Raw genomic sequence first — 54,921 nt, forward strand, 5'->3', positions numbered from 1 at the left:
AATCCGTCCGCGATGTCGCGAAACCGCATGAGACGCTGCTGGTCGTCGACGGGCTGACCGGGCAGGACGCGGTCAACGTCGCGACCGAGTTCGACGGCCGCATCGGCGTCACCGGCGTCGTCCTCACGCGCATGGACGGCGACGGGCGCGGCGGCGCCGCGCTCTCGATGCGGGCGGTGACCGGCAAGCCGATCAAGTTCGTCGCCACCGGCGAGAAGCTCGACGCGCTCGAGGAGTTCCACCCGGCGCGGATCGCCGGACGCATCCTCGGCATGGGCGACGTCGTCTCCCTCGTCGAGAAGGCGCAGGAAACGATCGAAGCCGAACAGGCCGAGCGCATGATGAAGCGGTTCCAGAAGGGCCGCTTCGACATGAACGACCTCGCCGCCCAGCTTCAGCAGATGCAGAAGATGGGCGGCATGCAGGGCGTGATGGGCATGCTGCCGGGCATGGGCAAGCTCTCCAAGCAGATGGAGGAGGCGAATTTCGACGACAAGGTCATTCGCCGCCAGGTCGCCCTTATCCAGTCGATGACGAAGAAGGAGCGCGCCAATCCCGCACTCCTTCAGGCCAGCCGCAAGAAACGCATCGCCGCCGGCGCCGGTCTCGAGGTGCCGGAGCTGAACCGGCTGCTGAAAATGCACCGACAGATGGCCGACATGATGAAGAAAATGGGAAAGATGGGAAAGAAAGGCATGCTGCGCGGTGGTCTCTCCCAGATGTTCGGCAAGGGTGGCATGAACCCGGCGATGATGGGCGGCCCGCCCGGCGCGGCCGCGCCCAAGGGCCTGCCGGGCGGCGGACTGCCCGGCCTTGGCGGCGGCGCGCTGCCGCCGGGCCTTTCCGGCTTCGGGAAGAAGAAATGACGCCGCGCGCCATCATCGATTCCCGTCACCCCGCGCAGGAGGCTGTCCGATGAACGACGAAACCGCGCGCGCGGAGATGCTTCTGGCGAAGGAGCGGCATCATATCGACAATCTCGACGCCATCCTCGTCTACACGCTCGCCGAACGATTCAAGGCGACGCAGGCGGTCGGCAGGCTGAAGGCGGAGCATGAACTGCCGCCCTCCGACCCGGCGCGCGAGGAGCGGCAGATCAAGAGATTGCGGAAACTGGCGCTCGACGCCGATCTCGACCCGGTTTTCGCCGAGACGTTCCTGAACTTCATCATATCCGAAGTCATCAGGCATCACGAAAGCATGAAGAAATAGGGGCGGACGCCCCCAGCCATGAACAGGAGAATTTCGAATGGCGGTTAAGATCAGACTGGCCCGCGGCGGCTCCAAGAAGCGGCCTTTTTACAGCATCGTCTCGGCCGACAGCCGGCAGCCGCGCGACGGCCGCTTCATGGAGAAACTCGGCACCTACAACCCGCTCCTGCCGAAGGATGACGAGAACCGGGTGAAGATGAATGTCGAGCGGATCATGGAGCTGATCGGTCTCGGCGCGCAGCCGACCGACCGGGTGCGCCGCTTCCTCGAAGCCGCCGGCGCGATGGAGAAGAAGGCGCGCTCGAACCCGGAGAAGGCGAAGCCCGGCCAGAAGGCGCTGGAGCGCGCCGAGGCGAAGAAGGAAAAGGAAGCCGCAGCGGCCGCACCCGCCGAAGCTCCGGCGGAAGCCGCCGAAGAGGCGGCGGCGGAGTAGGCGCAGCGGCGCCGCCCTTCGGGGAGCGCGGACCATGAGCGACGCCAGGGAAAATCTGATCTGCGTCGGCGCCATCGCCGGCGCATATGGCGTGCGTGGCGAGGCGCGGATCAAGTCCTTCTGCGCCGAGCCGGCGGATATCGCGCGCTATGCGCCGCTTCTCGACGAGAGCGGCAGGCGGAGTTTCACGTTGCGCATCACCGGCGCGGTCTCCGGCGGCTTCTCGGCGCGTCTTGGCGGCGTCGCCACCCGAGAGGCGGCGGAAGCGCTAAAGGGCCTCCGCCTCCACATCCCGCGGGACCGGATGCCGACGCTGCCGGACGACGAATTCTACCACGCCGACCTGATCGGGCTGGAGGCGGTCGACGCCGGCGGCGCGCCGCTCGGCCGGATTCAGGCGGTCGAGGATTTCGGGGCCGGCGACTTTCTTGAGATCGCGAGTCCCTGCGGCGCGCCGCTCCTCGTTCCTTTCACCCGCAACGCCGTGCCGACGGTGGATCTCGCCGCGCGACGCGTCATCGTCGATCCGCCGGAAGACGTGTCGGAAGACGGGGCGAAAGATGATGCGGAGACCGGTCGATGAGCGCTCCCGGTCGCTCGCATGGCCGGATCGCGCCCCGGGCGTCTCTCGAACCCCGCTCGTTGATGGAGGGCGAGGAGATTTCCGGCGCCTGGACCGCGCGCGTCCTCACGCTTTTCCCCGAGATGTTCCCAGGTCCGCTCGGCGTTTCGCTTCTCGGACAGGCGTTGAAGCGCGGGCTCTGGAACCTCTCCGCCATCGATATTCGCAGCTTCGCCAGCGACCGGCATCGGACGGTGGACGCCCCGCCGGCGGGCGGTGGGCCCGGCATGGTGATGCGCGCCGACATCGCCGCCGCCGCGATCGACGAAGCGATGCGCGGCGCTCCCCGCGACCGCGCGCGCTGGCCGCTGATTCACCTCTCGCCGCGCGGCGCGCGCTTCGATCAGGCCATGGCGAAGCGATTCGCGACCTGCGAAGGGCTCACGCTGCTTTGCGGCCGGTTCGAGGGGCTGGACCAGCGCGTTCTTGACGCGCGAGGCGTCGATGAGGTCTCCCTTGGAGATTTCGTCATGACAGGCGGCGAAATCGCCGCAATGGCGTTGATTGACGCGACGGTTCGGCTTATACCCCGCGTCCTCGGCAACGCCGCCAGCGTGGCGGAGGAAAGTTTCGCGGACGGCCTTCTGGAGGCGCCGCATTATACGAAACCTCCGCTCTGGGAGGGGCGCGAGATACCGGAGGTTCTCCTCTCCGGCCATCACGCCCGGATCGCCGCATGGCGCGCCGCGAGGAGCGAGGAGTTGACGAAGGAACGACGTCCCGATCTCTGGCGGGCGCATCTTGCGAAATCTGGCGATTTCGAAAGCGCTGCGGACCCGGTGGATGACGAAGAGCTCTCGGACGCGCACACCACCGCCGGAAAAGGCGGGTCAGAGAAGGACTGAGACGATGAACCTGCTGCAAGAGCTCGAAGCCGAGCACATCGCCGAGCTTGGCAAGGATATTCCGGATTTCGCGCCGGGCGACACCATCCGCGTCGGCGTGAAGGTGACCGAGGGCACGCGCCACCGGGTCCAGAACTACGAGGGCGTCTGCATCGGCCGCAAGGGCGGCTCGACGCTTGGCGCGTCCTTCACGGTGCGGAAGATCAGCTTCGGCGAAGGCGTCGAGCGCGTCTTCCCGCTGCACTCGCCGGCGATCGACGCGATCACCGTCGTGCGGCGCGGCAAGGTGCGGCGCGCGAAGCTCTACTACCTCCGCGAGCGGCGCGGGAAATCGGCTCGTATCGTCGAAAAGACGAACTACCGCGCGCCGAAGGCCGCCGCCGAATAAGGGATGGTCGGCGCATCGCGCCTGCTGATGAAATCGTGATCGCCCCGGTCGAAAGGCCGGGGCATTCTCGTTTCATGATGTTCCTTCCCTTCCTCGCCCTCTTCTTTCTTTTCGCCGGCGCCGGCGGCTCCAACGCCTGCGGGACGGTCGCGGAGCCGTGCGAGGCCGGCGGCGGCGCCTATGTCGTCGAGATCCCCGCCGCGCCGCCGCCCCATCAGGCAATCGTCTTTCTTCATGGCTACGGCGGGACCGGCGCCGGCGTTCTCAGAAACCGCACCATGATCGAGGCCGCGCTGGCGCGCGGCTACGCGGTCGTCGCCCCGCAGGGCGCGCCACGGCGCGAGGGCGTCGCCGGCGGCGCCTGGAATAGTTTCGCGTCACCGGAGCGGCGGGACGATATCGCGTTCATCAAGGCCGTGGCGGAGGATTCCGCGGCGCGCTTCGGCCTGGACCGGGGGAAGATGCTGCTCGCCGGTTTTTCCGGCGGCGGCATGATGTCGTGGCGCGTGGCGTGCGACGCGCCGGAGAGCTTCGACGCCTATGCGCCAATCGCCGGCCTTCTCTGGCGCCCGCTGCCCACCGCCTGCGGGGGACCAGTCAGGATGCTGCATGTCCACGGCTGGGCGGACCCGGTCGTGCCGCTCGAAGGGCGCGCGGTCGCCGGCGGCCGGATCACGCAGGGCGATCTCTTCGCCGGGCTGGACCTGATGCGCGCCGCGCTTGGCTGCGCCCGCGACGAGCCTGACGGATACGGCGCGCGCGGCGCCTACCTGCTCCGCCGCTGGACCGACTGCGCGCCGGGCGCGAATCTGGAACTCGCTCTCCATCCCGCTGGTCACCGAATTCCGTCGGGCTGGGCCTCACTGGCGCTCAACTGGTTCGAAACGCGCCCCGAGAACGACTGAATAGCGAAGTTGGGAACCGGTCAGCCCGGCGGCTCCTCCGGTTTCTGGCGATCCTCGATCTTCTTCAGCCACGGCGGCTCGTCATCGGCCAGTTCGGCCTTGATCTGCCCCCAGGTCACGACAGTGAAGAATACCGTACCGCCGAGAATATTGCCGATCAGCGCGGGAACCATGAAACCGGCCACCGCCTCGCCCGACGAGATGTCGCCCACAAAGACGAGGAATGACGCTTCGGTCGCGCCGGCCACGACATGCGCGAAATCGGCCAGCGCGATCAGCCAGGTGATGAGGATGATCATCAGCGGCTTGGCGCCGTCCGCGTTCGGCATGATCCAGACCAGCGCGGCGATCAGCCAGCCGGCGCCGATTCCGCGCAGCATGGTCTCGGTCCATCCCGGTTCCGTCGCATGCAGGGCGAGGTCGCGGATCGCCGCCCAGACTTCCGGCTGATAGCCGCCGGTCGCATGAAGGACATAGCCGAAGATACTGGCGCCGATAATGTTGGTGACGAGAACGAGCGCCCAGAGCCGGACCAGCCGCCAGAGAATGATCCGGTTCGGAGAATCGAGCGCAGGGCAGACGGCGGTGATGGTGTTCTCGGTGAAAAGCTGCATCTGACCGAGGATCACGATCAGAAAGCCGATGGAATAGCCGAGGCTCTCCACCAGCGGCCGCCATGCGGCGTCCGGAAGGTGCGTGCGAAACAACCCTTCGCCGAGCACCGAGAACCCGATCGCCAGACCGGCGACGAGGCCGGAAAGAATAAGCGCCGAAGCCGGCCGCGCCAGCTCGGTCTCACCCTGACGGCGCACGACCTCGAAAATCGCCGGGGGGCGAATCGGCGCCTTGTCCTCGATCGTCTTCAGCTCGTGTTCGTCGAACGCGTCCTCGTTCGCGGATACGTCCGGGTTCTGTCTGGACACGTCGACCTCCGGACGATTGGAATTTTCTGCGCCTATCGGCTGATCATCACCTATCCAGAAATTAACGAGCGCCGAAGCATCTGGTTCCCAACGATGTTCAAAGCGCCTTGCGCGCCATGAGCGCCGCCGAAATCGTGCCATCGTCAAGATAGTCAAGCTCGCCGCCCACCGGGACGCCCTGCGCCAGGGAGGTGACCGCGACTCCGGCTCCCGATAGCGCGTCGGCGATGTAATGCGCCGTCGTCTGGCCATCGATCGTCGCCCCGAGCGCGAGCACCACTTCGCTCACCTCTCCGCCGGAGGCCCGGTCGACGAGGCGAGGAATGCGAAGCGCCTCGGGCGTCACCCCGTCCAGCGCCGAAAGCACGCCGCCGAGAACGTGATAGCGGCCGCGAAACACCGCAGCGCGCTCCATCGCCCAAAGGTCCGCGACGTCCTCGACTACACAGAGCGTCGCCACGTCGCGACGCGGATCGCGGCAGATGGCGCAGATGTCGGTCGTGTCGATATTGCCGCAATCGACACAGACCCGTGCCCGCTCCGCCACTTCGGCAAGCGCCCGGGAGAGCGGCAGGAGCATCAGCTCGCGCTTCTTGACCATTTGCAGAACCGCACGTCGCGCCGAGCGCGGACCGAGCCCGGGCAGTTTCGCCATCAGTTCGATCAATCGCGATATCTCACGCCCAGCCTGGATCTCCGGATCGTTCCCGCTCATCTTCTTCCCCATCGGACGCGCCCGCGAGATTGCGCGCGCGCTGTGCATGCGGTCAAGTTACGGTGCGAAGGCTGGCCCCGGCGCGATCACATTCCGCGCCGGCGTCAGACGCGCCGTAGGGTCGGCCGGTGCGACCTGCGACCTATGGAAGCATCCGGCCCGCCCAGTCTGGATTGCGCCATCATTCCGTCACATTTATGCGCATCGAGCGAATTAGCGCTTGAATCTGGAAGATAATTCGTCAATCTATGCAACCATAGGCGGCAATAGTCGCCTTGTGTCGAATTATTGTTGGTATTGCAGAAGGGTTTCGCCCAGCTTTTTGGCGTCTTCCTTCGCGTGGTCGCGTGCGTCCTGGTCACGTTCGTTTCAGCGCTTCCCTCGCGGGCGGCGGAGAAAAAAGAGTCGGCGCGCGCGTGGAGGGGTGCGTCGGCTCTTCAAACTCGATGGTCTGCGCTACCGGGCCTCCGCCCGCGTTCGCGAAGAACGGTGAGGCCCGAGGCCGAGCGACTCAATAGAGTCGGCCGCCGACCGGAACGGGCCGATCCGGCGCGATCAGCATGACCTCTCCCTCTGCGTCGGGCGCACCGAGGACAAGCACCTCGCTCATGAACTTGCCGATTTGCCGCGGCGGGAAGTTGACCACCGCCATCACCTGTCGACCGACCAGCGCCTCAGGCGTGTAATTCGCGGTGATCTGGGCCGAACTTTTCCTAACGCCGATTTCCGGGCCGAAATCGACCCATAGCTTGATCGCCGGCTTCCTGGCCTCCGGGAAGGGTTCGGCGGCGGTGACGACGCCGACCCTGATATCCACTCTCAGAAAATCGTCGAAGTCGAATTCGGTCGCAGTCCCGGCCATACACCCCTCCCGTCTATCGCTGGAGCACCGTAATCGCAGGCAGGGAATGGCGAAAGAGCTTCCGAAGCCGCCGCCGTTGCGCTCGCGGCGCCGACCAGGCGCAGCGGCGGCGGCGCATACAAACGCCGCCGCGCCTTCGGCCGCCTCAATCCTGAGGCGGAAATTTCAGCGAGTCGAGCCCTTCAGCTCTTCGACGCTCGCGTCGATCCGGGCGCGGACGATTTCATACGCCTCGGCGTTGGCGCGCCCGGCCGCATCGGCCAACTCCTGCGCATTCGCGACGGCGCGCTCGAATGCTTTCGAGGTCAGCTCGGCCTGTTTCGACGCGGCGTCGGCGCCCGGCTCGGCCTTCGCGAGTTCGGCGATCTGCGCCTGCGCCGCCTTCATCGTTTCCTGAAAGATCGCGACCTGCTTCTCGAAGAGGTCTTGATACCCGGCGGCCGCGGCCTTCTGCGCGGTGACCAACGCTTCCATGTTCTTCTGCTGCGCGGCAAGGAGCGCGCTCTTGTCGAACCCCTTCATGGAGGAAAAATCGAAGAACTTCGTCGGGTCCATCGATGTGAACATCTCGGTGAACTTCGTCGGATCGAAGGGATTTGCGCCGGCGCTGAACATTTCTTAGCTCCTGTCCTGAATCATCGCGGCGTCGCTGCCGCTCCCATCGCATATTGTGCGACGCACCATAAAATCAAGCATTGCTGCACTGCACAATTTTATTTCACGCCCGCCCGACTGCGTCCGACATGGCGATCGCCAGCGCCGCTTCCGCCGATTCCTCGCCCCAGGCGACGAGCTGGAACGCGGGGTAGAACCGTTCCGCCGCGCTGACCGCGCCACGCAGCATCGCGTCGATCTGCGACGCCGTCGCGACCGCACCGCCCGCGAGGGTCAGCCCGTAGCGGAACACCATCAGCTTCTGCTCATCCCAGAGATTGAAGCAGCCCGACCAGATCAGATCGTTCGCCCTGTCGAGCAGCAGCGCCAGTTCCGCCCGCCGCTCGGCCGGCGGGTCCATTTCGAAGGTCGAAATCAGGCGCAGCGTCTCGTCGCGCCCACACCAGGCGAGAGTGAGCGAATAGGTCCGCCAGACACCCTCCACCGCCATCGCGATCTGATCCTCGCCAACGCGATCGAACTCCCAGTCGCGCCGCTCCGCCAGCGTCTCGACGATATCGATGGGGTTGAGGTCGTCTGTGTTGAAATCATGCTCGACGGCTTCCATGCCTCGTGCTCCCGTGGTTGCGGCCCGGCGAGGTTGCCCGCCCCGCGAGGGCTTGTTGGGATGCCAACGGGTCGTGGTTGTCTACTCCAGACCCTACGAAATATGGTGCAGCACGCTCGCCGGCCCGTCCAGCAATTTTTTGCCCGAGTTTGTGGGGTTCATCGGTCTGATGAGCTTGACGAGGTCATCCACTCCGCCACCATGTCGTGGCGCACGCCCGCCTCCGCCGCTTCCCGATAAAACGCGATCAGCTGGCGCACCGGCTCAGCGAGCCGGTTGAACCCTCCGACGAAGGAGATGATGACGCCGACCGTGCTCTGACCGGCGATGACCATGAGGCCGCCGACGACCAGCACCGCGACCGGCGCAGCCGCATTGAGAAGATTGAGGCCGGCCTTCAGCATCGTCTTCCACAGCACGAAGGTCATCCGGTTTCTGAATAGATGACCGGTTCGAATCTTCATCTCCTTGCGGTCGGGCGGAGCCTCGTCGCCGATGGCGGCGGCGTAGCGCCGTTTCAACCGCACCTGGATGGAGATCAAACGGTTCAGCCGGCGCTGCATCAGCGGCGCGAGCACCGCCTGAGGCGCAAGAAGCGCGAGCCCGCACAGCGCGACGGCGGGTTGAACATAGAACATGTAGCCAAGCCCGCCGAGCAACATCGCGGCGTTGGCCAGCGCCTGACTGGGCGCCGCGCCGGCGAAGCCGCCAAGCGCCTCGACCTCGATCGAAAGCACGTTGACGATATCGCGGCCCTCGCCATTCGGGCTCGGCTCATCGCCCCTGAGCCGCCAGAGATGCCTGCGCGTATAAATGATGGCGCTTTCGCTCATCCAGCTCTGAAGCATGGCGAGCGCGAATTTGGACGCCTGATGAAGGAGGATGACGCCGAGATAGATCAGCCCGAGCGTGATGACGAGGCCGCCGTCGCTCTTCATCACGCCATCGTCGATCAGACGGCGCTGCAATTCGATCGGCGCCAGCGCCAGTCCGGTGACGACGAGGCTGAGTCCGCAGGCCACGATCTGCCAGCACCCCGTCATGCGGACCACAAACGTCCGGAGGCTGGAGGCCGGGCTGTCGTCGCCGGAACGCTCGATCCGGCGCGGACGGAACCGGATCCGCGCCGTCATCCGGTGACGATCAGCTATCGCGCCCGGCCTCGAGCGCGGCGATCCGGGCTTCGAGGGCCTCGTTCTCCTCCCGCGCCTTCTGCGCCATCTCGCGCACCGCCTCGAACTCCTCGCGCGTGACGAGATCCATCTCGCGCAGAAGCCGCTCCAGCCGCTGGCGCATCACGGTCTCCGCCTCGTCCTTCACGCCCTGCGCGACGCCGGCCGCGTTGGTCATCAGTTGCGAGATATCGTCAAGTATCTTGCTGCGGCCCTGCATCGGCTGATCCTTTCATCGCTACCCGAGTATATGGCCCGGCCGCCCGCGTCGGGCAAGCGCTTGACCTTGGCCGGGCCGCGCACCAGAACGCCGCGGAGCAGGAGAAGCCGCATGCCCCTCGTCATTCCCTACCCGGACATCGACCCGGTTCTGGTGACTATCGAACTCTTCGGTCTTTCCCTGCCGATCCGATGGTACGCGCTGGCCTATCTCGGAGGGTTGCTGATCGGACTCGCGCTCTTCCGGCGGCTGATCGCGCGCCCCTCGCTCTGGCCGGGGGACGTCGCGCCGCTCAACCGCGAGCAGGCGGAGTCGTTGCTGACCTGGATGGTGTTCGGCGTCATCCTCGGCGGACGGCTCGGTTTCGTGCTTTTCTACCAGCCGGGCCATTATCTCGCCCATCCCGGCGAGATCCTTCAGGTCTGGTCCGGCGGCATGTCGTTTCACGGCGGCTTTCTCGGAGTGGCGACGGCGCTGATCCTCTTCTGCCGGCTGCATCAGGCGCCGCTCTTGCAGATCACCGACGGCGTCGCGGCGGTGGCGCCGGTCGGCCTCCTTCTCGGCAGAATCGCGAACTTCATCAATGGCGAGCTTTGGGGCCGGACCACCGAAGCGCCCTGGGGCATGGTCTTTCCAGGCGCGGGCGATATCCCCCGCCACCCGAGCCAGCTCTATGAGGCGGCGCTAGAAGGCGCGCTTCTCTTCGCGCTTCTCTGGCTTCTCGCGACGCGGCGCGGCTGGCTGAAGCGCCCCGGGCTGGTCACCGGCCTGTTCTTCATCGGCTACGGCGCGGCGCGGGCCTTCGTCGAGCTTTTCCGCGAGCCCGACGCGCTATTCTTCGGGCCCGGCAACCCCTATGGCCACGCCATCCGGTTCACGGCGGAATACGGGCTCACCATGGGTCAGGTGCTTTCGCTGCCGATGATCCTGATCGGATTTGGCCTTTGGGCCTTCACGCGCCGGCGATGACGCCGCTGGAGACGATCATCCGTCGGGAGATAACCCTGAACGGGCCGATGACGCTGCATGACTTCATGGCGCTCTGCCTCGCCCATCCCGAGCATGGATATTACACCACCCGCGACCCGCTCGGCGCGAGCGGCGATTTCACCACCGCGCCCGAGATCAGCCAGATGTTCGGCGAAATGATCGGCCTCGCGCTGGCCGAAACCTGGGCCGGAGCGGGCCGCCCGACGCCTTTTCGCCTGGTCGAGCTCGGCCCCGGCCGCGGTCAGTTGGCGGCGGACGCGCTTCGCGCCGCGCGCGCCCTGCCCGGCTTCGTAGATGCAGCCGACGCCTGGCTGGTGGAAATCTCGCCAAGGCTTCGCGCCGAGCAGAAGCGGCGCGTTCCCGGCGCCAGCTGGGCGGCGCGGCTCGATGACGTTCCGGACGGGCCGCTGTTTCTCATCGCCAACGAGTTCTTCGACGCGCTGCCGGTCCGGCAATATGTGATGACGTCGAACGGCTGGGCCGAGCGGATGGTCGGCCTTTCCGGAGATACGCTCGCCGCCGGGCTTCGCCACACGCGCCTCCCCCTCGGCGCCGCGCCGGAGGGCGCGATCCGCGAGCGTAATCCCGGCAGCGCCGCAATCGCCGGGGCGCTCGGCGCGCGCATCGCGCGCGACGGCGGCGCCGCAATCATCATCGATTATGGCTACGGCGAAACCTCGCCGATGGGCGCCGACACGGTTCAGGCGCTCCGGAGCCACCGCTACGCCGACCCGCTGAGCGACCCCGGCCTGGCGGACCTGACCGCGCATGTCGATTTCGAAGCTCTCGCGGCGGCGGCGGGATCAGCGGGCGCCGCCGCGTCCGCGCTGGTTCCGCAAGGCGAATGGCTCGCGCGGCTCGGCATCGGCGCGCGCGCCGAAGCTTTGGCGCGCGCGCGCCCCGACCAGGCCGAAACCATCGCCGCCGCGCTTCACCGCTTGACCGATCCGGCCGAGATGGGGACGCTCTTCAAGGCGCTGGCGATCTTTCCGCCCGGATCGCCGCCGCCGCCCGGATTCGAGACGGAGAGCGCCTCATGACCCTCGCCCCGATACGAACAGACGCCATCAAGGCGCCACACGGGTTCTTCACCCGCGCCGGCGGCGTGTCGGCGGGGATCTACGCGGGGCTGAATTGCGGCCCGGGCTCTCGCGACGATCCCGCCGCGGTGGCCGAGAACCGCGCTCTGGTCGCCGCTCATCTCGGCGCGCGCGAGCTTCTTTCACTCCATCAGGTCCACTCGCCCGATGTCGTCGTCGTCGCTGCACCCTGGGCCGGGGAGCGACCGAAGGCGGATGCGATGGCGACGCGAACGCCCGGCCTCGCGCTTGGCGTCCTCACCGCCGATTGCGCGCCAGTGCTTTTGGAGGATCCCGAAGCGGGCGTGATCGGCGCCGCCCATGCCGGATGGCGCGGCGCACTAGCCGGAGTCACCGACCGGACCATCGAGGCGATGGAGACGCTCGGCGCCGGGCGCGGCCGCATCAGCGCCGCGATCGGCCCGGTGATCAGCCAGCGCGCCTATGAGGTCGGGCCGGAATTCATGGATGAATTCGTCGCCGAGGACCCTGAAACCACGCGCTTTTTCGCCGGCGGCGCCGGCGACCGCGTGCAGTTCGACCTTCCCGGCTATCTGCTGGCGCGCCTGCGCGCCGCCGGGATCGCGGAGGCCGCATGGACCGGCCACTGCACCTTTTCCGACGAGAAACGCTTCTACTCCTACCGTCGCGCGATGCATCGGGGTGAGAAGGATTACGGACGTCTCGTCTCGGTCGTCATGCTCCCCGGCGCCTGAAGTGCCGCATTTCGCAGCAACCGCTCTTGAAACCCGCCGCGAGGGGCTCCGCGCTGAAATGTCGTCGCGCGTGCTTGGCGCGGCGCTCATTTTCGCGCACGAACGCCGATACCGGGCGATCCGCCGCGACGCCTTCCGCTACAGTTTTTTCCAGCGCCTCGTTATCGACCAAGCGGGCGACGCGCCGCCGACCCGGTCAGCGGATCAGCGCCCGGCCCGCCCGGCCTCACTTCTGACCAGTGTCCGCGTGTGGATGGACGTCGCCGAACCCGACCCGAAAGGCGATCCCGCCGATCTTCTCGACGCGCGAGGGTTGGCCGGAAAACGACCCGGGGTCGGCGCTGACGCGCATGACATCACCGTGCGCTTGGGACGTGGCGATGACGCCGGGCGGACTGCCCCCGATCGCAGGAACATGCGCCGGGCCGCCCTCCGCGCCCTCGCTCGGATCGCCGCTCCGATGAGACGCGCGGCGCTCGCCTGTCTCTTCCTTGCCACGCCGGCTTTGGCAGACGACGCCGGGATCACGTTCTGGGACGGCGCCGCACTCAGGACCGCGCCTGACCCGCATGCGGTGCTCCCGGCGCTTCATACCGAGCGGCAGAAGCTCGGCACGCTGATCGCGCGCGATGTCGGACTTTTCGTCGAACCCGCGTCCGACGCGCCCGCCTATGTGTCGAATCTGATCGCCGGCGCGCTCGTCCGGCGATTGGCCGGGCATGTCGCGCTCCACCGCGCGCTCGGCGCCGGCCGGGTGTTCACGATCGAACCGCACGTCGTCGCCGCGCGCGGCCGTGTCGCGGTGAACTGGCGACTTTTCACCGAAGAGGGCGAAGAGATCGGCGCGTTTCTGGCCGCCGCGCGAATGAGCGGCGCCCCCAGAGCCGGACATCCCTTCGCCGGCTTCACCCCGGAAGACGCGGAACGGATCGCGTTTCAGACTGCGGCCCGGCTCGAGGAGGCGCCGTTCGTCGCCGATGCGATCCGCGCCGCACAGACCCTGACGCGGCTGGATCGAACGCCGACGCCGCCCGCGCGGCCGGAAACCCAATCGGCCGCCGCGACAGTTGCGCCGGAAAGCCCCGCGACGCCGGAAGAAGACTGACGCTCAGGGAACCGGTCGCGATCAGCCTTCCGCCGCGGCGCGCGCTTCCAGAATTTCGAACGGGACGCCCGGCTCCGCCTTCGCGCCGCGAATCACCAGCGAGGTTTTCACGCTCGCCACGTTCGCGGCGGCGGTCAGCTCTCCGGTCAGGAAAGACTGGAAGCTGGAGAGGTCCGGCGCGACGCATTTCAGCAGGAAGTCGATCTCGCCGTTCAGCATGTGGCACTCGCGCACGAGCGGCCACGCGCGCGCGCGCTCCTCGAAAGCCCGCAGATCCGCCTCCGCCTGGCTGGAGAGGCCGACCATAGCGAAGACCGTCACCTCGAACCCCAGCGCGCGGGCGTTGACGCGGGCGTGATAGCCCTCGATCAGCCCCTCCTCCTCCAGCGCGCGCACGCGGCGGAGACAAGGCGGCGCGGAGATTCCGAGCCGCTTGGAGAGCTCAACATTGGTCATTCGCCCATCGGACTGCAATTCGGCCAGAATCTTCCGGTCAATCGCGTCGATCTTACCCGCGGCCATTCAACCCCCGTTCGCGGGCTTGCTCCCGCATTCTTATCGCGATCGGAGTTACCGACTAGCCGCGACTTACGCAATAAAATTACGCCATCGAGCAAGATTTCAAAACCGGATTGGCAGCTTGGCGCGGCCGGGGCGGACCATTAAACAAGGCTCCGATCCACCCTCTACCCAGACCCAGCCGAGGACAGACACGATGCCAGAGACCCGCGCCGTCAAGCTTTTGATCATCGGGTCCGGTCCCGCCGGCTACACCGCCGCCGTCTACGCCGCGCGGGCCATGCTGAATCCGGTGCTGGTGCAGGGAATCCAGCCGGGCGGGCAGTTGACCATCACGACGGAAGTCGAGAATTACCCGGGCTTCACCGAAGTGCAGGGTCCCGACCTTATGGTGAAGATGGAGGAACACGCCAGGGCGGTGGGGACGGAGGTGATCGCCGACATCATCACCTCTCTCGATCTTTCCAGCCGCCCGTTCGTGGCGAAGGCCGATTCGGGGGTGACCTTCGAAGCCGAGGCGGTGATCCTCGCCACGGGCGCGCAGGCGAAATGGCTTGGATTGCCGTCGGAGGAGAAATTCAAGGGCTTCGGCGTCTCCGCCTGCGCCACCTGTGACGGCTTCTTCTATCGCGGCCAAGAGGTTCTGGTCATCGGAGGCGGGAATACAGCGGTGGAGGAGGCGCTCTTCCTGACGCGGTTCGCCGACAAGGTGACGCTCATCCACCGGCGCGACAGCCTGCGGTCAGAAAAGATCCTCGAACACCGCCTGATGAAGAACCCGAAAGTCGAGGTGATCTGGAACACGGTCCTGGAGGAAGTGATCGGCGACGAGGACCCGCTCGGCGTCACTGGCGCGCGCATCCGCGACGTGGTGACGAGCGAGATCACGACGCTGTCCTGCGCCGGAGTATTTATCGCCATCGGCCACGCGCCGGCGTCGGAACTGGTCGCCGATCAGCTGGAGACGCATATGGGCGGCTATGTCGTCACCCGACCGGATTCGACCGCCACGTCGATTCCCGGCGTCTTCGCCGCCGGCGATGTGACTGACTACATCTACCGGCAAGCCGTCACCTCCGCCGGCATGGGCTGCATGGCGGCGCTGGAGGCGGAAAAGTTTCTGGCGGAAGCGGAATAGCCGGCTGCCGGCTCCCGACCGCCTGACGGAATCCCCGCAGCCGCCCCAGCTTCCAAGCCGAGCGTCGTCCTGGAACGGGCGGCGATGCTCTTTTCCGGCTCCGGTTCGCGCACATTTCGGCGACGCCCCCACACGGCGCGTCAAACACAATGTGATAGCATGTCATCAGCCACTCCCCCGGCCTGCGGGAACCCCGCGCGCCCGGCGGCATCTGTCTTTCCGAGATGTGAAGTCTCATGGAAAAACAAGATCCGAGGAGCAATACTCATGGCGATGTCTGATACATGGCTGGCGGTCGCCGCCATCGCGGCGCTTGGTTTTGGAGCGCCCGCGAACGCAGCCTCCTATTTCGTCCAGCATTCGATTAATGCGAACGGGCCGGTCTCCATCGGGACCGAGATCGACGGCGCCACCCGGCAGAGCATGAGCCATACCGATGCTCGGGGCGCCATCACCACGAACGCGAATTTGGCCAACGGGACGCTTGCGGGAACGCTTTCCAGCAGCGGCGAAGACGCGATCCGCGGCGTGAGCAGCAGATTCGGCGACCGGGTGACCATCACCGGCGGCGCGGGGACGAATGTGGATTTCAACTTCGATTTCGACGGTGGAATCGACATGTCCGCCGACTCTCTCGGCAACATTCCAATCCTGCTGTCGGGAAGCTTCCGCTACGCGATCTTCGATCCGTCGGCGGGCGCGAACGCCGGGAACTGGACCTCCATGAGTTTTCCGATCTTCAGCGGGACGGATCGGAGTCTCGGCAAGGATATCGTTTCTTTCAGCTACAGGACGGACGCGCTGCCGGTCTCCGATCTCTTCGATGAGTTGCTTTCCGTCACGCTGCCTGTGGTTTCCGACGAACAGAGCTTCGACATTTTCGCCAGCCTGACAGCGACCTTGCTCTCCGGCGACAATGCGATCGACCTCGCCCTGAATCTCAGCAGCGTGGCGAGCCTCGGGCTCGCGAGCGGCGTCACGATCGATTCCGCCTCCGGCGTGTTCCTGACCGAAGGGCCGAACGCGGCGCCGCAGACCGTCGCGGCCGTGCCGCTCCCGGCGAGCGCGCCGCTGCTGCTCGGCGCGCTCGGCCTTCTCGCGTGGCGGCGGGTGGTGTCCGCTCGCGCCGCCTAGAGGTCCAGCATCCCCTGACCGGGCTTCGGCTTCGGCGCGGAACCGGCTTTCCGCGCCGGTTTCGACGCGCCGACGACAACGGCGCCGACATCGCCATCGGCAAGCTGTAATCGCAGCTCGTCACCCGGCGCCGCCGCCTTCGCCGACATAAGCACCCCGTCCCGACCGTGCACGATGGCGTAGCCGCGCGCGAGCACGCCCTTCGGCCCGAGATTGGTGAGAAGCCGGCAAGTCTCGTCCAGCCGCCGTCGCGCATCGCGAACCGCGGCGGCGCCGATGCGCGAAAGCCGCAAAGATACGCCCTCGAGCCGCGCGCGGGCCTCGGCCTGGCGCCGCGCCATCGCCGCCGGCGCGCGCGCCAGGCGCGCCGCGCGCTCGTTCAGCCGCGACCTCTCGTTCGCCGAACGCCGGGCGAGCGCGGGACCGAGCCGGGCGGACCATGAAAGAAGGCGTTCGCGCCGCCGGTCGATCTTCTCCGTCAGAAGCGCGGGGCCGAAACGCCCGGCGGCGCCTGCGGCGAACGCGATGCGTTTCCGGTCCGCCGCGCGCTGCAACGCGAGCGGAAGACGTTCGCCCGCCATGTCCAGCCGCTGGCGGCGTTCGGCGACGATCTCGTCGGGTCGCGGCAGCGCGCGAGCGAGATCGCGAAGACGCCGGCGACGTTCCTCGATCAGACGCCCGATGGAGCGCGCGCGGCGCTCCTCCAGCCCCTTGAGCGCGGCGAGAAGCTCACCCCTCACTGGCGCCGCGATCTCCGCCGCGCCGGTCGGCGTCGGCGCCCGACGGTCGGCGGCGAGGTCGATCAGCGTCGTATCCGTCTCATGCCCGATGGCGGATATCAGCGGGATCGCGCTCTCTGCCGCCGCCCGCACCACGATCTCCTCGTTGAAACCCCAGAGATCCTCAACCGAGCCGCCGCCCCGCGCGACGATCAGCACGTCAGGCCGAGGCGTCGCCCCGTCCGGACCAAGCGCGTTAAAACCGCGAATCGCCGCCGCGACCTCGGGCGCGCATTTCTTGCCCTGCACCGCGACCGGCCAGACCAGAACATGCAGCGGAAACCGTTCCGCCAGCCGGTGCAGGATATCGCGGATGACGGCGCCCGACGGTGAGGTGACGACGCCGACGACGCGCGGCAGGTAAGGCAGCGCGCGCTTCCTTTCCGCCGCGAAAAGCCCCTCCGCCGCCAGCGCCGCTTTCCGTTTCTCCAGCATCGCCATCAGCGCGCCCATGCCGGCGGGGGCGAGGCTCTCGACGATCAACTGGTAGCGCGACTGGCCAGGATAGGTGGTGAGTCGCCCGGTTGCGATCACCTCCATCCCCTCCTCCGGGTCGACCTCCAGCCGCGCTGCGACGCCTTTCCAGACGATGGCGTTGAGAACCGCGCGATCGTCCTTCAGATCAAGATAGAGGTGGCCGGAGCGGGGACGGGAGACCCGACCGATTTCACCCCGCACCCGGACATGGTCGAAGGCGCCTTCGACGACGCGCTTGACCGCGCCGGATAGTTCCGAGACGGTGAATTCTGGTGCGTTTCCGGCGTCAGGTTCATCTTCGAGCAGGTCCATTCCACTTCTCTATCAAGCCGCGCCTTGCCGGTCACGCGCCGCTTCGCTAGACGGGCGGCGATCAGGGAGGCGGACGATGGACATCCTCATTCTCGGCGGCGGTGGGCGCGAACATGCGCTGGCCTGGGCGATCCGGAAGAGCCCGGAATGCGGTCGGCTGATCGTCGCGCCCGGCAACGCCGGCGCTTCGCGCATCGCCGAATGCGCGCCGCTCGATAACGAGGACGGCGCGGCCGTCGTCGCCTTCGCGAAGCGAGAGGCGGTGAATTTCGTCGTTATCGGGCCTGAAGCCCCACTCGCCGCCGGCGTCGCAGATGCGCTGAGGAATGCGGGCATTGCGGTCTTCGGCCCGTCCCGCGCGGCGGCGCAGCTTGAAGCTTCGAAGGGTTTCACCAAGGAGATTTGCGCAGCAGTCGGCGCGCCCACTGCCGATTATGCGCGGTTCGACGATCTTGAACGCGCAAAAGCTCATGTCCGCGCCACGGGCGCGCCGATCGTGGTGAAGGCGGACGGGCTCGCCGCCGGCAAGGGGGTGACAGTCGCGGCGACCGTCGCGCAGGCGGAATCGGCGCTCGAGGACATTTTCGCCGGCGCTTTCGGCGCGGCGGGCGCCGAGGTGGTGATCGAGGAGATGCTGACAGGGGAAGAAGCGAGCTTCTTCGTGCTCTCCGACGGCGAGACCGCCCTCCCCTTCGGCTCTGCGCAGGATCATAAACGCGCCTTCGACGGCGACGAGGGGCCGAATACCGGCGGCATGGGCGCCTATTCGCCCGCCCCGGTGATGACGGCCGCGGTCGAGGCGCGGGCGATGGACGAGATCGTCCGCCCCTGCCTCGCGGAGATGGCGCGGCGCGGCGCACCGTTTCAAGGCGTGCTTTTCGCCGGGCTGATGATCGAGAATGGGCGTCCGAAGCTGATAGAATTCAATACGCGTTTCGGCGATCCGGAGTGCCAGGTTCTGGCGATGCGGCTCGGCTCCGACCTCCTGCCGCTTCTGCGCGCCGCCGCCGATGGCCGGCTGGACGATCTTCGGACCGAATGGCGACCCGAGCCGGCGCTGAGCGTCGTGGTCGCCGCAAAGGGCTATCCCGGCGGCTATACGAAGGGCGAGCCGATCAGCGGACTCGAAGCCGCCGCCTCGGACCCGAATGTCGAGATATTCCACGCAGGGACGGCGTCGAAGGACGGCGCGACGGTCTCCAATGGCGGCCGCGTGCTCGCCGTCACGGCGCGCGGCGAGACGCTGGAGGCGGCGCGGTCCCGCGCCTACGCGGCGGTCGGGCGAATCGAGTGGCCGGGCGGGTTTCACCGTCGCGATATCGGCTGGCGCGCGCTCAAGCCCCGAGAATAGCGCGCGCCACGTCGTCCCGCACCTCGCCCCGCGCGACCATCTCCGCCGCGACGCGGTCGATATCCGCCCCCGTCGCGCCGGCGGCGATGGCGACGTTGCGGGCGTGAAGGCCCATATGGCCGCGCTGGATGCCCTCGGTCGCCAGCGCCCGCATCGCCGAAAAGTTCTGCACCAGCCCGACCGCGGCCATCACCCGCGCCAGACCGTCCGCCGTCTCCGCGCCGATGATCGTAAGACACATGCGCGCCGTGGGGTGCGCTTTCGTCGCGCCGCCGACGACGCCGACCGGCATCGGCAGTTCGATCACGCCGGAGAGATCGCCGGAAGCCGTCCGCTCCCAAACTGTCAGAGGCCCATAGCCGCCGGGACGGGTCGCGGCGTAAGCATGCGCGCCGGCCTCCAGGGCGCGGCTGTCATTGCCGGTGGCGAGCGCGACCGCCGAGACGCCGTTCATGACCCCCTTGTTATGAGTCGCGGCGCGGTAGGGGTCGGCGGCCGCGAAGGCGTAGGCGTCCAGCATGCCCTCCACCACGTCCGCGCCGATCTCCCGCGCGGGCCAGACCGCGCGCGCCCGCACCAGACGCCGGTCGGCGAGGTTGGAGAGGATGCGGAGCCCGACCACGCCGCCGGTCCATTCCTCGACCTTCGGGGCGATTCGCTCCGCCATCGTGTTGACCGCGTTCGCTCCCATCGCGTCGCGCACGTCGATGATCAGATGGAGGACAAGAAACGCGCCGACGACGCGCGCCTCGATCCCCCGGAAACCGCCGCCGAGCGAGACAAGCATCGGATCGCACGCATCGCAAAGCGCGCCGATCTCCGTTTCGCGCTCAAAGAGCGCGGCGCGGGCGGCGACCGGGTCCGAAAGGCCCTTGATCTGCACCTGCGCGATCATCCGCGGCGCGTCCGCCGAGGTGAAGACGCCGCCGGCGCCGCGGCAGGCCTTCGCGCCGTTGCAGAGCGCCGCGATCACCGAACTTTCCTCGGTCGCCATCGGAACCAGCGCCTCGGCCCCGTCGACGATCAGGTTGGTCGCGACGCCGAGCGGTGTCGACATCACTCCGATCACGTTCTCCGACAGATGGTCCGCGAGATCGCCCTCGGGCGCCGAGGCGGCCCTGAAGCGCGCAACCTCCTCCGCCGTCAGCCCGACCCTCGCGGCGACCGCATCAAGCCGCGCGGCGCGGCTCAGATTATGGAAACCCGGCAATCTCGATGATGTCATGGCGACCTCCGATGAGGTCGAAAAACCCCGCGCCATGCATCGCTGTCAATCGCGCCTTCGGCCTGTTTCTCTTCGCAACTGCAAAATTTCCTCTCGCCAAACCGTCCCGAAGCCCCTAGACCGCGCGCGACAGTGAACAGGAGCCGAAGTGGACCTCAGGAATATCGCCATCATCGCCCATGTCGACCATGGCAAGACCACGCTCGTCGATGAGATGCTGAAGCAGTCGGGGGCCGTCCGCGCCAATCAGGCGATGGACGAGCGGGCGATGGACAGCAACGATCTCGAACGCGAGCGCGGCATCACCATTCTCGCCAAGTGCACTTCGGTCGACTGGAAAGAGTCGCGCATCAATATCGTCGACACCCCCGGTCACGCCGATTTTGGCGGCGAGGTGGAGCGCATTCTCTCCATGGTCGATGGCGTCGTGCTGCTGGTCGACGCCGCCGAAGGACCGATGCCGCAAACCAAGTTCGTCACGTCCAAGGCGCTGGCGCTCGGCCTCCGTCCCATCGTCTGCCTCAACAAGGTCGACAAGCAGGAGGCGGAGCCCGACCGCGCGCTGGACGAGGTCTTCGATCTTTTCGTGGCGCTCGACGCCAGCGACGAGCAACTCGACTTCCCGGTTCTCTACGCCTCCGGCCGCTCCGGCTGGGCCGACGAGACGCTGGACGGGCCCCGCGACGGTCTCGCGCCGATGTTCGAGACAATCATGCGGCACGTTCCCGGCCCGGCGCAGATCGGCCGGGAGGGCGAGCCCTTCACCATGCTTTCGACGACCCTGGAGGCGGACCCGTTTCTCGGCCGGCTCCTGACCGGACGGATCGCGACAGGAGCGGTCGGCCCGGGCGACATGCTTCACGCGATGACCCGCGACGGCAAGGCGGTCGAGCGGTTTCGCGTCTCAAAGGTTCTCGGCTTTCGCGGGCTGAAGCGCACCCCGGTGGAACGGGCCGAGGCGGGCGACATCGTGGCGCTTTCCGGCATGACCAAGGCGACGGTCGCCGACACGCTGGCCGCGCCGCAGGTGACGACGCCGATCGCGTCCCGTCCCGTCGATCCGCCGACGATCTCGGTTACGTTCGGCGTCAACGACAGCCCGCTCGCCGGCAAGGACGGCGACAAGGTGCAATCGCGGGTGATTCGCGAGCGGTTGATGCGTGAGGCCGAGGGCAATGTCGCGCTGCGCGTTGCGCCGACCGCGGAGGGCGACGCCTATGAAGTCTCCGGGCGCGGCGAATTGCAGATGGGCGTTCTGATCGAAACGATGCGCCGCGAAGGGTTCGAGCTCTCCATCTCCCGTCCCCGTGTTCTCTTTCGCGAGGAGGCCGGCGAACGGCTGGAGCCGATCGAGGAAGTCACCATCGACGTCGACGAGGAGTTCGCCGGCGCGGTGGTCGAGAAGATCACCCAGCGCAAGGCCGAGATACGTGAGATGCGCCCCGGCGGTGGCGGCAAGACCCGGATCATCGCGCATGCGCCGTCGCGCGGGCTGATCGGCTATCACGGCGAATTCCTGACCGACACGCGCGGCGCTGGGGTGATGGCCCGCATCTTTCATTCCTGGGCGCCGCACAGGGGGCCGATCCAGGGGCGCAGGAGCGGGGTTCTGATCTCCATCGAGCAGGGCCAGTCGGTCGCCTTCGCGCTGTTCAACCTGGGCGATCGCGGGAAGCTGTTCATCGGCGCCGGCGAAACGGTCTATCAGGGGATGATCATCGGCGAGAACGCCCGCCCGGGCGATCTTGAGGTCAACCCGCTCAAGGGGAAAAAGCTGACCAACATGCGCGCTTCGGGCAAGGATGAGGCGGTTGTGCTGACCACGCCGGTGCGCATGAGCCTCGAGCAGGCGATCGCCTATATCGCCGACGACGAGTTGCTTGAGGTCACGCCCAACCATCTTCGGTTGAGGAAACGGTTGCTTGACCCGAATGACCGCAAGCGCGAGTTGCGAAACGCGAAGGGCTGAACGCTCATTGTCGCAAATTGCTTCGCATTTCGCGAAATTGCCTAAAGTTGCGCATAATGCATTCATGACGTTTTCAGAACCGCGCGCCGGGCGATAATCCCGGCGGAGAATTTCTTACGTCCGCGCAACCAATTAGGGTATGCGCCTTTCGACTCCAATAAGCATGATGCCCGCCAGGGGCGTTTGGCACGGTGCTTGCATTACAACCCATACGAGATGAGCATTGTGGGAGATCGAGCATGAAACATCCTGTTGACGTCCATGTGGGCATGCGCGCGCGCCAGCGGCGCTGGATGGTCGGGATGACCCAGCAGCAGCTGGGTGAGAAGGTTGGGATCAAGTTCCAGCAGATTCAGAAATACGAAACCGGCATGAACCGGATCAGCGCCAGCCGGCTCTGGGACATCGCCGCCGCGCTTGACGTTCCGATCTCGTACTTCTTCGAAGGTCTCGACGGGGCCGAAGATCTGGCCGCCAACGCGGAGTCGAACGCCCGGCCGAAAGGCGATCTGTTCGCCGACAAGGAAGCGTTGGAACTAGTTCGCAGCTATTATTCAATTCCCGAAGCGCAACGTCGTCGTCTGTTCGATCTGGCGCGCGTCCTTTCCGACGCGGCTTGAGACGTTCGCCCAAGCGCGCAGCTGGTTGACGGCGGGCGGCGCTTGCGAAAAGGTCCGGTGGGTGGAGCCACCGGACCTTTTTTCGTGACATATCCTCATATCGACGACCTGCTCAAGACGGCGCACGCGCTGGCGGACGCCGCGCGCGCGCCGATCCTGCGCCACTTCCGCTCCGCCGAACTCAGCGCCGACAACAAACGCCCCGGCGGGTTTGACCCGGTAACGGCCGCCGACCGCGAGGCGGAGACGGCGATGCGCGCCGTCCTCGCCGAAATGCGCCCGGACGACGCCATCCTGGGTGAAGAAGCTGGCGCCAGCGCCGGAACCAGCGGCCTGACTTGGGTGCTCGACCCGATCGACGGCACCCGCGCCTTTCTTTGCGGCGCGCCGGTTTTCGGCGTTCTGATCGCGGTTCACGATGGCGCGCGGCCTCTACTCGGCGTCATCGACCAACCTTTCACTGGCGAGCGTTTCACCGGCGCCCCCGGCATCGCGGAACTGACGCGCGGGACGGAAAAGCGGGCGCTCTCCGTTCGTCGCGGACGGGGATTGGAGAATGCGATCCTTCTCACCACGTTCCCAGAGGTCGGCACGGAGCGCGACGCCGCCGGGTTCGCCGCAGTCCGCGACCGCGTTCTTCTCACCCGCTACGGGCTCGATTGCTATGGCTACGCCCTTCTCGCGCTCGGTCAGGTCGACCTCGTGATCGAAGCCGGGCTTCAGTCCTATGACATCCAGGCTCCGATCACGGTGGTCGAGGCGGCTGGCGGCGTCGTCACCGACTGGCGCGGCGGACCAGCCGATCAGGGCGGACAGGCGATCGCCGCCGGCGATCCGGCGCTGCACCGGGCCGCGCTCGACCTGCTAGCGCCGTTCGCCGCCTGAAGCGCCCGCCCCGCTCCGAAGCCGTGATCAAACGCCGTTCTCGACCAGAAACCGGTCGATGCCGGCCCATGCTCGCTGCCGGATCAGGGGCGTCTCGAAGAAGATTTCATGCCGCGCGCCCTTGATCTCCATCAATCGGCAGACCGGTGATTTCGCCGCCAAACTGCGGATCGCGGTCGGCTCGACCACCGCCTCGTCGCCACCAAGCATGATCAGCATCGGCCCCGACGGCGCGGGCGCGGCGGCGAGGGCTTCGGTCTCGTCAAACGCCTCGGCCATCCACCCTAGCGTCGGCGCGCCGAGCCCGAATCCCGACTCGGCCTCCAGATGTTTCCGGAACCATTCGTAATGGTCGGAATCCCCGGTCAGCACATTGCCCTCGAAATCCTGGTGCAGCACATAGGGGCGCGATGCGTGCGGCGCCGGCGTGAAAGAGGTCTCGAAGCCGAAACGGCGCGCGAACGCGATCATCCCGCGCGCCGCGAGCCGTGTGATCGGCTTCATCGCGAGCCCCAGCATCGGCGCCGTCATGATCGTCGCGGCCGGCTCCACCAACTCGTCGAGGAGCGCGCGCACGCCGATACAACCGCCCATAGAATGACAGATCAGCACCCGCCTTCCCGGCAGGGCCATGACCTGAGGCGCCGCGAGAAAGGCGCCGATATCGCGCTGATAGGCGGCGAAGCCCCCCACATGACCTTTCATCCGGTCGCCGAGCGGGCGCTCGGAAAGCCCCTGACCGCGCCAGTCCAGCGTCGCGACCGAGAAACCACGCTCGACCAGCAGGGAGATCACGCGACCATATTTCTCGATATACTCGGTGCGACCCGTGAAGATCAGCACGGTTCCCCGCGTTCCCTCGTCCCATATCGCCGCGCGAATGCGTCTCCGGCCGGATGTCAGCCAGAAGGCGCGGCCGGTCTCCGGCGCCTCCGCCAGTTCGTTATAGAGTGGGGCCGACTCTGTCATAGCAGGTCCTTGCGGCGGATCGGGGTCGCTACGGCGCCATCGCGCGCCTTTCGATCATCAGAATTCTTGCCTTGACCGCGGCGCGACCCCATCATGCTCAACATGGACAGCGTTGCAATCCGCCCCGCCGCTATCGCGCTCTTCATCGTCGGCGCCATCGCCGCCGTTCCTGCTTCCGCCCGGCCAGAGGCGGAGATAGCCGGGCCGACCGCGGCCGACCCCGTGACCGGCGCCACCTCAACAGACGAAGCGCCGGAAACCCGCAAAGAGCGCCTCGATCGCCTTTTTCAGGAACTCGCCGCCGCCGAGGCCGCCGATAGCGATCGGATCGCCGCGCAGATCCGCGATATCTGGTCGAAATCCGGCTCCGACAGCATGGATCTTCTGCTTCAGCGCGGACATCGGGCGATGCAGGAGAAGGACTATCCGCGCGCCCGCGCGCATTTCAGCGCGCTCACCCGGCTCGCCCCGGAATTCGCCGAAGGCTGGAACGCCGCCGCCACGCTCGATTACATCGAGAAGAATTTCGGCCGCTCCGTAGCCGAGATCGAGCGCGTGATCGCGCTGGAGCCGCGGCATTTTTCAGCTCTCGCCGGACTTGCGATGATTCTCGAACATGTCGGCAAGCCGGAAGCCGCGCTGCAGACCTGGCGGGAAATCGCGCGCATCTATCCTACTCTCGACAAGGCGCAGGAAGCGATCGAACGGCTTACACCCGAAATCGACGGCCAGACACTCTGAACAACGATCAAGTCCACACGCCGAAGGAATATCAAGGATGACCGCTGCGCCGGCCACCCGCCGCGACGACACGGTCGAAGCGGTTCTCGGCCCCACCAACACGGGCAAGACGCATTACGCCGTGGAGCGGATGCTGGCGCACCGGACCGGCATCATCGGCTTTCCGCTGAGACTGCTGGCGCGGGAAGTCTACGACCGCGTCGCGGCGATGCGGGGCAACGCGTCGGTCGCGCTCCTGACCGGAGAGGAGAAGATCACCCCGCCGGCGGCGCAGTACTATCTCTGCACGGTGGAGGCGATGCCGCTCGATTGGGGCGCGGATTTCATCGCGGTGGACGAGATTCAACTCGCTGCCGATCCGGACCGCGGCCATATCTTCACCGACCGTCTGCTCAGGGCGCGGGGCCGGAAGGAGACGCTTCTCCTCGGCGCCGAAACGATGCGCGGCCCGATCGCATCGCTACTGCCCGGAGCGCGCATCACCACGCGGCCGCGGCTCTCGACACTTTCCTATACCGGCGTGAAAAAGATCAGCCGGCTTCCCCAGCGCTCGGCCATCATCGCCTTCTCCGCCGATCAGGTCTATTCGATCGCGGAGTTGATCCGCCGGCGAAAGGGCGGCGCGGCGGTCGTGATGGGCGCGCTCAGCCCGCGCACGCGCAACGCGCAGGTGGAACTCTATCAGAATGGCGATGTCGAACATCTGGTGGCGACCGACGCCATCGGCATGGGGCTCAATCTCGATCTGACCCACGTCGCCTTCGCCGGATTGACGAAATTCGACGGCAGGCGACCGCGCCAACTGACCCCGGCGGAGATCGCGCAGATCGCCGGGCGCGCGGGCCGCCACACGGCGAACGGCACATTCGGCGTGACAGGCGATGTCGAGCCGCTCGACGATGCGGTGGCGCATTCAATTACCGAGCATCGATTCCAACCGATCGGCGCGCTCGAATGGCGGAACGCGGCGCTGGACTACGGCACGGCGCCGGCGCTGATCGCGGCGCTGGAAGCGCCTTCGCGCACACCCGGTCTCCGCCGGGCGCGCGACGCCGATGACCTGGTCGCGCTCCGCACCCTCTGGGCCGACCCCGAGATGCGGGCGATCGCGAAAGGCGGCGCGGCGGTGCGCCGGCTTTGGGACTGCTGCCAGTTACCGGATTTCCGCAAGGTGGCGCCGGCGGAACATGCGGCGCTGATCGGCCGGATTTACCGTTTTCTTCTCTCATCGGAGGGCGCTATACCCTCCGACTGGATCGCAGCCGAGATTGCGCGGCTGGACCGGACCGAGGGCGGTATCGACAAACTCTCGCGCCGGCTCGCGCATATGCGAACATGGTCCTATGTCGCGAATCGCGGCGGCTGGATGGCTGATCCGGGGGAATGGCGGGGCCGCGCCCGCGAAGTCGAGGACCGGCTGTCGGATGCGCTGCATCTGGCGCTGACGCGCGAATTCGTCGACCGGCGCACATCCGTGCTGATGCGCCGGTTGAAACAGAAGGAGAGGCTGGTGGCCGAAGTGACCGAAACCGGCGAAGTGACCGCCGAAGGCGAACATCTGGGACGGATCGACGGGTTCCGTTTCATTCCCGATCCCAAAGCCGGCGCCGACGAACAGAAGCGCCTTCGCGCCGCGTCTCTCGACGCGCTCACCGGCTGGTTCGCGCACCGGGCCGACAAGTTCTACAACGCCCCCGACACCGAGATCGACGTCACCGAACAGGGCGGCCTGATGTGGGGCGAGATCGCGGTCGGCCGGCTGGAGCCGGGAGCGGACGTTCTTGCTCCCGCGGTCCGCGCCTTCGCTGACGAGATGCTGGACACGAGCGTCGTCCAGAAGATCGAACGCCGGCTCGGCCACTGGATCAACCGCCGGATCGCCGCGCTCTTCGCGCCGCTGATCGCGCTCCGCGACGACGAAGCGCTCACGGGTATGGCGCGGGGCGTAGCGTTCCAGTTGGTCGAGGGACTCGGCGTCCTGGAACGCCGGCCGATCGCCGAAGACGTGAAGGCGTTGGACCAGGACGCGCGGACGCTCCTGCGCAAGCACGGCGTCCGCTTCGGCCAGCATTCGGTGTTCATGCCGCTCCTGCTCAAGCCGGCGCCGACGCGGCTCCGGCTCGTCCTTTGGGGCCTGAAGAAGAAGCTGGAGGAAATCCCGGGCGCGCCGCCTCCGGGTCTCGTGACGATCCCCGCGGAAGCGGACGCGCCGGAAGGGTTCTATGTCCGCGCCGGCTACCGCCGCGCCGGCGCGAGAGCGATCCGCATCGACATGCTGGAGCGGCTTGCGGATCTCTTGCGCGACATGGACGCCCGCACCGGGTTCGAAGCCACCGCCGACATGTTGTCGATCACCGGGCTGACGCTGGAGCAGTTCGCCGACCTGATGCGCGGTCTCGGATTCGTCACAGAGAAGGGCGAGCGGGCGAAACCGCCGAAGCCGGCCGCCCCGCAGACCGAAGCAGACGCGTCGTCAGAGGAGGCCTCGACGGATGCCGATGCGGCGCAGAGCGCGCCCCCCGCGGAAGACGCCGACGCCCCGGCGGCCGACGCGGCCGCGCCGCCCCCCGAGGCCGAACCCCAGACGTCTGCAAGCCCCGCCGACGCCCCCGCAGCGCAACCGGATGCGAAAAATGGTGAGCCGCAGGCTTCGGATCAGCCCGAGATGGAGGTGTTCTACACCTTCTCCATCGCCCGCCGCCCGCCACGCGGCGCCCGCACGCACGCCAAGGGGCGCGAGAACCAGAAACGACGCCCGCCGAAAGCCGGCAAGGGGCCGGGCGGCAGCGCCGGCGCATCGCATAACCGCAATAGCGCGCCGGGCGGCGGCGCGAAGGCGCGCCATGAGAAGGCGCCGGACCCGGACAGTCCTTTCGCCATCCTGAAGAATCTGAAAAGCTGATCCTTGCCGGAGACGCCGACCGAGGGGCTCCGGCTCGACAAATGGCTCTGGCGGGCGCGGTTCTTCAAGACGCGCGGTCTCGCGGCGAAAACCGCGGAGAAAGGATTCCGGCTAAATGGCGAGCGATCGCGCAAGACACATGCGTTGGTCAGGCCGGGGGATGTGCTGACCTTCAGACAGGGCGCCGAAGTCCGCGTTGTGCGTGTCCGCGCATTGGGAACAAGGCGCGGCCCGGCGCCCGAAGCAGCGACGCTGTTCGAGGATCTCGATCCCCCGACCGCCGGAGCCGGACGGTGAGCGCCGCCGCTGCTTGCCCCGACGGGCTGAGGGGATTACATCGCGGCGCGAAGGGCCGCCCCGGAGCGGATACAGGAAAATCTGAATGACCTACATCGTCAACGACAGTTGCATCAAATGCAAATACACCGATTGCGTGGAGGTCTGCCCGGTCGACTGCTTCTACGAAGGCGAGAACATGCTTGTCATTCACCCGGACGAGTGCATCGACTGCGGCGTTTGCGAGCCGGAATGCCCGGCCGACGCGATCCGCCCCGACACGGAACCGGGGTTGGAGAAATGGCTGGAGATCAACACCAAGTTTGCTTCGATCTGGCCGAATATCACCCTGAAGAAGGACCCGCCAGCCGACGCTGAAAAATACGACGGCGAATCGGGCAAGTTCGAAAAGTATTTCTCCGAGGCTCCGGGGGCTGGCGACTGACGTCTGTCAGACCCTCGGACCGGAGAAAAAGCCCATTTAGACCACGTTAACGCAGGATTTTTTGCGCCGCCCTGCGCCAATCGCCGCAGTGGAGTGGCGAAAGGGCGGTTTTTTTGTTATATAAGTGCAACGTTCGCGCCGCCTGACGCGTCACGGAGCCGGAAGCCGGCGCCGCTGAGCAGGGAGGCGCAATCTTGCAACCGGCTGTCTTCGCCACCTGGAAAGAGTGGGGAGGGTGGTCTTCGCTGCGCCATAATGCGCGGCGTCCCTGAGAGAGCGGACTGGAAAAAGCGCAAATGTCGACATCTACGAAGTCCAAGGGCGAGTTTCGCGCCAATGATTATGTGGTCTATCCGGCGCATGGAGTCGGCAGGATCATCTCGATCGAAGACCAGGAGATCGCCGGCGTGCGGCTCGAACTTTTCGTGATCTCCTTCGAAAAGGAAAAGATGACGCTCAGGGTGCCCACGGCGAAGGCGAATTCGGTCGGCATGCGGACTCTTTCCAGCCCCGAATTGATCGGGAAGGCGCTGGAAACGCTGAAGGGCCGCGCCCGCGTGAAGCGCGCGATGTGGTCGCGCAGGGCGCAGGAATACGAACAGAAGATCAACTCGGGCGATCTGATCTCGATCGCCGAGGTGGTTCGCGATCTCCACCGCGCCGAAGACCAGCCGGAGCAGTCCTATTCCGAGCGCCAGCTCTACGAGGCGGCGCTGGAGCGGCTGACGCGCGAAGTCGCGGCGGTGGAGCGGCTCGACGAGGTGCGCGCCGCGCGCCGGGTCGATGAGGCGCTGGACAAGAAAGCCGCCTGAACTTCGTCTTTCGATGCTGAAGAAGCGCTCCGCGTCAGCGGGGCGTTTTTCGTTGGCGGCAGCTCAATCGACGATCGCGGCCACCACCGCGAGACAATCGCCCATCTTCACGAGACCCGGAAAATGGCGCGCGGCCAACAGCCCGTCGCGCCTTGCGCGGTATTCCTTTGGCGCAACGCCCGTCCGCTCCACCGGCCAGAGCCGGGCGATGAGATCGCCGCGCCGGACAGCGGCGCCGAGATCGACCGCCATTTCCAGCAGCGCGTCATGTTCGGCGAAGGTGAAGCAGTCTCCGTCCGGCATGTCGAGGCTGACGCTCGGCCCAGTCGCGGGTTCGCCGGTCAGGATCCCGGCATGAATCAGGAAATTCCGTGCGCCCTTCTTCGCGATGGCGATGGAGCGCGCGGTCGCCGATCCGCCGCCGCCAAGCTCGGTGGAGACGAACACCTTGCCGAGCGATTCGACGGTTGTGTCGTACATCCCCACATTGTCGATCTCCAGCAGCGTCATCGAATAGGGCGCGTTGAACGCCCGCATCGCGGCGACGCACGCGGCCTCCTGCGGTTTCGAATCCAGCACATGCGCCGCGGCGAAGGGGATGAAATCCAGCGTCTTGCCGCCTGAATGGAAGTCCAGGACATAATCCGCGAGCGGCGCGAGCGTGCTCGCGAAATAGTCCGCGATCTTCTCTGTCGGGCCGCCATCGGGCCGGCCGGGAAAGATGCGGTTCATATTCGCGCCGTCGATCGGGGAACAGCGCCGCGCAGCGGCCACCGCCGGCAGGTTCATGAACGGGACGATGATCACCCGACCGCGCAGCGCGGCGGGTTCCAGCGTCAGCGCCAGATCCTGAAGCGCGACCGGACCCTCGTACTCGTCGCCATGATTGCCGCCGGTGAGCAACGCCGTCGGCCCGTCGCCGTTGGCGATCACCGAAATCGGGATCATCACCGCCCCCCAGGCGCTCTCGTCCCGGCTGCACGGAAGGCGAAGGAAACCATGATGCGCGCCGTCCGCATCGAGTGGAACCGAGGCGGTGATCGGGTTCGCCGGAAGCGTGTGGGTTCGCCGCATCGCTTCAGTTCTTCACGAGGAGTTTGCGGGGGACACTGGCGAGGATCTCCGGGCCGGTCTCGCCGATCACGATGCTCTCGGTGATCTCGAATCCCCATTCATCCATCCAGAGACCGGTCATGAAATGGAACGTCATCCCCGGCTCCAGCACGGTGCGGTCGCCCGGGCGGAGCGACATCGTCCGCTCGCCCCAGTCCGGCGGATAGGAGATGCCGATCGGATAGCCAGCGCGGTTGTCCTTGTGGATGCCGTGCTTCTTGAGAACCTTGAAAAAGGCGATGGCGATATCTTCACAGAGATTGCCGGCGCGCGCCGCCTCCAGTCCGACCTCCATGCCTTCAAGCACCGCCTCCTCCGCATCTAGGAAGACCCGCGTCGGCTGGCCGAGAAACACCGTGCGCGACAGCGGGCAATGATAACGCCGGTAGACGCCGGCGATCTCGAAGAAGGTCCCCTGCCCGGTCTGCATCGGCTCGTCATCCCAGGTCAGATGCGGCGCCGACGCGTCCGCGCCCGAGGGCAGAAGCGGGACGATGGCCGGGTAACCGCCGCCATAGCCGAGCGCCTCGTCGTAGCGCAGCGATGCGTCGTAGATCTCCGCCACCAGATCGCATTTCCGGATGCCGGGCTCAACCAGATCGAAGATACGCTGATGCATCCTTTCGACGATGCGCGCGGCGTTGCGCATGTAGTCTAGCTCGCGCTCCGATTTCACCGCTCTTCGCCAGTTCACCAGCCCGGTTGCGTCGCTGAATTTCGCGTTCGGCAGGTTCTTTTGCAATGACGCGTAGGCGGCGGCGGAGAACCAGTAATTGTCCATCTCGACGCCAATCCGGGCGGCGCCGTGACCACGGTCTGCGATCTTCGCCGCGATATAGTCCATCGGATGGCGCTCGGTGGATTGCACGTAGTTGTCCGGATAGCCGACGATGTTGTCATAGCTCATGAAGACGGTGCGTTTCGCGCCATTCGCGTCCTGCATGCGGCCGAACCACACCGGCTCCCCTTCGAGGCCGAGCATGACGCACTGGTGGACATAGAAGGACCAGCCGTCATAGCCGGTGAGCCAGGCCATGTTGGAGGGATCGGAGACGAGGATCAGATCGAGCCCATGCGCCTCCATCGCCACACGCGTCTTCTCGATCCGGGCGAGATATTCCTCGGTCGGAAAGAATGGTATCATCGTGCTCATCGCGGCCCCGCCCCCTTCATGTCGTGAAATTCACGCCCGCCCCGGCCGCATCCGCGCGCTGGCGGGCGAAGCTGGCGATGGCGGTGTCCTGGACGCCGGTCCCCGTCAGGTCGGCGATGGTGATCTGCGTCGCGGCGCGGCGGCCGGGCGCCTCACCAGCGACGATGTCGCCCAACTCCGCGAATCCCGCGCCGGCGTCGACAAGCCCCGCCGCGATGGCGGTTCTCAGTTCGCCAAGCGCGCGTGTCTGGTTCAAACGGTCGGGAACGTAGAGATCCGCGCGGACGAGGCACGCGGGCTCGATCTCGTTCTTCGTGTGCTGATCGGAGCCCATGGCCGTGACATGCTGGCCGGGCGTCAGCCAGTCCGCCATCAGGATGGGCGCCGTCGCCGGCGTCGTCGTCAAGATCACGTCGGCGCCCTTCGCGGCCACATCAGGGGCCGCCTCGGCGCGCGCGTCGATCCCAAGGCGTTCGGCGGTCTCGCGCGCGGCCGCTTCCGCCCGCGCCACGTCCCGCGCCCAGAAAACCACTCGCCGTATCGGCCTGACGAGGCAGAGAGCACGCACCTGCAACCGCGCCTGAACACCGGCGCCGAAAACCGCGGCGCTCGAAGCATCCTCACGCGCAAGGCGACGCGCCGCCACCGCGCCGGCGGCGGCGGTGCGGATATCCGTCAGATAACCGTTGTCGAGCAAGAGCGCCTCGATCTGTCCGGTCAGCGCTGAAAATAGGATCATCAGGCCGGAGGTCGAAGGCAGGCCCAGTTTCGGATTGTCGAAGAACCCCGGCGAGACCTTGATGGCGAAACTGTCGATCCCCGGCACATAGGCGGTCTTCACGTCGACCTCGCCGTTATGCGCCTCGATCGCCATCGAGAGGATCGGCGGCATCACCACTTCGCCGCCGCTTAACGCCCGGAATCCCGCCTCGACGCAGTCGATCGCCGCCATGTCGAGCGTGACGAGCCGACGAAGGTCCTCTTCCGTCAGGATGCGGACTTGAGGCATTTTCAGCGTCCTTCCGCGGCGATATCGACATTCTCGCCGGAAATGATTCGATGATGAATCTTCATGTCGATATTCGCGCCGCTGAGCAAGACCAGGGCCGGACCCTCGAGCGCGACCCGCCCTGCGAGCAGCGCCGCGACGCCGACCGCGCCGGCCCCCTCGACGATCTGGCGCTCGAGCCAGTAGCAATGCCGGACCCCGGCGGCGATCTCCGCCTCCGAAAGCAGGACGACTTCATCGACGAGATCGCGAACCATCGGAAAGGTCAGGCGGTTCTCAAGCCCGATCCCGCCGCCAAGGCTGTCGGCGAGCGTCGCCAGCTCCTCGACCGCGACCGGGCGACCGGCTTCGAGGCTCGCCTGCATCGCCGCGCCGCGCGCCATCGACACCCCGATCACCCGGATGCCGGGTTTCAGCGCTTTCAGCGCCGCCGCAACGCCCGAGATGAGCCCGCCGCCGGATAGCTGGATCAGCGCAACCCGCGCATCGGGCGCGGCCTCCAGCATCTCCAGCCCAAGCGTTCCCTGCCCGGCGATGACGTCCCGGTGATCGAATGGCGGGATCATCACCAGCCCCTCCTTCGCGACCAATCGGTCGACTTCCTCCTGCGCTTCGTCCTGGCTTTCACCGATGATGCGCGCCTCGGCCCCTTCGGCGCGGACGCCCTCGGCCTTGTTCGCCGGCGCGAGCGCCGACATGCAGATGACGCAGCGCGCGCCGACACGGCGCGCGGCGTGCGCCAGCGCGCGGCCATGATTCCCTGTCGAGACGCCGACGACCCCGCGCGCCCGTGCCGCCTCGTCCAGCTGGAGAACGGCGTTGCTCGCGCCGCGCAGCTTGAAGCTGCCGGTCGCCTGGAGATGATCCAGTTTCAGATGGACGGGCGCACCGGCCAGGTCGCTCAGCGCGGAGGAGACGACCTGCGGCGTCGGTCGGACGGCTTCGGCGATCCGCACACGCGCGGCCTCGATCTCATCAAGTGCGACGGCGGGCTCGACGCTCACAGCAGACCCGTCGCGCCGCGCGACCCGGAGAGCGGGAGACCGGTCCTGAACTCCATGCCGCCCTCCTTCTCCCCGATCCCGTCAGATGACCAGAACAGGCGTATCGGAGAGCGCGGTCACCTTGTGCGAAACGCTGCCGAGAAGATAGCCCTCCACCGAGCCGAGGCCGCGACTGCCGAGGACGATCAGATCGGCCTCGTGCTCTTTGGCGAAGGCGATGATCGCGCGGGCCGGCTGGCCGTTCTTCACGAAAGCCCGGATCGCGCCGGCGCCCGCCTCCGTCGCGACCGCTTTCGCATGCTCCGCGATCTCGCGCGCATAGCGGCGTTGCGCATCGTCGATCGATTCCGGCTCCGTCGGTCGCACCATGGAGAGCGAATCCTCCAGAAGACTGTGATGACGAAAGACCGTCAGGATGATGATCTCGGCGCCGCAGAGCTTCTGCAACTCCACCGCTTTCAACAGCGCCCGTTCGGCCCCGACGGACCCGTCGATCGGAACCAGTATGCGTTTGAACATGTCTGCCGCCCCCCTCGCCTAGTAACCGAACGCCAGATCACGCAGGAAGAGGGCGATCTGCGGAAAGAAAATCATCGCGACGGACACGCCGAGCAGAATGACGATAAAGGGCGGCGTTCCCCTGATCACCTCGACATACGGCCGTTTGAACACCGCGATCGCGGTGAAGATGTCGCAGCCGAATGGCGGCGTCGCCGAGCCGATGGCGACCTGAAGGGTGATGATCGCGCCGACAAGCACCGGGTCCAGCCCGACGGATTTCACCACCGGCGCGAAAATCGGCACCATCACGAGGATGACGACGATCGGGTCGACGAACATGCAGCCGATGAAAAAGGCGATCGAGATCACGAAGAGAACCCCGATCGGCCCCATCTCGGTGATGCCTATGGCGGTGAGCACCTGCTGCGGGATCTGCGCGAAGGAGATAATCCAGGAGAACGCCGCGCCGGCTGCGACCAGGATGAATACGACGGCGGTGATCAGCCCGGTGGATTTCGCCGTCTCGTAGATCGCCGCGGCGTTCATCGAGCGAAAGACGATGAACTCCAGAATGATCGCGTAAAGCACGCAGGCCGCCGCCGCTTCGGTCGGGCTGAAGACGCCGCCATAGATGCCGCCGATGATGATCACCGGAAAGCCGAGCGGCCAGAGCGCCTCTCGCACCGCGCGGAGCCGGTCGCCCCAGCCGGTGCGCGCCTCGGTCGGGACATCGTTCCGGTAGGCGTAGATGATCGAGTAGATCGAGAAGAGAACAAGGATCAACAGGCCCGGCCCAATCCCGGCGATGAAAAGCTCCGCGATCGAGGTGTTGGAGACGACGCCATAGATGATCATGCCGATCGAGGGCGGAATCAGAAATGCGATATCGCTGGCGTTGACGATCAGCGCCAGAACGAAACTGTCCTTGTAGCCCGCCTTCAGCATTCGCGGGCGAAGCGGCGAACCGATGGCGACGACCGTCGCCTGCGTCGAGCCGGAAACCGCGCCGAACATCGTGCAGGCGGCGGCGGTCGAAACCGCGAGCCCACCCTTGATATGGCCGGTGAAGGCCATGACCATGTCGATCAGCCGGTTCGCCGACTGCCCGCGCGTCATGATGTCGGCGGCGAAGATGAAGAGCGGCACGGCGATCAGCGAGGCCGGCCGGATGCCGGCCATGAATTGCTGCACCATCGTCTCCATCTGCCCGAAGCCGTTCATCATCTGGTAAAAGCCGACCCCGGCGCCGACGATCAGCGGAATCATCATCGGAAAACCCAGAAGCAGCAGAATGATCATGATCGAGAAGATCGTCAGCGCCATGGTTTCGCCCCCTCAGACTTCCATCTCGTCGTCGTCATAGCCTTCGAGCACGTTGGTCGAGAGATAGATGTCCTTCTCGACAATGTTCTTGACGGCGGTCAGCGCGTATTGCGCCCCGGTCATGAAGAACCCGACCGGCGCCCAGACGAGCGTGATCCAGACCGGAATCGAAAGCGCCGGCAGCACCCGGCCGCGCGACGCCTGGGTCTCGATATAACCGACGGCGTAGTAGCAGAGTGCGAACATCAGCAGCGCGGTCACGATCGAGATGACGATCATCAGCGCTTTTCTCGGCCGCGGCGGCAAAGTGTCGTAGATCGCCGACATCCGGATATGCCGCCCCTGCCGGGCGGCGTAGCTGATGCCCGCGAAGGTGATCAGGATGATCAGCAGCCGGTTCAACTCCTCGGCGAAGAAGAGGCTTTCGCCGAACGCGAAGCGGCCGACGACATTGGCGATGGTGTTCGCCGCCATCAGGAGAACGCCGACGGCGAGCATGACCGCCTCGATCCGGGCGATCACGCTGTCGATAACGCCGAGCACCCCCGGCAGCGCTGACTGATACTCGGGTTTCGTCGACTGCTCGCTCACCGGATCATCCTCGGCAGGTTTCGCGAAAGTCCCAGGCCGGCGAACCGGCCCGGGATTGAACCGAGTCTACTTGGACGCCGCTTCGAGATCGGCCTTCATCTGCGCGAGAATCTCCGCGCCCTTGTCACCGGTCATGCCGATGAACGCCTCTTCGACCGAAGCCGAAGTCGCCATGAAAGGTTTGCGCTCCTCTTCGGAGAGAATGTTGATCTCGATCTCGGGCTTGGCTTCCTTGATCTTCTCGAAGCTCTCGTCGCCGAGCGCGACCTGATAGTCGAGAATATACTCGAACGCCGCGTCGGCCGCGTTCTGGATCAACTGCTGATCCTCTTCGCCAAGGCCGTCGTAGAAGTCCTTGTTGGCCATAACCGCGGTGGTGAAGTTGTTGTGGCCGATGCAGGTGATGACGTCCGTCACCTCATACATCTTGGTCGATTCAAGGAAGAAGCGCGGGTTCTCCTGTCCCTGGATGATGCCGGTCTGCATCGCGCCGTATACCTCGCCCCACGGGAGCGGCGTCGGCGTGGCGCCGAAGGCCTTGTAGCTCTCGACCAGTAGCGGGTTGGTCATCACCCGGAACTTCACCTCGTTGAGGTCCTCGGGGCTGTGCACCGGCTCCTGCGTGGTCATACAGACCTCGCCCTCCGGAAACATCGACAAGAGCTCAAGCCCTTGCTCGGCGTAGAGCGGCGGGAACAATTCGTGGATCGCCTTAGAGTCGCGGAAGAACTTGAAGAGAGACTCATTATCCTGCGGCAGCAGGTAAGGCACGAAGAACACCTGCGCCTCGGGGATCAGCGCGCCGGTGAAGCCCGGCGACTGATCGACGAACTGAAGGATGCCGGCCTGCGCCTGCTCCATCGTATCGACGCTTTCGCCAAGCGTGCCGAAAGGGAAGAGCTGAATCTCGTGATCGGAATTGGCCTCGATCTCCTCCTTGAACTTCTGCGCGTACTTGCCTTGCACCTCCTCGAGCGCCTCTTCGAACGCATAGCGCCAGGTGTCGGCGGCGGCGGCGGATGCGATAGTCGTCGCCGCAGCGAGCACGGCGAGGCCGCCCAACGTTCGATACCCGGAAAATGTCATGTGCATGTCTCCCTGACTGTTGCGTTCGCCCCCGATCGGGGCGCCGCCGCGAATTGGCTCGCGGCTCTCGAAATTTCTGCGCGGCAGACCGGGCTCATCGGCCCCACCGCCAAGCGGACAAGGCGCGGCCAGCCCGTCGCCACGGAGCGTCAACGCCGAACTTCCGCCTGCTCGCCCCTGCGTGTATCGACGGTGAAAGAATGACAATACTAAGTCAATTTCTATATTGAACCATTACAATCTGCGGGCAAAGGCGTCGCTGCGAACGGATCAGATCACCGGAATTCCCGGATCCGGCTCGCCGCGCAGGAGCTCAGCGACCGTCTCCAGACCGCGACGCAGGGCCGCCTCCGCCGGGCCGCCGAGGCAGATCCTGACTCCGGCGGACGCAGCCCGGTCCGAGATCGCGAAGGCCGACCCGGCGGCGACGGCGACGCCGTTCAGACGGGCGTGCGCGACGAACGCGCCTTCACTCCACCCCTCGGGCAGCGGCGTCCAAACGTGGAGGCCGTTCGGGCTCGCCCGGAACGGCAGACCTTCCAGCATTTCCGCCGCGATCCGGTTGCGCCGGCCCAGCGCGCGTTGCTGCCAGCGCAAGAGCGCCGCCGCGGTGCCGTCCGCGATCCAGCTCGACGCGATCTCGAACATGAGCGGCGTCGCCATCCAGTTGGTGACGAGATGACGGTTGGTCGCGGCCGCGACCAACGCCTCGGGCGCGACGAGATAGGCCGCGCGAAGTCCCGGCAGCAAACACTTGCTGAACCCGGTGAAATACAGCGTCCGCTCGGGCGCGAGGGCGGCGATGGGACGCGGGCGCTCCGGCTGCAACGGGCCCCACGCGTCATTCTCCACGATCAATATGTCATGCGCGCGCGCGATCTCGACCAGCGCCGCCCTGCGGTCCGCGCTCATCGTTGTCGCTGTTGGGTTAAGCCCGTTCGGCATAACGTAAATCGCCTTCACCGGGTTCGCGGCGCAGGCGTGCGCGAAGGAGTCAGGCGCGATACCGTCCTCGTCCGACGCCAGCGCGCCGATCCTGAGCCCCAGATAGCGAGCGAGCGGCCGCAACGTGTGATGGCCGATCTCTTCGCTCAGCACCAGGTCTCCGGGGCTCGCGGCGGTCATCAGCGCAACCGTCATCGCTGCTGTGGCGCCGTTGGTCGGCAGGATGCGGTCCGGCTGCGCGTCAACGCCGCAGCGCGCCAGCCAGCGTGCGCCAGAGTCCCGATGCGGCCGCATGGTCTGGCCCGGCCGGAACGAAAACAGCGCACCCTCCGGCGCCGCTTGCGCCAGTTCAGCCATGGTCGCGCTCATTCTCGTGGAATGAATGGCGCCGATCACCGGCGTCAGCATTGAGCAATCTATGACATCCTCATCACCGCCAAGCCGGTGATAGGGGGTGCGCGTCTCGACTGGTCCGGCGCGCACGAACGTACCGCGCCCGACCTCGCCCGTGACGATGTCGAGGCGCACAAGCTCCTCATAGGCGCGACTGATGGTCTGCACGCTGAGACCAAGGTCGAAGGCGAGCTCGCGATGCGTCGGCAAGCGGTCGCCGGGCTGCAACTCGCCCGACTCGATCGCTCCGATCAGGCTCTGCGCCAGCGACCGATAGGCCGGACGCTTCAGAGCGCCGCGCTCAGGTCGCCAGATTGTCATGATCAGTACATTAGTCAAAGAGGGGCAATTGACAAGGCGCGCTCGCTGGCGAACGCTGCCGGAATGAGCCGCATCGCCCTGGACGATCGTGATATTCGCATCCTCGCGGTCCTCTCGCGGGAGGGGCGTATCTCCAAGACCGCGCTCGCCCAGCGGGTCAATCTCTCCACCACGCCTTGCGCCGAAAGGTTGAAGCGCCTGGAGGAAAGCGGCCTGATCCGCGCCTACCGGGCGGAGATCGCCCTCGCCGCGGTCGCGCCGCATGTCACCGTGTTCGTCACCGTCGAGCTGGAAAGCCATCGCGCCGAGACGTTCCAGATATTCGAGCGGGCCATCACCGCGCGTGACGAGATTGTCGCGTGCTGGGCGCTTGGCGGCGGTTTCGACTACCTCATGCAGATCGTCACCGTCGACATCGACGCCTATCAGCGCCTGATCGACGGCCTTCTGGCGGCGCATATCGGCTTGAAACGCTATTTCACCTATATCGTGACGAAGGACGTGAAGGCGGGCGCGCCGCCTCTCTCACGCCTGCTCGGCGGCGATACGTCCGCATAGCGCCGCAAATTCAGGGGAATCGTCCGCCGGAGGCGCCCTGTTCAGCGAAAACACCTGCCCCCGCCGCGCTAGGCTGCCCGAAAGCAACACCAGGCTGGAGTCTTTTCATGGTCGCGACAAGCGGCGCCGAAACACTCATGTCGACGCTCGACGATCCGACGCTCCTGCGCGGCTTCGCCTATATCGGCGGCCGCTGGATCGCGGCGGATGGGGGCGCGGCGATCAGCGTCACCGACCCCGCCACCGGCGCGCTGATCGGGGAGGTTTCGAACCTCTCCGCCGCGCAGGCCGGCGCCGCGGTCGACGCCGCCGCATCCGCGTTTCCGGGCTGGGCGGCGGCGCTGCCGCAGGAGCGCTCCGCCGTTCTTCGCCGCTGGTTCGACCTGATGCTGACCAATCGCGAGGATCTCGCGCGCATCATGACCGCCGAGCAGGGAAAGCCGATCTCGGAGGCGCGCGGCGAGATCGACTACGCCGCCGCGTTCGTCGAGTTCTACGCCGAGGAGGCGAAGCGCCCGAATATCGAGAACGTGACTTCGCATCTCCCCGACGCCGAGGTGGAGATCTGGCGTGAGCCGGTTGGCGTCGCGGCGCTGATCACGCCCTGGAATTTTCCCGCCGCGATGCTGACCCGGAAAGCCGGCGCCGCGCTCGCCGCCGGCTGCACGGTCGTCGCGCATCCGTCGGCGGAGACGCCGTTCTCGGCGCTGGCGCTGGCGGAACTGGCCGAACGCGCCGGCATCCCGCCCGGCGTCTTCAACATCGCGACCGGCGAGGCGCCGGTGATCGTGAAGCCATGGACCAAGGACAACCGTGTGCGCGCGCTCTCCTTCACCGGGTCCACCGAGATCGGGCGGCTCCTCTATCGCCAATCGGCGGAGACGGTGAAGCGCCTGGTGCTGGAGCTGGGCGGGCACGCCCCCTTCCTGCTTTTCGCCGACACCGACATGCACCGCGCCGTCGACGAGGCGATCAAGGCCAAATTCGCCACCACCGGGCAGGACTGCCTCGGCGCCAACCGCTTCCTGATCGAACGCCCGGTCTATGAGGAGTTCGCCGCGGCCTTCGCCAAACGCGCCGCCGCGCTGACCCTCGGGCCGGGGATCGAGGACCATGACCTCGGCCCGCTGATGAACGAGAACGCAGTGAAAAAGCAGGAAGAGCACGTCGCCGACGCGTTGAAACGCGGAGCGAGGCTTCTGACCGGCGGGGAGCGGCTGAAGCCCGGCTCGCTCTTCTTACAGCCCACCGTTCTCACTGATGTGCCCGCGGACGCGCTGATCTTCCGGGAGGAGACCTTCGGCCCGGTCGCCGCCATCGCGCCGTTCGATACGGAGGAAGAGGCGATCCGCCGCGCCAACGACACTGATTATGGGCTGGTCGCCTATCTCCATACCGACAATCCGCGACGGATCTACCGCGCCAGTCGCGCGCTCGAGTTCGGCATGGTCGCCGTCAACCGCACCAAGGTGACGGGCGCGCCGGTTCCGTTCGGCGGAATGAAACAATCGGGCATTGGCCGCGAGGGTGCGCGTTTCGGGCTCGAAGCCTTCACCGACATCAAATACGTGTGCCGCAACTGGGCCAGAGAAGTAAAGTAAAGGACAAGACATGCTGACCAACGACACCCTCGCCGCCTGGGACCGGGAGAGTTTCTTTCATCCCTCGACCCATCTGGCGCAGCACGCGCGCGGCGAAACCGCCTCGCGCATCATCTCGACCGCCTCCGGCGTCTATATCGAGGACCGCGACGGCAAGAAGATGCTGGACGCCTTCGCCGGGCTCTATTGCGTCAATGTCGGCTATGGCCGGCCGGAGATCGCCGAGGCCATCGCCGCGCAGGCGAAGGAACTGGCCTATTACCACGCCTATGTCGGGCACGGCACCGAGGCGTCGATCACCCTCGCGCACATGATCATGGAGCGCGCGCCGGCCGGCATGTCGAAGGTCTATTTCGGGCTCGGCGGGTCGGACGCGAACGAGACCAACATCAAGCTGGTCTGGTATTACAACAACATCCTCGGCCGACCGGAGAAGAAGAAGATTATCTCGCGCTGGCGCGGCTATCACGGTTCCGGCCTGATGACCGGCTCGCTGACCGGGCTGGAGCTTTTCCACAAGAAGTTCGACCTGCCGCTGGCGCAGGTCGTCCATACCGAGGCCCCCTACCCGTTCCGCCGTCCCGATTCTGCGATGTCAGAGCGCGAATTCTCCGCCTGGTGCGCCGAGCAGCTGGAGGCGCTGATCGCGCGCGAAGGCGCGGACACCATCGCCGCCTTCATCGGCGAGCCGATGCTCGGCACCGGCGGGCTGGTGCCGCCCCCAGAAGGCTATTGGGACGCGATCCAGGAGGTCCTCGCGAAGCATGACATACTCCTGATCGCGGACGAAGTCGTCACCGGCTTTGGCCGGCTCGGGACGATGATGGGCTCCGACCACTACGGGCTGAAACCCGATCTCATCACCATCGCCAAGGGGCTGACCTCGGCCTATGCGCCGCTTTCGGGGTCGATCGTCTCCGAGAAGATGTGGAAGGTGCTGGAGGACGGCACCGATGAGAACGGGCCGATCGGCCATGGCTGGACCTATTCGGCGCACCCGATCGGCGCCGCCGCCGGCATCGCCAACCTGAAGCTGATCGACAGCCTCGGTCTTGTCGCCAACGCCGGCGAAGTCGGCGGCTACCTGAACGCGGGGCTGGCGGACGCGGTGGGCGGACACGCCCATGTCGGCGAGGTGCGCGGCGAGGGCATGATGGCCGCCGTCGAATTCGTGAAGGATCGGGAAAGCCGTACCTTTTTCGACGCGTCGGAGAAAACCGGCCCGCGTATCGCCGCCGCGCTGGCGGAGCGGGGCGTGATCGCCCGCGCCATGCCGCAGGGCGACATCATCGGCTACGCCCCGCCGCTCTGCCTGACGAAGGCGGAGGCCGACACCGTGATCGGCGCGACGGCGGATGCGGTGAAGGCCGTCCTCGGCTGACGTGAGCGGAGCCGGGCGGGGCGCGTTCCGTCCGGCTTCGGTGCTATGCTTCCCGCCAGCCAACGCGAAGCGAAGGAGGCGGAGATGCTGGAGATTGCGCCGGATCGGGACGTGCAGACGGTGATCACCACGTTCGAAGTGACGCCCGGCACCTGCGACGATCTTCTGGACGAACTCAGGGAAGCCGTCGCCAATCACATCCGCCACCAGCGCGGCTTCGTCGCCGCGGCGCTGCATGTGAACGACGCCCGCACTCGCGTTGCGAATTATTCGCAATGGCGAACGCGCGAAGATTTCATGGCGATGCTGCGCGGCCCCGACATGCGAGCGCGGCACCGGCGTCTCCACGATCTCTGCCGCGGGTTCGAGCCGGTGATGTACGAGATAGCGGACACGTTCAGCAAATGAGCTTCATATCTTCGTGTCGAACGAAAACCCAGTGCGACGACGAAGGAGATGCCGAATCTGTCGCGCCGAGAATTCCTGCAGATCAGCCAATCCGCGCATCTCGCCATCCTGCCACTCGACTGGAGTAGCCACAAACTCTCCGTCAGCGAAGGCGGTCAAAAAGTTCTCGCGCCGCATGGCGCATCGAAGGACGGCAATTCGGCGCGGCGTCATGCGCTTCGGACTATCGCCGGCTTGAGTTTCCTGCGTAGGCTACCATGCCGCACACATAGCCTATTGTCAACTATTAGGAAACAATTGGATGACTAAACCCTACATCACCGCGCCGATCTGCCAGGGCACGAATTCGTAATCGCCGAGGCCCTGCGCCTCGGATTTCGTCACTTCGCCGGAGGCGACGCGCAGAAGCTGCTCGTAGATCTCGCGTCCGACCTCCTCGACCGTCATGCCGTCGCTCAGAATGCGCCCGGCGTTCACGTCCATGTCCTCGGTCATCCGCCGATACATCTCCGTATTCGTGGCGATCTTGAGCGAGGGCGCGGGCTTGGCGCCGAAGGCCGAGCCGCGACCGGTGGTGAAGGTGACAAGATTACAGCCCGACGCGATCTGCCCGGTTACTGACGCCGGATCATAGCCGGGGCTGTCCATGAACGCGAAACCCGGCCTGGTCACCGGCTCGGCGTATTTGTAGACGCCGGTCAGCGGGGTCGTGCCACCCTTCGCCGCCGCGCCAAGGGACTTCTCCAGGATCGTCGTCAACCCGCCCTTCTTGTTTCCGGGCGAGGGGTTGTTGTCCATCGAACCCTTGTTCCGGGCGGTGTAATCCTCCCACCACCGGATCAGGCCGACGAGCTTCTCGCCGGTTTTCCGGTCGACCGCGCGCCGGGTAAGAAGATGCTCGGCGCCATAGATCTCCGGCGTCTCCGCCAGCACGCCGGCTCCGCCCTGCGCGACCAGAAGATCGCAGGCGTAGCCGAGCGCCGGGTTGGCGGTGACGCCCGACCAGGCATCGGAGCCGCCGCATTGCAGCGCGACCATCAGTTCGGAGGCCGGGCACTCCTCGCGCACCGCCTCGTTGGCGATCGGCAGCATCGCCCGCACCTTTTCGACGCCAAGCTCGATCGTACGGCGAAGCCCGGCCACGTCCTGAATGTTCATGGTGTGGAAAAGCGGGCCTTTCTTGAGACCATAGGCCTCCAGCAGCCAGTCGATCTGGTTCATCTCGCAGCCGAGGCCGACCATCAGCACACCGGCGTGGTTCGGATGCCTGGCGTAGCCCCACATCACCCGCTGAAGGGCCTCAAACCCTTCGCCGTCGCCGGCCATGCCGCAGCCTGTGCCGTGGACGAAGGCGACGACGCCGTCGACATTCGGATATTTCGCCATTTCCTCCGGCCCGAAAGCGGCGGCGATCTTGCGCGCTGCGGTCGCCGAGCAGTTCACCGATGTCAGGACCGCGATATAGTTTCGCGTCCCGACACGACCGCTTTCGCGTCGAAACCCGCGGAACGTGTCGATGGTCTTCGCCGGCGCGACCGGTCTGAGATCGGTGCCGAATTCATACGCCACCTCGGTCGCGCGAAACTCGACATTATGGGTGTGGACATGGGCGCCGGCGGCGATGTCCTCGGCGGCATAGCCGATCACCTGCGCGTATTTGCGAACAACCGCCCCCTTCGGAATCGCGGTGGTGGCGATCTTGTGGCCGCGCGGAATCAGCGCCGCGGCCGCGACCCCTTCGACGGCGGCGCCGACCTCGAGCGGGCGGATCGCCGTGACGACGTTGTCGGACGGATCGAGCCGCACGGTGTCTGAACGGGCGGCGGGGGATGCGGAGTCTGCCATGGCTACCTCAGGCGCAAGCCGGGGCGTCGGCGTCCCAGCGGTGAATCGGAATATGCGGACGCCGCGCGAGCCGGGCGCGCGCCGCCTCCCACAGCGCACGCCATTGATCGGCGTCGCGCAGTTCGGTCTGTGGCGCCGCGCGGCTTCGGGCGACAAAAGACGGGAAATGGTTGCGGCCGGTCGGCTGGCCGGTGACGTTGTAGCGGATATCGAAGGACCAGCGGAACCCGTCCGTCCGATTGACCAGCGACGCATGCGCCGTCCCCGGATGGAAAATCACCACGCCGCCGGACTTCACCGGCAGGGGAACCGCCCCGCCCTTTTCCAGCGCCGCGTCCGGGATCGACAGCTGGATGCCGGCGGGGCAATGCGTCTTCAGCGCTTCGCGATGCGTGCGCGGGACGACCTGGAGGCAACCGTTCTCCGCCGTGGCGTCGGATATCGCGATCCAGACCGTGACCATCTCGGTCTCGTCCGCCTCCGCATGCGTCACGCCGCGATCCTGATGCCAGTCGGTATAAGTGACATGCGGTCGGGTCTCGTCGGTTTTCAGCAGCGCGGCGGGCGGCTTGATGCGAACGTGCTGGATCGGATTGGAGGTGATCTCCGGCCCGATCAGTCCTTCGACCAGATCGAGAATGGCGTCGTGGCGCATCAGCGAAAAGATCGCCGGACCGAAATGCATTGGCGTATCGGCCGCGATCTCGCCGCCGGGAAGCGAGATGTCCATCGGCTGGAACCAGTCCAGTCCGGCGACGTAGGAAGCCCGAAGCCGACCTTCGAAATCGAGCGCCATGACCTCGGGGCGGAGCCGCCCTTCGGCGACCCACCGGGCGCAGAGCCCGTCAAGAAGCGCAGCGTATTCCGCGCGAACCGCGGCGATGGCCGCTTCGGGAAAGACATTCTCGACAACGAGATACCCTTCCTCATCGAACCGCGCGCGGTGGTCGTTCATCTATAGGCGCCCATCCATTTCAAACCTTCATCTGTCGTGCCCTGCGGGCGGTACTCCGCGCCGACAAACCCGCTCCAGCCGATCTCAGCCATCGTCGGCAACACGCGCTCATACGCGATCTCGCCGCTATCCGGCTCGCCGCGTCCCGGCGCGCCGGCGATCTGGACATGGCCGATCAACGGCAGAAGCGCTTCGAACCTGCGCAGAAGATCGCCCTGCATGATCTGCACATGGTAGCAGTCGAACATGATCCGCACATTCGCCGCACCGGTGCGGATGATGATCTCAGCCGCCTGCTCCACTTCGGTCAGAAAGTAATCCGGCGCATCGCGGGCGTTCAAGGGCTCGACCAGCACCATCTTGCCGAGGTCCCGCGCCTCCTCCGCCGCATAGCGGAGATTGGCGATATAGGTCTCTTCGTCGCCGAAACGGCCGGCCATCACATGAACCGCCCCCGCGCCGGTGATGTGGGCGTAGTCCAGCGCCTGGTCGATCGCGGCGCGGGCCTCCGCCTCGCGGCCTTTCAGCGCCGCAAGGCCGTTCTCGTTCGTCCCGCCGCGCACGGTGTTGATCCCCAGTAGCGGCAACCCGGTGTCCGCCAGCGCGGCCGCCACATCCTCCGCCGGGGTTTCGTACGGGAAATGCAGCTCGACCGCCTCGAACCCCGCCGCCTTCGCACGCCGGATCGCGTCCGGCGGCGATAGCTCCGTCCATAGAAATCCGAGATTGGCCGAGAATCGCGTCATGTCTACCACTCCACGCCGTAATGCTTCACTATATCTGCGATCTGCGCGTCATTCAGCCCGACCGGACCCAGGCCGCGAGTCAGAAGGGTCAGCTTCGCCGTCTCTTCCAGCTCCTCCATCGCCCAGACCGCGGCCTCCAGATCGCGTCCGGCGACCACAGGCCCGTGGTTGGCGAGAAGGACGGCGGACCGGCGCCCCGCCAGTCCGCGCACGGCGTCGCCCATAGCGGGATCGCCGGGGCGGAAATAGGGCAGCAATCTGACCCGCCCAAGGCGCATGACAGAATAGGCGGTGAGCGGCGGCAGAACACAATCGGGGTCGGTCTCCGGCAACATCGAAAGCGCGACAGAATGCGTCGAATGAAGATGCACGACCGCGCCGGCGCCCTTTCGCGTCTCGTAGAACGCCTGATGGAGCGGCATCTCCTTGGTTGGCGGGTCGCCGTCGACAAGAGCGCCGCTGGCGTCGAGCCGGCTAAGCCGCGCCGGATCGAGCGCGCCGAAACTCGACCCGGTCGGCGTGACCAGCAGCCCGCCATCTCCGGTGCGCGCGGAGATATTGCCCGACGCGCCCGGCGTCAGCCCGCGCCGATAAAGCGAAGCGGCGAAGCGGCAGATCGCCTCCCGAAGCAGCGCGTCGCTCATGGCGCGCCCGCCGGCGCGGTTCGCGGACCAAGAGCCTCCACCGCCCTGGCGAAGAAATCCGCGCCGCCGAAATTGCCCGATTTGAGCGCAAGTGCCAGATCGCGCCCCTCGGCCTTCAGCGCCGGCACGCCGGGGTCGATTTCCGGCCCGATCCGCAGCGCGCCGAGACCGAGCGCCTCCACCACCGCGCCCGAGGTTTCGCCCCCCGCGGTCACGAGGCGGCGCACGCCGCCGCCGACAAGCCCGACCGCGGCCTCGCCCATCACCCGCTCGATCGCCGCCGCGACTTCCTCGCGCCCGAACCTTTCCTGCGCCGCGTGCACGGTCTCCGGCTCGGCGGACGAATAGACGAGCGGGACGCCTCCCTTCGCCACCAGCGCCCATTCGGCGATGCTCACCCCGGTCATCTCGCCCGCCATGACCTGCTCGGCGCGGATCTCCAGCTTCGGGCCGCGATGCGCGGCGACTTGGCCGCGCGTCGCGGTTGAGCAGGAGCCGGAAAGGATCGCCGCCGGGCCCGCGACCCCACGCCACTGGGCGCCGGCGCCGGAAAGAAGTCCCGCGCGGCGAAAATTCTCCGGCAGGCCCAGCGCCACGCCGGAGCCGCCGGTCACCAGCTTCAACCCCGAAGCCGCCGCGCCGATCGCCATCAGGTCGGCGTCGGAAATCGCGTCGACGACAATCAGCCGCCGCCCCGCCGCGTCCTCCGCCTCCAGCGCCGCGAGGATCGCCGCGGCGCCCCGCGCCACCACCGGCGCCGCGACATGGCCGACGCCGAGTGCGGTTTGCCGCGCCAACCAGCGCCGCAGGTCGCTGTCGGTCATCGGCGTCAACGGATGGTCTCGCATCCCGCTTTCCGAGAGCAACGCGTCACCGACGAAGAGATGCCCCTGATAGACCGAGCGCCCGGCGGCCGGGAACGCCGGACAGACGATCACCGAAGTCGCGTCCAGCGCCGCGGCCATCGCCTCCGCGACCGGACCGATATTGCCCTCCGGCGTCGAATCGAAGGTGGAGCAGTATTTGAAGAAGAATTGCCGGCAGCCCTGCCGCGCCAGCCATTCGAGTGCGTGGAGCGATTGACGCACGGCCGCGTCCTTCGGAAGCGTGCGCGACTTCAACGCCACGACTCCGGCCTCCACATCGGCGCCCGCCGGCCCGTCCGGCGCGCCGGTATACTGTGTCACCCGCATCCCGCCCTTCGCCAGCGTGTTGGCGAGATCGGACGAGCCGGTGAAATCGTCGCCGACGCAGCCCAGCAGCATCAGGAGTCTCCCGGCAGCGTCAGCCCGGCGTTCCGCGCGTAGACCTTTGCGACCGCTGAATCGTCCTCGCCCCCGAGGCCGGACCCCGACGCGGCGACGAACTGCTGCAGTGTCGCCGCCGTCAGCGGCGCCGAAAACTTCGCGCGACTGGCGATGTCGAGCACGATGCCAAGATCCTTCAGCCAGATGTCCACCGCCGAGAGCGGCGTGTAATCGCCCGCGGCGATGTGGGGACCGCGATTCTGCAGCGCCCAGCTCGAGCCGGCGCATTTCGCGATCACCTCCAGAGTCTTTTGCGGCGCGACGCCCTGCGTCATGCCGAATGTCAGCGCCTCGGCCGCCGCCGCGATATGAACGCCGACCAGCATCTGGTTGATCGCCTTCATCGCGCTGCCGGCGCCGGATTCCTCGCCAAGCTCGAAAACCGTCTCCGCCATCGCGTCGAGCGCCGGCCGCGCCGTCCGGAACGCCGCATCGGAACCCGAGGCGAGGATCGACAGCGCGCCAGCCGCAGCCTTGACCGCGCCGCCGGAGATCGGCGCGTCGAGATAATGAAGGCCGAGCGCCCCGGCGCGTTCCGCGAACTCGCGCGCCCGATCCGGCGCCATGGTGACGCAGGAGACCACGACCGCCCCCTTCCGCAGCCGCGCCGCCACGCCTTCCGGGCCGAAAAGCGCTTCTTCAACCTGCGCGGCGTTCACTACGACGATGACAAGTATGTCGATTCCGGCGGCGATTGCATCGAGCGTCCCTTCCGCGCCGCCAGCCGCCCTGAACGCGGCGGTCCTGTCAGCATCCCTGTCGAAACCATGAACCTCCAACCCCGCAGCGAGGCATGATCGCGCCATGCCGCCCCCCATCGCTCCGAGCCCGATAATCGCAATCTTTGTCATTTTCGCTCCACATCTCCCCTTGGCGCTCCACCGTCGAATTAACACCAGTTCTAAGTCGGGGAAAACGCCAGGGATGCACATCGCGCGCCGCTTCGAGGGGCGCGGCGGAAAAAGCGGCACGCGACGCCCCCAACCTGACGCGTCTCTCAAAACGGCCATGAAATCGCCAGCGGCCAGTTCAGGATGAGCCGGGATTGAAACGGCGCCCGCCTTCGCCGGCCGCCGAGCAATTTTCACGTACATGGTCGAGACGCTCGCCGGGAGTTGCGGGCGTCGCGCAATTTCGCGCCCGAATCCTTCGCCGAACCGACAGGAAACGGCCGCCGCAGGCCGCGATCATCTCATGGGCGGACGGATGGCGCCCGCTCAGGCGTTGACGACGTTCGCCGATCCGGCGAATTCGCATAAGCGCCTCACCCCCCCGCGCACCACACTAGGCGCGGGGCGCGCGACGCCGTCCTCAAGCCGCAGAATAGATTCGGGCCAGCGCATGCGCGCCGACGCCGCGCTCGCGCGCATGCGCTGGATTCCGACGCGAGCCTGTCCAGCCTGACCGCGCAGCGGCCAGATCGGCGGGTCAGATCTGGTCGACCAGCGCTTCGCCAAGCGAGCACACCGCCTCGCCAGGCGAGTCCTCGACGTTCAGCACCTTGACGACGCCATCTTCGACCAGCATCGAATACCGCTTCGAGCGCGCGATCAGCCCGGCGGGAGGCGCGCTGAAATCGAGGCCGAGCGCCTTGGTGAAGGCGCTTTCCGGGTCCGCCAGCATCCGTATGCCCGCCGCCGTCGCGCCCGTCGCCTCTCCCCAAGCCTTCATGACGAAGGGGTCGTTGACCGAGACGCAGACGATCTCGTCCACACCCTTGCCGCCAAGCGCCTCCGCCGCTTTCACGAAACTCGGCACATGTGTGTTGTGACAGGTCGGGGTGAAGGCGCCCGGCACCGCGAAAAGCGCGACCTTGCGCCCGCCGGTCAGGTCCGCGACCGCGACCGCTTCCGGGCCCGACGCTCCAAGTTCGACTAGCTTCGCTTCCGGCAGTTTCTCTCCGACGGCGATGGACATGGGCGGCGCTCCTTTTGCGGCTTTGCGGTCGGCGGGACTATAACCGGGGCGCGCCCGTTGTCACGCGCCCTCGCCATTCGCCGCATCACGAATACGCGCGATCGTGATGCGCGACTCGCCATAAGCGCGCCGATCCAGCGCTTCGAGGATCGCGGGCGTTTCGGCCGAGGCCGCCTCCTCCAGCACGATCAGCGCCGCCGGCGCGATCCAGCCTCCTTCCGCCGCCGAGGCGAGCGCGGCGTCGGCCAGACCGGCGCCATAAGGCGGGTCGAGGAAGATCAGGTCGAACGCCTCGCCCCGGAGCGGCCCGAGCCGCGTCGCGTCGCGCCGCCAGATCTTCGTCGATCCAGTCAGGCCGAAGCGTTCGACGTTCTCGCGGATCAGCGCGCGCGCAGGCGCATGATCGTCGACAAAAACCGCCCGCGCCGCCCCCCGGCTCATCGCCTCGACGCCAAGCGCGCCGGAGCCGGCGAAAAGATCGAGCACGCGGCGCCCTTCGGGCGCGGCGTCGTAAGGGCCATGGGCGAGGAGGTTGAAAATGCTTTCGCGAACCCGGTCCGAGGTTGGGCGCAGATGCGCCGCGCCGCCCCAGTCGCGCCCCGGCGCCGCGAGGGCGCGGCCGCGAAACGCCCCGCCCACCACCCTCATGGCGCCGGACTCACGACGCCGCGCCCGGCGCGGGGAGCTTCGAACGCGAAGAGGGCCGCGCGAACGAAACCGGCTTCGGGTTCGCGCATCGCCCTCAGCCGGCTTTCACATCGACGACGACGCGGCCCTTCACGCCGCCCTTCAGGATCGCCGCGCCGAGCTCAGGCAAGTCGGCCAGCTTCGCCTCCTCCACCATCGCGTCGAGCTTTTCGAGCGGCAGATCGGTGGAGAGGCGCCGCCATGCGGCCAGCCGGGCCTCATAAGGCTGCATCACGCTGTCGATGCCGAGGATGTTCACACCGCGCAGGAGAAACGGGACCACAGTCGCCGGTAGCTTGGCGCCGCCGGCGAGCCCGACCGCCGCAACGGAGCCGCCATATTTCATCTGCGTCAGAACCCGCGCCAGCATCGTCCCGCCAACGGCGTCGACGCAGCCCGTCCAGGTTTCCTTGTCCAGCGGCCGGGTCGGCGCATCGGCGAGATCCTCGCGCGGCACGATGCGCGTAGCGCCGAGACCGCGCAGGTAATCCTCCGTTTCTGGCCGGCCCGTCACCGCTGCGACCTCGTAGCCGAGATGCGCGAGGATCGCGACGGCGACCGACCCTACCCCGCCGGCCGCGCCGGTGACCAGAACCGGGCCGTTTCCGGGCCTGAGGCCGTGCGCCTCCAACGCCGTGACCGCCAGCATCGAGGTCAGCCCGGCCGTGCCGATAGCCATGGCCTGCCGCGTCGTCAGCCCGCCGGGCAACGGCACGAGCCAGTCGGCTTTCGCCCGCGCCTTCTGCGCGTAGCCGCCCCAGACGACCTCGCCGACGCGCCATCCGGTCAGCACCACCTTGTCGCCTGGCTTGTAGCGCGCGTCGCTGCTCTCGGCGACGGTTCCCGCATAATCGATGCCCGGCACATGCGGAAAGTTTCGCACGAGTCCGCCCGCCCCGGTCAGGCAGAGCCCATCCTTGTAGTTCAACGTCGAATATTCAACGTCGATCAGCACCTCTCCCTCCGGCAACCGGTCGACGTCCAACGTCGTCAGTTTCTGGCTGATCGCGCCGTCTTCGGCTTTTTCGACAAGAAGGGCGGTGAAGGGCATTCGGGCCTCCCGGCGCTGACTGAAATCCGGGCGGAGCTAACGGGCCGGAGCGGGTTTTGTCAAACCTGGTCGGTGCGACGACACGCGGCTTCGTGAGACGGATCGACGCGGGCCCTGTCGAGCGAGGGAACCGTCGCGGAGTTTGGTTGTTGTACCTATCGGAAAACTGGGAGACCGAGCGTCCGCGGCGCGCTATGGGCGGCGGCGGCGCGGCGACAATATCGAAGGAACGCCAGATGCGAAGCATCCGCCTCAGCAGCGGCATCCTTGTCGTGGCCGCCGCAAGCCTCGTTCCCCTGCATATGGTCGCGGCGGAAGATGCGACGGATGGAAGTGTCTACCTCGGCATCGAGAACGACGTCTTCGCCGGGACCGACAACCACTACACGAGTGGCGTCCACGGCGAATACACCAGCGCGCCCGGCGAGACGCCGCCTCTGCTGACGCCGATCCGGCGCGCCATCGCGCCGCTGCTCGACGATACAGCGGAATGGCGCATGATCCTGGGTGCGGGTCAGGCGATTTTCGTGCCGCCCGACATTCGCATCGCGGCGCCGGCGGCGGACCAGCGTCCCTACGCCGGATGGCTCTACGCCCATGTCGGGCTCGCCGCGGAGCAAGAGAGGCGCCTCGACATCTTTCGGGCCAGGCTCGGCGTCCTCGGTCCATCGTCGCTGGCCGAACTGGTCCAGAAGCGGCTGCACCGCCAGATCGGCTCGCCCCGGCCCGAGGGTTGGGAGACGCAGATCGGGGCGCAGCCGACCGTCGACCTGTACTATCAGCACATCCACCGTTTCGGGGGGCGCTTCGATATCGGCGGCGCGCGGTTCAAAGCCGAGTTTCTGCCGCATGTCCGGATGGAGGCCGGCAATGTCGATACCTATGGCGCGCTCGGGTTCTCGCTCCGGGTCGGCCAGAATTACGCTGAGGATTTTGGCCCCGCCGCCCGAAGGCGCGGCGCGAGCGGCGGCGGCGTCGCCACGCCGGAGAGCGGATTCGGCTGGAGCGTTTTCGCCAGCGTCGAAGGCCGCGCCATCGCCCATGCCGGGCTGATCGAGGGGCCGCTGTTCAGCGAAAGCCGCGAAGCGGAGCCGGAGCGTCTGACCGGCGATGTCGGCGTCGGCCTGTCGCTTTCATATGGGCCGGCCGAACTCAGTTACACACACGTCATCGAGTCGAAGGAATACGCCGCCCAGCGCCGGACCGGCGCGCTCGGCCATCACCAGTTCGGCGCGCTCAACCTCCGCGTAAGCTTCTGACCACCTGGGTCAGGCGCGTTCGATCCGCTCGAAGAAGGCCGAAAGACGCGCGGCCACCGCCGTCGGATCGTCAACCGGGCTGAGATGTCCGGCGCCGGCGATCTCGGCCCTTTCGGCTTCGGGCAGCCGCGTCTGGATCACGTCAAGGATCGCCTTCGCGGACGCCTGCGTTCGCTCACCCTGCATCAGCAGGACCGGCGCTCTGATCGTGGAGAGCGCATCCCCGTCGATCTGCCCTTCGGGCCAACCTGAAACCATGTCGAAATCCTCGACGAGGAATGAGAGCGCGCGCGCCACCGCGTCGCGCGCCGCCTCCGGCATCCGGTCGAACTGCCCTGGTTGGCCCCAGGCTTCCATGAAGGCGCGGGCGCCGTCATGAAAGCGCCCGTCGGCGCAGGCGCGATAGACCGGAGCCATGGCGCGGGCGTTTTCCTCGTCCTCCTCCCCGCCCGGAGCGGAAAGAAGGTGAAAATAGACCGGCTCGATCAGAGTGAGGGACCAGGTGAGATCGGGCCGCTTCACCGCCACCCGCCCCATCACCGCGCCGCCGAGCGAAAGCCCGACGAGATGGGCCGACCCGGACCCGGTCGCCGCAGCCACGCCCTCGACATAGGCGACCGCCTGTAGCTGGAGCGAAAGCGCCCGGTCGCCGCGGTCCGAGACGCCGTGCCCCGGCATGTCGATCGAGACACAGCGCCAGCGTTCCGCCAGCTGCGTCATCACGATTCTCCAGAGCCCCGCGAAGGCGAGCGAACAATGCGCGAGAATCACGCGCGGCGCCGCTTCCGGGCCAGCCTCCAGCACCCCGACGCGATGGCCGTCGACTTCGATGATACGCTGCGTGAACTTCATCCTCAGAACTCGCCGGCGAGATGGGCGTCCAGATAATCGAGCCGGTCCTGACCCCAGAATTTCTGCCCGCTCTCCGCCACGATGTAGAACGGCGCCCCGAATACGCCGCGCTCGATCGCCTCGTCCGTCAAGGGGCCGATTCGCGCGGCGCCGGCCTCTCGATCCAGCGCAACGGGATCGAACCCGGAGGCGCGGAGCGCCGCATCGATGACGGCGGGCGCGGCGATGTCCTGTTCCTCGGCCCAGCACGCGGCGAGAATACGCCGCGCAAGCGCTCCGACATCGCCTCCGCTCGCGCCTGCAATCGC

At 66.8% G+C, this 54,921-nt stretch carries 58 protein-coding genes (2 of these 58 running past the window's edge); 27 read left to right on the forward strand and 31 right to left on the reverse strand.

Annotation, left to right across the window (positions count from 1 at the left end; translation table 11 throughout):
- The 7 genes from ffh to G5B40_RS08180 form a co-directional block, all read left to right on the forward strand.
- Window positions 1-866, forward strand: partial view of a signal recognition particle protein gene (gene ffh / locus G5B40_RS08150; protein ID WP_165097332.1) — the 3' portion only. It extends 622 nt beyond the left edge of the window; 866 of the gene's 1,488 nt are visible here — the last part of the coding sequence; its start codon lies beyond the left edge, outside the window; its stop codon occupies window positions 864-866.
- Between the two features lie 49 nt (window positions 867-915).
- Window positions 916-1,212 (forward strand): chorismate mutase, encoded by a 297-nt coding sequence (locus G5B40_RS08155; protein WP_165097334.1) that lies wholly within the window; start codon window positions 916-918, stop codon window positions 1,210-1,212.
- A gap of 37 nt (window positions 1,213-1,249) precedes the next feature.
- Complete coding sequence (gene rpsP, locus G5B40_RS08160; protein ID WP_165097336.1) at window positions 1,250-1,645, forward strand: 30S ribosomal protein S16; 396 nt, start codon at window positions 1,250-1,252, stop codon at window positions 1,643-1,645.
- Between the two features lie 34 nt (window positions 1,646-1,679).
- A complete protein-coding gene (rimM, locus tag G5B40_RS08165) occupies window positions 1,680-2,228 on the forward strand; it encodes a ribosome maturation factor RimM (protein ID WP_165097338.1) in 549 nt (182 codons plus the stop codon).
- The gene (gene trmD, locus G5B40_RS08170; RefSeq protein ID WP_165097340.1) at window positions 2,225-3,112 is read left to right on the forward strand and encodes a tRNA (guanosine(37)-N1)-methyltransferase TrmD; all 888 of its coding nucleotides are present in this window, start codon (window positions 2,225-2,227) and stop codon (window positions 3,110-3,112) included. Before rimM ends, trmD begins: the two co-directional genes overlap by 4 nt.
- A gap of 4 nt (window positions 3,113-3,116) precedes the next feature.
- On the forward strand, window positions 3,117-3,500 hold the full coding sequence (gene rplS / locus G5B40_RS08175) for a 50S ribosomal protein L19 (protein ID WP_165097342.1): 384 nt from the start codon (window positions 3,117-3,119) through the stop codon (window positions 3,498-3,500).
- A gap of 74 nt (window positions 3,501-3,574) precedes the next feature.
- Window positions 3,575-4,405, forward strand: coding sequence for a CE1 family esterase (locus G5B40_RS08180; protein WP_165097344.1), 831 nt, complete (start codon window positions 3,575-3,577; stop codon window positions 4,403-4,405).
- A gap of 20 nt (window positions 4,406-4,425) precedes the next feature.
- Here G5B40_RS08180 and G5B40_RS08185 read toward each other — a convergent pair whose 3' ends face one another.
- From G5B40_RS08185 to G5B40_RS08215, 7 genes are all read right to left on the reverse strand, one after another.
- Window positions 4,426-5,328 (reverse strand): formate/nitrite transporter family protein, encoded by a 903-nt coding sequence (locus tag G5B40_RS08185; protein WP_165097346.1) that lies wholly within the window; start codon window positions 5,326-5,328, stop codon window positions 4,426-4,428.
- Window positions 5,329-5,425: 97 nt separating this feature from the next.
- Complete coding sequence (gene recR / locus G5B40_RS08190) at window positions 5,426-6,043, reverse strand: recombination mediator RecR (RefSeq protein WP_165097348.1); 618 nt, start codon at window positions 6,041-6,043, stop codon at window positions 5,426-5,428.
- Between the two features lie 511 nt (window positions 6,044-6,554).
- Entirely contained in the window at window positions 6,555-6,905 is a 351-nt protein-coding gene (locus tag G5B40_RS08195) for a tRNA-binding protein (RefSeq protein ID WP_165097350.1), read from the reverse strand.
- A 165-nt stretch (window positions 6,906-7,070) separates the two neighbouring features.
- Window positions 7,071-7,520, reverse strand: a complete 450-nt coding sequence (locus G5B40_RS08200; protein ID WP_165097352.1) for a phasin family protein — start codon at window positions 7,518-7,520, stop codon at window positions 7,071-7,073.
- Window positions 7,521-7,623: 103 nt separating this feature from the next.
- Complete coding sequence (locus G5B40_RS08205) at window positions 7,624-8,127, reverse strand: type III secretion system chaperone family protein (RefSeq protein ID WP_165097354.1); 504 nt, start codon at window positions 8,125-8,127, stop codon at window positions 7,624-7,626.
- A 158-nt stretch (window positions 8,128-8,285) separates the two neighbouring features.
- A complete protein-coding gene (locus G5B40_RS08210; protein ID WP_165097356.1) occupies window positions 8,286-9,260 on the reverse strand; it encodes an ABC transporter transmembrane domain-containing protein in 975 nt (324 codons plus the stop codon).
- A gap of 10 nt (window positions 9,261-9,270) precedes the next feature.
- Window positions 9,271-9,519 carry an accessory factor UbiK family protein gene (locus G5B40_RS08215; RefSeq protein ID WP_165097358.1) on the reverse strand — a complete coding sequence of 83 codons (249 nt, stop codon included), beginning with the start codon at window positions 9,517-9,519 and terminating at the stop codon, window positions 9,271-9,273.
- 111 nt (window positions 9,520-9,630) lie between these two features.
- Between G5B40_RS08215 and lgt the strand changes: the two genes are divergently transcribed.
- Genes lgt through G5B40_RS08235 form a run of 4 tightly spaced genes read left to right on the forward strand, consistent with a single transcriptional unit; the run spans window position 9,631 to window position 13,409 of the window.
- On the forward strand, window positions 9,631-10,488 hold the full coding sequence (lgt, locus tag G5B40_RS08220; protein ID WP_165097360.1) for a prolipoprotein diacylglyceryl transferase: 858 nt from the start codon (window positions 9,631-9,633) through the stop codon (window positions 10,486-10,488).
- Window positions 10,485-11,549: a class I SAM-dependent methyltransferase gene (locus G5B40_RS08225; RefSeq protein ID WP_165103410.1), complete on the forward strand. Its 1,065-nt coding sequence runs from the start codon at window positions 10,485-10,487 to the stop codon at window positions 11,547-11,549. Before lgt ends, G5B40_RS08225 begins: the two co-directional genes overlap by 4 nt.
- Complete coding sequence (gene pgeF / locus G5B40_RS08230) at window positions 11,546-12,304, forward strand: peptidoglycan editing factor PgeF (protein ID WP_165097362.1); 759 nt, start codon at window positions 11,546-11,548, stop codon at window positions 12,302-12,304. Before G5B40_RS08225 ends, pgeF begins: the two co-directional genes overlap by 4 nt.
- 1 nt (window position 12,305) lies before the next feature.
- The gene (locus G5B40_RS08235; protein ID WP_165097364.1) at window positions 12,306-13,409 is read left to right on the forward strand and encodes a hypothetical protein; all 1,104 of its coding nucleotides are present in this window, start codon (window positions 12,306-12,308) and stop codon (window positions 13,407-13,409) included.
- Between the two features lie 21 nt (window positions 13,410-13,430).
- On the opposite strand, the gene G5B40_RS08240 is transcribed toward G5B40_RS08235, so the two are convergent.
- On the reverse strand, window positions 13,431-13,931 hold the full coding sequence (locus G5B40_RS08240; protein ID WP_165097366.1) for an Lrp/AsnC family transcriptional regulator: 501 nt from the start codon (window positions 13,929-13,931) through the stop codon (window positions 13,431-13,433).
- Between the two features lie 193 nt (window positions 13,932-14,124).
- Between G5B40_RS08240 and trxB the strand changes: the two genes are divergently transcribed.
- Complete coding sequence (trxB, locus tag G5B40_RS08245; RefSeq protein WP_165097368.1) at window positions 14,125-15,066, forward strand: thioredoxin-disulfide reductase; 942 nt, start codon at window positions 14,125-14,127, stop codon at window positions 15,064-15,066.
- Between the two features lie 267 nt (window positions 15,067-15,333).
- Window positions 15,334-16,200: a hypothetical protein gene (locus G5B40_RS08250; RefSeq protein WP_165097370.1), complete on the forward strand. Its 867-nt coding sequence runs from the start codon at window positions 15,334-15,336 to the stop codon at window positions 16,198-16,200.
- Here the strand turns inward: G5B40_RS08250 and xseA are convergent.
- On the reverse strand, window positions 16,197-17,768 hold the full coding sequence (gene xseA / locus G5B40_RS08255) for an exodeoxyribonuclease VII large subunit (RefSeq protein ID WP_165097372.1): 1,572 nt from the start codon (window positions 17,766-17,768) through the stop codon (window positions 16,197-16,199). The two genes, G5B40_RS08250 and xseA, sit on opposite strands and share 4 nt — an antisense overlap.
- A 76-nt stretch (window positions 17,769-17,844) precedes the next feature.
- Between xseA and purD the strand changes: the two genes are divergently transcribed.
- Window positions 17,845-19,119, forward strand: a complete 1,275-nt coding sequence (gene purD / locus G5B40_RS08260; protein ID WP_165097374.1) for a phosphoribosylamine--glycine ligase — start codon at window positions 17,845-17,847, stop codon at window positions 19,117-19,119.
- Here the strand turns inward: purD and G5B40_RS08265 are convergent.
- A complete protein-coding gene (locus tag G5B40_RS08265; protein WP_246209763.1) occupies window positions 19,103-20,344 on the reverse strand; it encodes a hydroxymethylglutaryl-CoA reductase, degradative in 1,242 nt (413 codons plus the stop codon). The genes purD and G5B40_RS08265 overlap by 17 nt on opposite strands.
- A gap of 148 nt (window positions 20,345-20,492) precedes the next feature.
- On the opposite strand from G5B40_RS08265, the gene typA reads away from it, so the two are divergent.
- The 3 genes from typA (at window position 20,493) to hisN (ending at window position 23,818) form a co-directional block, all read left to right on the forward strand.
- Window positions 20,493-22,313, forward strand: coding sequence for a translational GTPase TypA (gene typA, locus G5B40_RS08270; RefSeq protein ID WP_165097378.1), 1,821 nt, complete (start codon window positions 20,493-20,495; stop codon window positions 22,311-22,313).
- A 239-nt stretch (window positions 22,314-22,552) separates the two neighbouring features.
- On the forward strand, window positions 22,553-22,933 hold the full coding sequence (locus G5B40_RS08275) for a helix-turn-helix domain-containing protein (protein WP_165097380.1): 381 nt from the start codon (window positions 22,553-22,555) through the stop codon (window positions 22,931-22,933).
- Between the two features lie 84 nt (window positions 22,934-23,017).
- Complete coding sequence (gene hisN, locus G5B40_RS08280) at window positions 23,018-23,818, forward strand: histidinol-phosphatase (RefSeq protein WP_246209764.1); 801 nt, start codon at window positions 23,018-23,020, stop codon at window positions 23,816-23,818.
- 27 nt (window positions 23,819-23,845) lie between these two features.
- On the opposite strand, the gene G5B40_RS08285 is transcribed toward hisN, so the two are convergent.
- On the reverse strand, window positions 23,846-24,787 hold the full coding sequence (locus tag G5B40_RS08285) for an alpha/beta fold hydrolase (RefSeq protein WP_165097382.1): 942 nt from the start codon (window positions 24,785-24,787) through the stop codon (window positions 23,846-23,848).
- A 93-nt stretch (window positions 24,788-24,880) separates the two neighbouring features.
- Here G5B40_RS08285 and G5B40_RS08290 point away from each other — a divergent pair, with 93 nt between their 5' ends.
- The 5 genes from G5B40_RS08290 to G5B40_RS08310 all read left to right on the forward strand — a co-directional run bounded on the left by G5B40_RS08290 (window position 24,881) and on the right by G5B40_RS08310 (window position 29,963).
- Complete coding sequence (locus G5B40_RS08290; RefSeq protein WP_165097384.1) at window positions 24,881-25,528, forward strand: tetratricopeptide repeat protein; 648 nt, start codon at window positions 24,881-24,883, stop codon at window positions 25,526-25,528.
- Window positions 25,529-25,565: 37 nt separating this feature from the next.
- On the forward strand, window positions 25,566-28,430 hold the full coding sequence (locus G5B40_RS08295; protein ID WP_165097386.1) for a helicase-related protein: 2,865 nt from the start codon (window positions 25,566-25,568) through the stop codon (window positions 28,428-28,430).
- Between the two features lie 3 nt (window positions 28,431-28,433).
- Entirely contained in the window at window positions 28,434-28,727 is a 294-nt protein-coding gene (locus G5B40_RS08300; protein WP_165097388.1) for an RNA-binding S4 domain-containing protein, read from the forward strand.
- Window positions 28,728-28,812: 85 nt separating this feature from the next.
- The gene (gene fdxA / locus G5B40_RS08305; RefSeq protein ID WP_165097390.1) at window positions 28,813-29,151 is read left to right on the forward strand and encodes a ferredoxin FdxA; all 339 of its coding nucleotides are present in this window, start codon (window positions 28,813-28,815) and stop codon (window positions 29,149-29,151) included.
- 296 nt (window positions 29,152-29,447) lie between these two features.
- Entirely contained in the window at window positions 29,448-29,963 is a 516-nt protein-coding gene (locus G5B40_RS08310; RefSeq protein WP_165097392.1) for a CarD family transcriptional regulator, read from the forward strand.
- 63 nt (window positions 29,964-30,026) lie between these two features.
- On the opposite strand, the gene doeB is transcribed toward G5B40_RS08310, so the two are convergent.
- The 9 genes from doeB to ehuR all read right to left on the reverse strand — a co-directional run bounded on the left by doeB (window position 30,027) and on the right by ehuR (window position 39,402).
- A complete protein-coding gene (gene doeB, locus G5B40_RS08315; protein WP_165097395.1) occupies window positions 30,027-31,037 on the reverse strand; it encodes a N(2)-acetyl-L-2,4-diaminobutanoate deacetylase DoeB in 1,011 nt (336 codons plus the stop codon).
- Between the two features lie 4 nt (window positions 31,038-31,041).
- Entirely contained in the window at window positions 31,042-32,229 is a 1,188-nt protein-coding gene (doeA, locus tag G5B40_RS08320; RefSeq protein WP_179961607.1) for an ectoine hydrolase DoeA, read from the reverse strand.
- Between the two features lie 16 nt (window positions 32,230-32,245).
- Entirely contained in the window at window positions 32,246-33,238 is a 993-nt protein-coding gene (gene eutC, locus G5B40_RS08325) for an ectoine utilization protein EutC (RefSeq protein ID WP_165097398.1), read from the reverse strand.
- A 2-nt stretch (window positions 33,239-33,240) separates the two neighbouring features.
- A complete protein-coding gene (gene eutB / locus G5B40_RS08330; protein WP_165097400.1) occupies window positions 33,241-34,242 on the reverse strand; it encodes a hydroxyectoine utilization dehydratase EutB in 1,002 nt (333 codons plus the stop codon).
- Between the two features lie 81 nt (window positions 34,243-34,323).
- Window positions 34,324-34,761, reverse strand: coding sequence for a universal stress protein (locus G5B40_RS08335; RefSeq protein WP_165097402.1), 438 nt, complete (start codon window positions 34,759-34,761; stop codon window positions 34,324-34,326).
- Between the two features lie 18 nt (window positions 34,762-34,779).
- Complete coding sequence (locus G5B40_RS08340; protein WP_165097405.1) at window positions 34,780-36,066, reverse strand: TRAP transporter large permease; 1,287 nt, start codon at window positions 36,064-36,066, stop codon at window positions 34,780-34,782.
- 12 nt (window positions 36,067-36,078) lie between these two features.
- Window positions 36,079-36,657: a TRAP transporter small permease gene (locus tag G5B40_RS08345; RefSeq protein WP_246209766.1), complete on the reverse strand. Its 579-nt coding sequence runs from the start codon at window positions 36,655-36,657 to the stop codon at window positions 36,079-36,081.
- A 66-nt stretch (window positions 36,658-36,723) separates the two neighbouring features.
- The gene (locus G5B40_RS08350; RefSeq protein WP_165097408.1) at window positions 36,724-37,743 is read right to left on the reverse strand and encodes a TRAP transporter substrate-binding protein; all 1,020 of its coding nucleotides are present in this window, start codon (window positions 37,741-37,743) and stop codon (window positions 36,724-36,726) included.
- 270 nt (window positions 37,744-38,013) lie between these two features.
- Window positions 38,014-39,402, reverse strand: coding sequence for a MocR-like ectoine utilization transcription factor EhuR (gene ehuR / locus G5B40_RS08355; RefSeq protein ID WP_165097410.1), 1,389 nt, complete (start codon window positions 39,400-39,402; stop codon window positions 38,014-38,016).
- A 72-nt stretch (window positions 39,403-39,474) separates the two neighbouring features.
- On the opposite strand from ehuR, the gene G5B40_RS08360 reads away from it, so the two are divergent.
- From G5B40_RS08360 to G5B40_RS08375, 4 genes are all read left to right on the forward strand, one after another.
- The gene (locus G5B40_RS08360; RefSeq protein ID WP_165103418.1) at window positions 39,475-39,960 is read left to right on the forward strand and encodes an Lrp/AsnC family transcriptional regulator; all 486 of its coding nucleotides are present in this window, start codon (window positions 39,475-39,477) and stop codon (window positions 39,958-39,960) included.
- A gap of 107 nt (window positions 39,961-40,067) precedes the next feature.
- Entirely contained in the window at window positions 40,068-41,561 is a 1,494-nt protein-coding gene (locus tag G5B40_RS08365; protein ID WP_165097412.1) for an NAD-dependent succinate-semialdehyde dehydrogenase, read from the forward strand.
- A 10-nt stretch (window positions 41,562-41,571) separates the two neighbouring features.
- Window positions 41,572-42,942 carry an aspartate aminotransferase family protein gene (locus G5B40_RS08370; RefSeq protein WP_165097414.1) on the forward strand — a complete coding sequence of 457 codons (1,371 nt, stop codon included), beginning with the start codon at window positions 41,572-41,574 and terminating at the stop codon, window positions 42,940-42,942.
- Window positions 42,943-43,026: 84 nt separating this feature from the next.
- Window positions 43,027-43,350, forward strand: coding sequence for an antibiotic biosynthesis monooxygenase family protein (locus G5B40_RS08375; RefSeq protein WP_165097416.1), 324 nt, complete (start codon window positions 43,027-43,029; stop codon window positions 43,348-43,350).
- Window positions 43,351-43,662: 312 nt separating this feature from the next.
- Here the strand turns inward: G5B40_RS08375 and G5B40_RS08380 are convergent, their stop codons facing one another.
- The 9 genes from G5B40_RS08380 to G5B40_RS08420 form a co-directional block, all read right to left on the reverse strand.
- Window positions 43,663-45,195 (reverse strand): UxaA family hydrolase, encoded by a 1,533-nt coding sequence (locus G5B40_RS08380; protein ID WP_165097418.1) that lies wholly within the window; start codon window positions 45,193-45,195, stop codon window positions 43,663-43,665.
- Window positions 45,196-45,202: 7 nt separating this feature from the next.
- Window positions 45,203-46,150, reverse strand: coding sequence for a phytanoyl-CoA dioxygenase family protein (locus G5B40_RS08385; protein WP_165097420.1), 948 nt, complete (start codon window positions 46,148-46,150; stop codon window positions 45,203-45,205).
- Entirely contained in the window at window positions 46,147-46,896 is a 750-nt protein-coding gene (locus G5B40_RS08390) for a hydroxypyruvate isomerase family protein (protein WP_165097422.1), read from the reverse strand. The genes G5B40_RS08385 and G5B40_RS08390 overlap by 4 nt, the downstream gene beginning before the upstream one ends.
- A 2-nt stretch (window positions 46,897-46,898) precedes the next feature.
- A complete protein-coding gene (gene otnC, locus G5B40_RS08395) occupies window positions 46,899-47,540 on the reverse strand; it encodes a 3-oxo-tetronate 4-phosphate decarboxylase (RefSeq protein WP_165097424.1) in 642 nt (213 codons plus the stop codon).
- On the reverse strand, window positions 47,537-48,805 hold the full coding sequence (gene otnK, locus G5B40_RS08400; protein WP_165097426.1) for a 3-oxo-tetronate kinase: 1,269 nt from the start codon (window positions 48,803-48,805) through the stop codon (window positions 47,537-47,539). Before otnK ends, otnC begins: the two co-directional genes overlap by 4 nt.
- Window positions 48,805-49,698, reverse strand: coding sequence for an L-threonate dehydrogenase (ltnD, locus tag G5B40_RS08405; RefSeq protein ID WP_165097428.1), 894 nt, complete (start codon window positions 49,696-49,698; stop codon window positions 48,805-48,807). Before ltnD ends, otnK begins: the two co-directional genes overlap by 1 nt.
- Window positions 49,699-50,275: 577 nt before the next feature.
- Entirely contained in the window at window positions 50,276-50,764 is a 489-nt protein-coding gene (locus G5B40_RS08410; protein ID WP_165097430.1) for a peroxiredoxin, read from the reverse strand.
- A gap of 60 nt (window positions 50,765-50,824) precedes the next feature.
- The gene (rsmD, locus tag G5B40_RS08415; RefSeq protein ID WP_165097432.1) at window positions 50,825-51,412 is read right to left on the reverse strand and encodes a 16S rRNA (guanine(966)-N(2))-methyltransferase RsmD; all 588 of its coding nucleotides are present in this window, start codon (window positions 51,410-51,412) and stop codon (window positions 50,825-50,827) included.
- 94 nt (window positions 51,413-51,506) lie between these two features.
- On the reverse strand, window positions 51,507-52,502 hold the full coding sequence (locus G5B40_RS08420) for an MDR family oxidoreductase (protein ID WP_165097434.1): 996 nt from the start codon (window positions 52,500-52,502) through the stop codon (window positions 51,507-51,509).
- A gap of 236 nt (window positions 52,503-52,738) precedes the next feature.
- Here G5B40_RS08420 and G5B40_RS08425 point away from each other — a divergent pair, with 236 nt between their 5' ends.
- The gene (locus G5B40_RS08425; RefSeq protein WP_165097450.1) at window positions 52,739-53,761 is read left to right on the forward strand and encodes a lipid A deacylase LpxR family protein; all 1,023 of its coding nucleotides are present in this window, start codon (window positions 52,739-52,741) and stop codon (window positions 53,759-53,761) included.
- 9 nt (window positions 53,762-53,770) lie between these two features.
- Here G5B40_RS08425 and G5B40_RS08430 read toward each other — a convergent pair whose 3' ends face one another.
- Complete coding sequence (locus G5B40_RS08430; RefSeq protein ID WP_165097453.1) at window positions 53,771-54,613, reverse strand: alpha/beta fold hydrolase; 843 nt, start codon at window positions 54,611-54,613, stop codon at window positions 53,771-53,773.
- 2 nt (window positions 54,614-54,615) lie between these two features.
- A protein-coding gene (locus tag G5B40_RS08435) for a 2-hydroxychromene-2-carboxylate isomerase (protein WP_165097456.1) crosses the window boundary here: on the reverse strand, window positions 54,616-54,921 show its 3' portion. 300 nt of this gene lie beyond the right edge of the window; the window shows 306 of its 606 coding nt (coding positions 301-606); its start codon lies beyond the right edge, outside the window; the stop codon is at window positions 54,616-54,618.

Origin of the sequence: Pikeienuella piscinae (assembly GCF_011044155.1) — a bacterium.
Lineage (GTDB): Bacteria > Pseudomonadota > Alphaproteobacteria > Rhodobacterales > Rhodobacteraceae > Pikeienuella > Pikeienuella piscinae.

Excerpts from the sequence above, each read along its gene's own strand:
- G5B40_RS08155 (WP_165097334.1), top strand. The coding sequence starts at position 916 with ATGAACGACGAAACCGCGCGCGCGGAGATGCTTCTGGCGAAGGAGCGG.
- rpsP (WP_165097336.1), top strand. The coding sequence starts at position 1,250 with ATGGCGGTTAAGATCAGACTGGCCCGCGGCGGCTCCAAGAAGCGGCCT.
- rimM (WP_165097338.1), top strand. The coding sequence starts at position 1,680 with ATGAGCGACGCCAGGGAAAATCTGATCTGCGTCGGCGCCATCGCCGGC.
- trmD (WP_165097340.1), top strand. The coding sequence starts at position 2,225 with ATGAGCGCTCCCGGTCGCTCGCATGGCCGGATCGCGCCCCGGGCGTCT.
- rplS (WP_165097342.1), top strand. The coding sequence starts at position 3,117 with ATGAACCTGCTGCAAGAGCTCGAAGCCGAGCACATCGCCGAGCTTGGC.
- G5B40_RS08180 (WP_165097344.1), top strand. The coding sequence starts at position 3,575 with ATGATGTTCCTTCCCTTCCTCGCCCTCTTCTTTCTTTTCGCCGGCGCC.
- recR (WP_165097348.1), bottom strand. The coding sequence starts at position 6,043 with ATGAGCGGGAACGATCCGGAGATCCAGGCTGGGCGTGAGATATCGCGA.
- G5B40_RS08195 (WP_165097350.1), bottom strand. The coding sequence starts at position 6,905 with ATGGCCGGGACTGCGACCGAATTCGACTTCGACGATTTTCTGAGAGTG.
- G5B40_RS08200 (WP_165097352.1), bottom strand. The coding sequence starts at position 7,520 with ATGTTCAGCGCCGGCGCAAATCCCTTCGATCCGACGAAGTTCACCGAG.
- G5B40_RS08205 (WP_165097354.1), bottom strand. The coding sequence starts at position 8,127 with ATGGAAGCCGTCGAGCATGATTTCAACACAGACGACCTCAACCCCATC.
- G5B40_RS08210 (WP_165097356.1), bottom strand. The coding sequence starts at position 9,260 with ATGACGGCGCGGATCCGGTTCCGTCCGCGCCGGATCGAGCGTTCCGGC.
- G5B40_RS08215 (WP_165097358.1), bottom strand. The coding sequence starts at position 9,519 with ATGCAGGGCCGCAGCAAGATACTTGACGATATCTCGCAACTGATGACC.
- lgt (WP_165097360.1), top strand. The coding sequence starts at position 9,631 with ATGCCCCTCGTCATTCCCTACCCGGACATCGACCCGGTTCTGGTGACT.
- G5B40_RS08225 (WP_165103410.1), top strand. The coding sequence starts at position 10,485 with ATGACGCCGCTGGAGACGATCATCCGTCGGGAGATAACCCTGAACGGG.
- pgeF (WP_165097362.1), top strand. The coding sequence starts at position 11,546 with ATGACCCTCGCCCCGATACGAACAGACGCCATCAAGGCGCCACACGGG.
- G5B40_RS08240 (WP_165097366.1), bottom strand. The coding sequence starts at position 13,931 with ATGGCCGCGGGTAAGATCGACGCGATTGACCGGAAGATTCTGGCCGAA.
- trxB (WP_165097368.1), top strand. The coding sequence starts at position 14,125 with ATGCCAGAGACCCGCGCCGTCAAGCTTTTGATCATCGGGTCCGGTCCC.
- G5B40_RS08250 (WP_165097370.1), top strand. The coding sequence starts at position 15,334 with ATGGCGATGTCTGATACATGGCTGGCGGTCGCCGCCATCGCGGCGCTT.
- xseA (WP_165097372.1), bottom strand. The coding sequence starts at position 17,768 with ATGGACCTGCTCGAAGATGAACCTGACGCCGGAAACGCACCAGAATTC.
- purD (WP_165097374.1), top strand. The coding sequence starts at position 17,845 with ATGGACATCCTCATTCTCGGCGGCGGTGGGCGCGAACATGCGCTGGCC.
- G5B40_RS08265 (WP_246209763.1), bottom strand. The coding sequence starts at position 20,344 with ATGACATCATCGAGATTGCCGGGTTTCCATAATCTGAGCCGCGCCGCG.
- G5B40_RS08275 (WP_165097380.1), top strand. The coding sequence starts at position 22,553 with ATGAAACATCCTGTTGACGTCCATGTGGGCATGCGCGCGCGCCAGCGG.
- G5B40_RS08285 (WP_165097382.1), bottom strand. The coding sequence starts at position 24,787 with ATGACAGAGTCGGCCCCACTCTATAACGAACTGGCGGAGGCGCCGGAG.
- G5B40_RS08290 (WP_165097384.1), top strand. The coding sequence starts at position 24,881 with ATGCTCAACATGGACAGCGTTGCAATCCGCCCCGCCGCTATCGCGCTC.
- G5B40_RS08295 (WP_165097386.1), top strand. The coding sequence starts at position 25,566 with ATGACCGCTGCGCCGGCCACCCGCCGCGACGACACGGTCGAAGCGGTT.
- fdxA (WP_165097390.1), top strand. The coding sequence starts at position 28,813 with ATGACCTACATCGTCAACGACAGTTGCATCAAATGCAAATACACCGAT.
- G5B40_RS08310 (WP_165097392.1), top strand. The coding sequence starts at position 29,448 with ATGTCGACATCTACGAAGTCCAAGGGCGAGTTTCGCGCCAATGATTAT.
- doeB (WP_165097395.1), bottom strand. The coding sequence starts at position 31,037 with ATGCGGCGAACCCACACGCTTCCGGCGAACCCGATCACCGCCTCGGTT.
- doeA (WP_179961607.1), bottom strand. The coding sequence starts at position 32,229 with ATGAGCACGATGATACCATTCTTTCCGACCGAGGAATATCTCGCCCGG.
- eutC (WP_165097398.1), bottom strand. The coding sequence starts at position 33,238 with ATGCCTCAAGTCCGCATCCTGACGGAAGAGGACCTTCGTCGGCTCGTC.
- G5B40_RS08335 (WP_165097402.1), bottom strand. The coding sequence starts at position 34,761 with ATGTTCAAACGCATACTGGTTCCGATCGACGGGTCCGTCGGGGCCGAA.
- G5B40_RS08340 (WP_165097405.1), bottom strand. The coding sequence starts at position 36,066 with ATGGCGCTGACGATCTTCTCGATCATGATCATTCTGCTGCTTCTGGGT.
- G5B40_RS08350 (WP_165097408.1), bottom strand. The coding sequence starts at position 37,743 with ATGACATTTTCCGGGTATCGAACGTTGGGCGGCCTCGCCGTGCTCGCT.
- ehuR (WP_165097410.1), bottom strand. The coding sequence starts at position 39,402 with ATGACAATCTGGCGACCTGAGCGCGGCGCTCTGAAGCGTCCGGCCTAT.
- G5B40_RS08365 (WP_165097412.1), top strand. The coding sequence starts at position 40,068 with ATGGTCGCGACAAGCGGCGCCGAAACACTCATGTCGACGCTCGACGAT.
- G5B40_RS08370 (WP_165097414.1), top strand. The coding sequence starts at position 41,572 with ATGCTGACCAACGACACCCTCGCCGCCTGGGACCGGGAGAGTTTCTTT.
- G5B40_RS08375 (WP_165097416.1), top strand. The coding sequence starts at position 43,027 with ATGCTGGAGATTGCGCCGGATCGGGACGTGCAGACGGTGATCACCACG.
- G5B40_RS08380 (WP_165097418.1), bottom strand. The coding sequence starts at position 45,195 with ATGGCAGACTCCGCATCCCCCGCCGCCCGTTCAGACACCGTGCGGCTC.
- G5B40_RS08385 (WP_165097420.1), bottom strand. The coding sequence starts at position 46,150 with ATGAACGACCACCGCGCGCGGTTCGATGAGGAAGGGTATCTCGTTGTC.
- G5B40_RS08390 (WP_165097422.1), bottom strand. The coding sequence starts at position 46,896 with ATGACGCGATTCTCGGCCAATCTCGGATTTCTATGGACGGAGCTATCG.
- otnC (WP_165097424.1), bottom strand. The coding sequence starts at position 47,540 with ATGAGCGACGCGCTGCTTCGGGAGGCGATCTGCCGCTTCGCCGCTTCG.
- otnK (WP_165097426.1), bottom strand. The coding sequence starts at position 48,805 with ATGCTGCTGGGCTGCGTCGGCGACGATTTCACCGGCTCGTCCGATCTC.
- ltnD (WP_165097428.1), bottom strand. The coding sequence starts at position 49,698 with ATGACAAAGATTGCGATTATCGGGCTCGGAGCGATGGGGGGCGGCATG.
- G5B40_RS08410 (WP_165097430.1), bottom strand. The coding sequence starts at position 50,764 with ATGTCCATCGCCGTCGGAGAGAAACTGCCGGAAGCGAAGCTAGTCGAA.
- rsmD (WP_165097432.1), bottom strand. The coding sequence starts at position 51,412 with ATGAGGGTGGTGGGCGGGGCGTTTCGCGGCCGCGCCCTCGCGGCGCCG.
- G5B40_RS08420 (WP_165097434.1), bottom strand. The coding sequence starts at position 52,502 with ATGCCCTTCACCGCCCTTCTTGTCGAAAAAGCCGAAGACGGCGCGATC.
- G5B40_RS08425 (WP_165097450.1), top strand. The coding sequence starts at position 52,739 with ATGCGAAGCATCCGCCTCAGCAGCGGCATCCTTGTCGTGGCCGCCGCA.
- G5B40_RS08430 (WP_165097453.1), bottom strand. The coding sequence starts at position 54,613 with ATGAAGTTCACGCAGCGTATCATCGAAGTCGACGGCCATCGCGTCGGG.